The organism is Microbulbifer variabilis (assembly GCF_052467165.1).
In genome coordinates this window covers 4,177,672-4,235,342 of record NZ_CP174301.1, presented here as the reverse complement: position 1 = coordinate 4,235,342, position 57,671 = coordinate 4,177,672, and the positions used below count along the sequence as shown (strand labels likewise).

General features: G+C 52.0%; 51 protein-coding genes, 1 tRNA gene and 2 pseudogenes (1 of these 54 running past the window's edge). 32 read left to right on the top strand and 22 right to left on the bottom strand.

Annotation, left to right across the window (positions count from 1 at the left end; all coding sequences use genetic code 11):
- Positions 1-120 precede the first annotated feature (120 nt).
- Both ACJJIP_RS18945 and alaE read right to left on the bottom strand, forming a co-directional pair.
- Positions 121-816: an aspartate/glutamate racemase family protein gene (locus tag ACJJIP_RS18945; RefSeq protein ID WP_444945790.1), complete on the bottom strand. Its 696-nt coding sequence runs from the start codon at positions 814-816 to the stop codon at positions 121-123.
- A 48-nt stretch (positions 817-864) separates the two neighbouring features.
- Positions 865-1,437 (bottom strand): L-alanine exporter AlaE, encoded by a 573-nt coding sequence (alaE, locus tag ACJJIP_RS18940; RefSeq protein WP_353377095.1) that lies wholly within the window; start codon positions 1,435-1,437, stop codon positions 865-867.
- A gap of 166 nt (positions 1,438-1,603) precedes the next feature.
- Between alaE and ACJJIP_RS18935 the strand changes: the two genes are divergently transcribed.
- Positions 1,604-2,167 carry a PadR family transcriptional regulator gene (locus ACJJIP_RS18935; protein WP_020411572.1) on the top strand — a complete coding sequence of 188 codons (564 nt, stop codon included), beginning with the start codon at positions 1,604-1,606 and terminating at the stop codon, positions 2,165-2,167.
- Positions 2,168-2,213: 46 nt separating this feature from the next.
- On the opposite strand, the gene ACJJIP_RS18930 is transcribed toward ACJJIP_RS18935, so the two are convergent.
- Positions 2,214-3,359, bottom strand: coding sequence for a beta-ketoacyl-ACP synthase III (locus tag ACJJIP_RS18930; RefSeq protein ID WP_444945789.1), 1,146 nt, complete (start codon positions 3,357-3,359; stop codon positions 2,214-2,216).
- A 159-nt stretch (positions 3,360-3,518) separates the two neighbouring features.
- Positions 3,519-4,211: a ComF family protein gene (locus ACJJIP_RS18925; protein ID WP_282951813.1), complete on the bottom strand. Its 693-nt coding sequence runs from the start codon at positions 4,209-4,211 to the stop codon at positions 3,519-3,521.
- Between the two features lie 151 nt (positions 4,212-4,362).
- Between ACJJIP_RS18925 and bioB the strand changes: the two genes are divergently transcribed.
- Genes bioB through bioC form a run of 3 tightly spaced genes read left to right on the top strand, consistent with a single transcriptional unit; the run spans position 4,363 to position 8,164 of the window.
- Complete coding sequence (gene bioB, locus ACJJIP_RS18920; RefSeq protein ID WP_444945788.1) at positions 4,363-5,430, top strand: biotin synthase BioB; 1,068 nt, start codon at positions 4,363-4,365, stop codon at positions 5,428-5,430.
- A complete protein-coding gene (gene bioF / locus ACJJIP_RS18915; protein ID WP_444945787.1) occupies positions 5,427-6,620 on the top strand; it encodes an 8-amino-7-oxononanoate synthase in 1,194 nt (397 codons plus the stop codon). The genes bioB and bioF overlap by 4 nt, the downstream gene beginning before the upstream one ends.
- On the top strand, positions 6,617-8,164 hold the full coding sequence (bioC, locus tag ACJJIP_RS18910; RefSeq protein ID WP_020411567.1) for a malonyl-ACP O-methyltransferase BioC: 1,548 nt from the start codon (positions 6,617-6,619) through the stop codon (positions 8,162-8,164). The genes bioF and bioC overlap by 4 nt, the downstream gene beginning before the upstream one ends.
- Here the strand turns inward: bioC and ACJJIP_RS18905 are convergent.
- A complete protein-coding gene (locus ACJJIP_RS18905; RefSeq protein ID WP_020411566.1) occupies positions 8,155-8,643 on the bottom strand; it encodes a L,D-transpeptidase family protein in 489 nt (162 codons plus the stop codon). The two genes, bioC and ACJJIP_RS18905, sit on opposite strands and share 10 nt — an antisense overlap.
- A gap of 229 nt (positions 8,644-8,872) precedes the next feature.
- Here ACJJIP_RS18905 and bioD point away from each other — a divergent pair.
- Together bioD and ACJJIP_RS18895 are read left to right on the top strand one after the other, a co-directional pair.
- Positions 8,873-9,563 (top strand): annotated as a pseudogene (gene bioD / locus ACJJIP_RS18900) (dethiobiotin synthase).
- Between the two features lie 120 nt (positions 9,564-9,683).
- A complete protein-coding gene (locus tag ACJJIP_RS18895; protein WP_282951809.1) occupies positions 9,684-11,465 on the top strand; it encodes an acyl-CoA dehydrogenase C-terminal domain-containing protein in 1,782 nt (593 codons plus the stop codon).
- Positions 11,466-11,540: 75 nt separating this feature from the next.
- On the opposite strand, the gene ACJJIP_RS18890 is transcribed toward ACJJIP_RS18895, so the two are convergent.
- Positions 11,541-13,286: a S8 family peptidase gene (locus tag ACJJIP_RS18890; RefSeq protein ID WP_444945786.1), complete on the bottom strand. Its 1,746-nt coding sequence runs from the start codon at positions 13,284-13,286 to the stop codon at positions 11,541-11,543.
- A gap of 476 nt (positions 13,287-13,762) precedes the next feature.
- Between ACJJIP_RS18890 and ACJJIP_RS18885 the strand changes: the two genes are divergently transcribed.
- The 5 genes from ACJJIP_RS18885 (at position 13,763) to creD (ending at position 18,276) form a co-directional block, all read left to right on the top strand.
- A complete protein-coding gene (locus ACJJIP_RS18885; RefSeq protein ID WP_020411561.1) occupies positions 13,763-13,954 on the top strand; it encodes a DUF3094 family protein in 192 nt (63 codons plus the stop codon).
- Positions 13,955-13,964: 10 nt separating this feature from the next.
- A complete protein-coding gene (locus ACJJIP_RS18880; RefSeq protein ID WP_026304899.1) occupies positions 13,965-14,633 on the top strand; it encodes a nitroreductase family protein in 669 nt (222 codons plus the stop codon).
- A gap of 70 nt (positions 14,634-14,703) precedes the next feature.
- Positions 14,704-15,390 (top strand): two-component system response regulator CreB, encoded by a 687-nt coding sequence (gene creB / locus ACJJIP_RS18875; protein ID WP_444945785.1) that lies wholly within the window; start codon positions 14,704-14,706, stop codon positions 15,388-15,390.
- 1 nt (position 15,391) lies between these two features.
- Entirely contained in the window at positions 15,392-16,816 is a 1,425-nt protein-coding gene (creC, locus tag ACJJIP_RS18870) for a two-component system sensor histidine kinase CreC (RefSeq protein WP_444945784.1), read from the top strand.
- Between the two features lie 113 nt (positions 16,817-16,929).
- On the top strand, positions 16,930-18,276 hold the full coding sequence (creD, locus tag ACJJIP_RS18865; protein WP_444945783.1) for a cell envelope integrity protein CreD: 1,347 nt from the start codon (positions 16,930-16,932) through the stop codon (positions 18,274-18,276).
- A gap of 36 nt (positions 18,277-18,312) precedes the next feature.
- On the opposite strand, the gene ACJJIP_RS18860 is transcribed toward creD, so the two are convergent.
- On the bottom strand, positions 18,313-18,774 hold the full coding sequence (locus ACJJIP_RS18860; protein WP_444945782.1) for an EVE domain-containing protein: 462 nt from the start codon (positions 18,772-18,774) through the stop codon (positions 18,313-18,315).
- A gap of 120 nt (positions 18,775-18,894) precedes the next feature.
- Here ACJJIP_RS18860 and ACJJIP_RS18855 point away from each other — a divergent pair, with 120 nt between their 5' ends.
- The 13 genes and pseudogenes from ACJJIP_RS18855 (at position 18,895) to ACJJIP_RS18795 (ending at position 35,206) form a co-directional block, all read left to right on the top strand.
- Complete coding sequence (locus ACJJIP_RS18855) at positions 18,895-19,983, top strand: sensor histidine kinase (RefSeq protein ID WP_020411555.1); 1,089 nt, start codon at positions 18,895-18,897, stop codon at positions 19,981-19,983.
- Between the two features lie 4 nt (positions 19,984-19,987).
- The gene (locus ACJJIP_RS18850; protein ID WP_020411554.1) at positions 19,988-20,803 is read left to right on the top strand and encodes a LytR/AlgR family response regulator transcription factor; all 816 of its coding nucleotides are present in this window, start codon (positions 19,988-19,990) and stop codon (positions 20,801-20,803) included.
- 292 nt (positions 20,804-21,095) lie between these two features.
- Complete coding sequence (locus tag ACJJIP_RS18845; RefSeq protein ID WP_020411553.1) at positions 21,096-24,191, top strand: efflux RND transporter permease subunit; 3,096 nt, start codon at positions 21,096-21,098, stop codon at positions 24,189-24,191.
- On the top strand, positions 24,188-25,312 hold the full coding sequence (locus ACJJIP_RS18840) for an efflux RND transporter periplasmic adaptor subunit (RefSeq protein WP_444945781.1): 1,125 nt from the start codon (positions 24,188-24,190) through the stop codon (positions 25,310-25,312). Before ACJJIP_RS18845 ends, ACJJIP_RS18840 begins: the two co-directional genes overlap by 4 nt.
- Positions 25,313-25,408: 96 nt before the next feature.
- Positions 25,409-26,005: a DUF6515 family protein gene (locus ACJJIP_RS18835; RefSeq protein WP_444945780.1), complete on the top strand. Its 597-nt coding sequence runs from the start codon at positions 25,409-25,411 to the stop codon at positions 26,003-26,005.
- A 118-nt stretch (positions 26,006-26,123) separates the two neighbouring features.
- Positions 26,124-28,289: a mechanosensitive ion channel domain-containing protein gene (locus ACJJIP_RS18830; RefSeq protein WP_020411550.1), complete on the top strand. Its 2,166-nt coding sequence runs from the start codon at positions 26,124-26,126 to the stop codon at positions 28,287-28,289.
- A gap of 148 nt (positions 28,290-28,437) precedes the next feature.
- Entirely contained in the window at positions 28,438-29,850 is a 1,413-nt protein-coding gene (locus ACJJIP_RS18825; protein WP_444945779.1) for a rhomboid family intramembrane serine protease, read from the top strand.
- Between the two features lie 77 nt (positions 29,851-29,927).
- Positions 29,928-30,395: a cupin domain-containing protein gene (locus ACJJIP_RS18820; protein ID WP_444945778.1), complete on the top strand. Its 468-nt coding sequence runs from the start codon at positions 29,928-29,930 to the stop codon at positions 30,393-30,395.
- A gap of 20 nt (positions 30,396-30,415) precedes the next feature.
- Positions 30,416-30,781, top strand: coding sequence for a thiol-disulfide oxidoreductase DCC family protein (locus ACJJIP_RS18815; protein ID WP_020411547.1), 366 nt, complete (start codon positions 30,416-30,418; stop codon positions 30,779-30,781).
- Positions 30,782-31,191: 410 nt separating this feature from the next.
- Complete coding sequence (gene pepB, locus ACJJIP_RS18810; protein WP_020411546.1) at positions 31,192-32,481, top strand: aminopeptidase PepB; 1,290 nt, start codon at positions 31,192-31,194, stop codon at positions 32,479-32,481.
- A 215-nt stretch (positions 32,482-32,696) separates the two neighbouring features.
- Positions 32,697-32,990, top strand: a pseudogene (locus ACJJIP_RS18805) (DUF3667 domain-containing protein); the annotation flags it as partial.
- A gap of 24 nt (positions 32,991-33,014) precedes the next feature.
- Positions 33,015-33,833: a hypothetical protein gene (locus ACJJIP_RS18800; protein WP_444946945.1), complete on the top strand. Its 819-nt coding sequence runs from the start codon at positions 33,015-33,017 to the stop codon at positions 33,831-33,833.
- A 737-nt stretch (positions 33,834-34,570) separates the two neighbouring features.
- Positions 34,571-35,206, top strand: a complete 636-nt coding sequence (locus ACJJIP_RS18795) for a CARDB domain-containing protein (RefSeq protein WP_444945777.1) — start codon at positions 34,571-34,573, stop codon at positions 35,204-35,206.
- 60 nt (positions 35,207-35,266) lie between these two features.
- Here ACJJIP_RS18795 and ACJJIP_RS18790 read toward each other — a convergent pair whose 3' ends face one another.
- A complete protein-coding gene (locus ACJJIP_RS18790) occupies positions 35,267-35,542 on the bottom strand; it encodes a hypothetical protein (protein ID WP_020411543.1) in 276 nt (91 codons plus the stop codon).
- A gap of 571 nt (positions 35,543-36,113) precedes the next feature.
- Here ACJJIP_RS18790 and ACJJIP_RS18785 point away from each other — a divergent pair.
- On the top strand, positions 36,114-37,061 hold the full coding sequence (locus ACJJIP_RS18785; protein WP_444945776.1) for a GlxA family transcriptional regulator: 948 nt from the start codon (positions 36,114-36,116) through the stop codon (positions 37,059-37,061).
- 339 nt (positions 37,062-37,400) lie between these two features.
- On the opposite strand, the gene ACJJIP_RS18780 is transcribed toward ACJJIP_RS18785, so the two are convergent.
- Together ACJJIP_RS18780 and ACJJIP_RS18775 are read right to left on the bottom strand one after the other, a co-directional pair.
- Positions 37,401-38,414: a zinc-dependent alcohol dehydrogenase family protein gene (locus ACJJIP_RS18780; protein WP_444945775.1), complete on the bottom strand. Its 1,014-nt coding sequence runs from the start codon at positions 38,412-38,414 to the stop codon at positions 37,401-37,403.
- A complete protein-coding gene (locus tag ACJJIP_RS18775; protein WP_444945774.1) occupies positions 38,414-38,929 on the bottom strand; it encodes an SRPBCC family protein in 516 nt (171 codons plus the stop codon). The genes ACJJIP_RS18780 and ACJJIP_RS18775 overlap by 1 nt, the downstream gene beginning before the upstream one ends.
- Positions 38,930-39,251: 322 nt before the next feature.
- Here ACJJIP_RS18775 and ACJJIP_RS18770 point away from each other — a divergent pair, with 322 nt between their 5' ends.
- Positions 39,252-39,761, top strand: a complete 510-nt coding sequence (locus tag ACJJIP_RS18770) for a hypothetical protein (RefSeq protein WP_157533303.1) — start codon at positions 39,252-39,254, stop codon at positions 39,759-39,761.
- Positions 39,762-40,373: 612 nt separating this feature from the next.
- The gene (locus ACJJIP_RS18765; RefSeq protein ID WP_444945773.1) at positions 40,374-40,859 is read left to right on the top strand and encodes a hypothetical protein; all 486 of its coding nucleotides are present in this window, start codon (positions 40,374-40,376) and stop codon (positions 40,857-40,859) included.
- Between the two features lie 539 nt (positions 40,860-41,398).
- Here ACJJIP_RS18765 and ACJJIP_RS18760 read toward each other — a convergent pair.
- From ACJJIP_RS18760 to rpsU, 6 genes are all read right to left on the bottom strand, one after another.
- A tRNA-Ile gene (locus ACJJIP_RS18760) sits at positions 41,399-41,475 on the bottom strand.
- A gap of 307 nt (positions 41,476-41,782) precedes the next feature.
- Positions 41,783-42,202 (bottom strand): diacylglycerol kinase, encoded by a 420-nt coding sequence (locus ACJJIP_RS18755; RefSeq protein ID WP_353377074.1) that lies wholly within the window; start codon positions 42,200-42,202, stop codon positions 41,783-41,785.
- Positions 42,203-42,293: 91 nt separating this feature from the next.
- Positions 42,294-44,156: an RNA polymerase sigma factor RpoD gene (rpoD, locus tag ACJJIP_RS18750; RefSeq protein ID WP_020411533.1), complete on the bottom strand. Its 1,863-nt coding sequence runs from the start codon at positions 44,154-44,156 to the stop codon at positions 42,294-42,296.
- Between the two features lie 195 nt (positions 44,157-44,351).
- The gene (dnaG, locus tag ACJJIP_RS18745; RefSeq protein ID WP_444945772.1) at positions 44,352-46,328 is read right to left on the bottom strand and encodes a DNA primase; all 1,977 of its coding nucleotides are present in this window, start codon (positions 46,326-46,328) and stop codon (positions 44,352-44,354) included.
- Positions 46,329-46,347: 19 nt separating this feature from the next.
- Positions 46,348-46,794, bottom strand: a complete 447-nt coding sequence (locus ACJJIP_RS18740) for a GatB/YqeY domain-containing protein (protein WP_020411531.1) — start codon at positions 46,792-46,794, stop codon at positions 46,348-46,350.
- 199 nt (positions 46,795-46,993) lie between these two features.
- Positions 46,994-47,209 carry a 30S ribosomal protein S21 gene (gene rpsU / locus ACJJIP_RS18735; protein WP_020411530.1) on the bottom strand — a complete coding sequence of 72 codons (216 nt, stop codon included), beginning with the start codon at positions 47,207-47,209 and terminating at the stop codon, positions 46,994-46,996.
- Positions 47,210-47,382: 173 nt separating this feature from the next.
- Here rpsU and tsaD point away from each other — a divergent pair, with 173 nt between their 5' ends.
- The 3 genes from tsaD to folK are packed head-to-tail and all read left to right on the top strand — an operon-like array spanning position 47,383 to position 49,346.
- Complete coding sequence (tsaD, locus tag ACJJIP_RS18730) at positions 47,383-48,417, top strand: tRNA (adenosine(37)-N6)-threonylcarbamoyltransferase complex transferase subunit TsaD (RefSeq protein WP_020411529.1); 1,035 nt, start codon at positions 47,383-47,385, stop codon at positions 48,415-48,417.
- Positions 48,418-48,462: 45 nt separating this feature from the next.
- Positions 48,463-48,852 (top strand): dihydroneopterin aldolase, encoded by a 390-nt coding sequence (gene folB, locus ACJJIP_RS18725; protein WP_020411528.1) that lies wholly within the window; start codon positions 48,463-48,465, stop codon positions 48,850-48,852.
- A 2-nt stretch (positions 48,853-48,854) separates the two neighbouring features.
- Entirely contained in the window at positions 48,855-49,346 is a 492-nt protein-coding gene (gene folK, locus ACJJIP_RS18720; RefSeq protein ID WP_282951784.1) for a 2-amino-4-hydroxy-6-hydroxymethyldihydropteridine diphosphokinase, read from the top strand.
- Positions 49,347-49,416: 70 nt separating this feature from the next.
- Here the strand turns inward: folK and ACJJIP_RS18715 are convergent, their stop codons facing one another.
- Positions 49,417-50,529 carry an NADH:flavin oxidoreductase gene (locus tag ACJJIP_RS18715; protein ID WP_282951783.1) on the bottom strand — a complete coding sequence of 371 codons (1,113 nt, stop codon included), beginning with the start codon at positions 50,527-50,529 and terminating at the stop codon, positions 49,417-49,419.
- Positions 50,530-50,944: 415 nt separating this feature from the next.
- Here ACJJIP_RS18715 and ACJJIP_RS18710 point away from each other — a divergent pair, with 415 nt between their 5' ends.
- On the top strand, positions 50,945-51,406 hold the full coding sequence (locus ACJJIP_RS18710; protein WP_026304897.1) for a winged helix-turn-helix transcriptional regulator: 462 nt from the start codon (positions 50,945-50,947) through the stop codon (positions 51,404-51,406).
- Between the two features lie 21 nt (positions 51,407-51,427).
- Here the strand turns inward: ACJJIP_RS18710 and ACJJIP_RS18705 are convergent, their stop codons facing one another.
- The 5 genes from ACJJIP_RS18705 to ACJJIP_RS18685 form a co-directional block, all read right to left on the bottom strand.
- Positions 51,428-52,486 carry a type 1 glutamine amidotransferase domain-containing protein gene (locus tag ACJJIP_RS18705; RefSeq protein WP_444945771.1) on the bottom strand — a complete coding sequence of 353 codons (1,059 nt, stop codon included), beginning with the start codon at positions 52,484-52,486 and terminating at the stop codon, positions 51,428-51,430.
- 211 nt (positions 52,487-52,697) lie between these two features.
- A complete protein-coding gene (locus ACJJIP_RS18700) occupies positions 52,698-53,945 on the bottom strand; it encodes a sensor histidine kinase (RefSeq protein ID WP_282951781.1) in 1,248 nt (415 codons plus the stop codon).
- Positions 53,929-54,624, bottom strand: coding sequence for a response regulator transcription factor (locus tag ACJJIP_RS18695; protein ID WP_444945770.1), 696 nt, complete (start codon positions 54,622-54,624; stop codon positions 53,929-53,931). Before ACJJIP_RS18695 ends, ACJJIP_RS18700 begins: the two co-directional genes overlap by 17 nt.
- 76 nt (positions 54,625-54,700) lie before the next feature.
- The gene (locus tag ACJJIP_RS18690; RefSeq protein ID WP_342664441.1) at positions 54,701-55,420 is read right to left on the bottom strand and encodes a pteridine reductase; all 720 of its coding nucleotides are present in this window, start codon (positions 55,418-55,420) and stop codon (positions 54,701-54,703) included.
- A 1-nt stretch (position 55,421) separates the two neighbouring features.
- Positions 55,422-56,642, bottom strand: a complete 1,221-nt coding sequence (locus ACJJIP_RS18685) for a multifunctional CCA addition/repair protein (RefSeq protein ID WP_026304896.1) — start codon at positions 56,640-56,642, stop codon at positions 55,422-55,424.
- 536 nt (positions 56,643-57,178) lie between these two features.
- On the opposite strand from ACJJIP_RS18685, the gene ACJJIP_RS18680 reads away from it, so the two are divergent.
- A protein-coding gene (locus ACJJIP_RS18680; protein WP_020411519.1) for a helix-turn-helix domain-containing protein crosses the window boundary here: on the top strand, positions 57,179-57,671 show its 5' portion. Its footprint extends 80 nt past the window's final position; 493 of the gene's 573 nt are visible here — the first part of the coding sequence; its start codon is at positions 57,179-57,181; the stop codon falls past the right edge of the window.

Here is a 57,671-nt window from a genome sequence, read left to right as displayed (position 1 = left end):
AATTGCAGCCTATTACAAAGGCTGGGAGGACAGACTTTTTTACAGGGCGCGTACGAGGTTTGGCGAGTTCACAACTCAGGCTAAACGGCGCGATTCCCTGTGAATAACACCCTGAGGCAATTAGGCGGCCTGGGGTAAACGCTCCTGCAGTAGCTGTAACATACGCTCTGAAGGGAGGAAGAGACGGATGCCATCGCAGTGGGCGAGTAGCTCCTGATAGAAATAATCAAAGTGGGTGCAGCCCAGGATCAGGATTTGCACGCCGCTTTTTACCAGTGCGGCAACGAGGTCATCGAGGGCATGCTGCTGCACGATCATTTCCGCGGCGAGACCGTCCTCAATATCCTCGACAATCTGCAAGTTGCCGATGCCAATTACTTTTGCAGTTTTATTGCGCTCGAGGATTTCACGCTCGATATTGGCGCAACTCTGGCAGTTAGCTGCGAGCAGGCCAAAGTTGCGATAGCGCTGTGTCAGTTCGGCGTAGACTTCCAGGGGCGAGACAACCTCAATGGGGGAGGCGGCTTTGACTGCCGGCATATCTACCGCACCGGAAAGGGAGTTGCAGTAGATCATGGCAGCATCAGCACCTGCTTCGTGCAATTGCTTGATGGCTTGGATCAGTTGCTGAGTGAGGGCACCGCGCTCCAGGGCTTGCAGTTGGGTCTGGGCTTGTGGCGATGCTGAAAGTGAAAGGCCCAGCCCGCGAAAGTGTCGTGCAGCAAGGAAATCGAGACCAAAGCGGGTATCTGTGGGGGTGCCGGCGACTATGCCAATGGTCATGGAACTCTTCTCAATGGCGTTATAGGTCAACACAGCGAATTTCCTCTCTCTCGTAATGCTCAGTCGAGTGTTATTGTTCGCCTAGGAGACCCTTCTGCTCCACAGGGAACTGACATTATTAATCCATACTCGGCGCACCCAGTCGAGATAAATCCCATAAGGGCGCCCGAGAGCGCCGGCGATTAGCATAAACGTGATACTGGCAGTGGCGATTTCATCCCAGCTGGCGCCGCCGAGGCGCATATTGCACAGATACAGAGGAAACTGAAAGCTCAGAAATACGAAGGTGTCCACGAGGTAGGCATTGACCACACCGCCTCCGCCAAATCTGTTCACAATCCAGCTGCGATAAACACTGAAAGGACGTGCTATCAGAGTGTTGAATACCAGCGCCATCAGTCGCACTTTCAGGTGTTCATTCCAGCTCATACCGGCCAGGACCAGCTCAATGGGAATTGCCACAGCCCAGGAGAAGCTGTTCATTGCGAAGATATCCAGCAGAAAGTCCCAGCGGCGAGCATTGGGCGTTTCTGTGTCGGCGTCTGGGCTGGATGGAGTGATTGCGGGCGCGGACATGGAGCTGGAAACCTCGTAGACTTCTGGCCGCCTGATACAGGGTGGCGGCAAGCCGGCGATTATATCTACAATTGGCATAAATGCTAGCCCCTACATCTCGACTGGTAAGACTTGTCGAGATAAACATCCTAAATTTTTTTAGAAAATTAATCTAATTATCTTATTGGCTCCTGGTGCCTCCTGGCTATAAGGGCTATTCAGCAGTTAATATGCAACTCTTTGCATAAGCTTAATCGGAGTTCCTATGTCCTTGCGCTATGCTGTCCTCACCTTGCTGGATATCGAGCCCGGCAGCGGTTATGACCTAAAGCGCCGTTTCGAGCGCAGCGTTTCGCACTTCTGGAGCGCCAGCCACCAGCAGATGTATCGGGAACTACACAAGTTACACGCTGAAGGTCTGTTGAATTGCGTGGAACAGCCCCAGGAGGGAAAGCCGGATAAGAAAGTCTACAGCCTCACTGATAAAGGCCGAATGGAACTGCGCGACTGGGTGACCCAGCCAGCGGCGCCGCAAAAGATCCGCGAGCCCTTCTTGGTGCGTATGTTTGCCGGCCACCACCTGAGCCAGGAAGAGCTACGCTCGGCACTGAATACGCAACTAAGGCTTCACCGGGGACTTCTGGATAACTACAGTGAACAAAACGAGCGAGTACTAAATAGTGATATTGCCCTGCAAGAGCGCTACTGGCTCGCGCACCAGACCCTGTTGTTGGGTATTGAGGCGGAGAAGACCTGGATCACCTGGGCGGAAAAGTTGCTCGAAGAGCTGGATGAGAAGTGCGAAGAGGATGGCCAGGCAGTGAAATAAAAAAACCGGGCCCGGCCCGGTTTTTTCAAGTCTGAAGTAAGTCTAATCAGATCGCGATCTTTTCTACCACCAGACTGCCGATGGAATAGCCGGCGCCGAAGGAACAGATAATGCCGCGATCTCCAACCTGCAAGTCGTCACTGTGCAGGTTGAAGGCGATTACCGAACCGGCGCTTGCGGTATTGGCATAGCGGTCGAGTACTACTGGGGCGCGCTCGATGCTGGCTTCGTCTCCCATCAGTTTCTTGGCGATCAGGTTGTTCATATTGATATTGGCCTGATGTAGCCAGTAGCGGCTCACGCTTTGCGGATTGGTATCGGTTTCCTGCAGGTGCGCCTCAATATGGGCTGCAGCCATGGGGCAAACCTCCTTAAAAACCTTGCGACCGTTCTGGCGGAACAGTTTGCCAGGGCCGAAGGGATCAACATCCGCGGCGCGCGCTGCATATCCGAAGTTTGAGCGGATATTGTTGGAGTAGACGGTCTTGGCTTTGGTGCCGAGTATTTCCCAGGCACTATCTACAGAGCATGTCTCACGGCGCTCGATTACGCTGGCTACAGCCACGTCCCCGAAGATAAAATGACTATCGCGGTCTGTGAAGTCCACTTGAGGGGAGGCCAGCTCCGCGTTAATCACCAGCACAGTGCGCGCGGCGCCGGAGCTGATCGCATCTACCGCTCGTTGTAAGGAGAAGGTTGCTGAGGAGCAGGCGACTTCCATATCAAAGGCAAAGCCGTCGATACCGAGAGCACCCTGGATTTCGATAGCAATAGCAGGGTAGGCACGCTGCATATAAGAGGCGCCGACGATTACCATATCCACATCGGAGGCTTTCTTACCGGCTTTTTCCAGCGCCAATTTGGCAGCATTCACGCCCATCTCGGCCTGTACACAGAGATCGTCGTCATTGCGCTCGGGGATAAATGGGCGCATGCGCTCTGGGTCGAGAATCCCCTCGCGGGTAACTACATAACGGCTTTTAATCCCTGAGGCTTTCTCGATAAATTCTGCAGAGGATTGGGGTTTGGCTTGCAGTTCCCCATCTTCAATTTGCTGCGCGTGCTTCAGGTTATACTGTGTAGCGTAGGTATTGTAAGCATCTACCAACTCTTCATTGCTGATAGATTCTGGTGGGGTCCATAGGCCTGTCCCGCTGATGACAATGCCCCGTGGCAATTTGTACTCACTCATCGCTGAATTCCTGGCCCGCACCAAAAATCGTGCGAGCAATTAGTCACTGAATAGAACCTTAGCAGCGCTGGCTGATGTGGGACTTTCGTGCCAGAACGGCAAGGCATAATATTGTGACGCTATTGTGACTACTGGTCTATCTGCGGTCGCGCCGATGAGTCATGGCGTTCTGGCCAAAATAAAGGCACTTACCTTGGTTGCGCCTGCTTCAAGCAGTTTCAGCGCTGCTGCTTCCAAAGTGGCGCCGGTGGTCAACACATCATCTACCAGGCCGATGTGTAGCCTCTCAACATTCTCATCGACAGAGAAGCTATGGAGTAAATTGCGCAGGCGCTGGTTACGGCGCAATTGAGATTGTGTCTGGGTGGCACCGAATTTTCGCAGTAATCGAGGGCGTACCGGTAGTTGCCACTGCTTTCCCAACTCAGCTGCTACCAACTGGGCCTGGTTATAGCCGCGCTGCCAATAACGACGCCAGTGAAGAGGGATGGGGACAAGCAGGTCTGGCCCTTGGTTGGCTGGTTTTAACGCTTGGGCGGCCAACTGGGCAAGGCTGTGACCCGCAGCCAGGTCGCCATGGTATTTGAAGCGTTGTATCAGTTGGTTTATCGGGTAAGCATAATGCCAGGCGGCGCGGACTCGGCTGTAGTGTGGTGGCTGCCTCAGGCAGGCGGGGCAAAGCTGGGAGGGCGGCAGCAGCGGCAAAGCACAAGTCTCGCAAGCGTTTTCCAGAAAGGGCAGATCCTCTATGCAAGCGGGGCAGATCCCATAATCGCCGGCCCGGTCACCACATAAAAGGCATTGGGCCAGGTTTCGGGTAATAAACAGTGGGGAGATTATCCTGTAAACCATAATCGGGTGATTGAGTTGACAGCGATACGGGCCTGGCTAAACTGGCCAGTCTGTTTGGTCGAGTCTGCCACTGCAATTAGTGATAGTCACCACGGCCCTGCGAATAAAAAAACAGTACGAATAACTCCAGCAACTAGAGAGAGTAAGCCTTGTGACTGCCGCCCAGCAATTACCCGCCGCTGAGATCCGCCACGATTGGACCCGCCAGCAGATTCTGGACCTCTTTGCCCTGCCATTTAGCGACCTGATATTTACCGCCCAGCAGGTGCATAGGGTGCATTTTGATGCTAACCGGGTGCAGGTGAGCACGCTCTGCTCGATTAAGACTGGCGCCTGTCCGGAAGACTGCGCCTACTGCCCCCAGAGTGCTCGCTACGATACCGGGCTGGAGCGGGAAAAACTGATGAAGGTGGAAAAGGTTTTGGAGGAGGCCAGGGCGGCCAAAGCCGGCGGCGCTACCCGTTTCTGCATGGGTGCCGCATGGCGCTCGCCCAAGAAAAAGGACATGCCCTACGTCACCCAGATGGTGCGTGAAGTTAAAGCGCTGGGTATGGAAACCTGTATGACCCTGGGTATGCTGAATGATGACCAGGCGCAGGAATTAGCGGATGCCGGGCTTGACTATTACAACCACAATCTGGACACCTCTCCGGAGTATTATGGTGAGATTATCACCACCCGCACCTACCAGGATCGTCTTGAGACTCTGGGTAGGGTGCGCGAGGCCGGTATGAAGGTCTGCGCTGGTGGCATTGTCGGTATGGGTGAGGGGGACAAAGATCGCGCAGGGCTACTGATGCAGCTGGCCAACCTGCCTGAACACCCGGAGTCGGTGCCGATCAATATGTTGGTAAAAGTAGCGGGTACGCCGTTAGAGCAGGAAAAGGATCTGGACCCCTTCGAGTTTATCCGCTGTATTGCCGTGGCCCGAATTATGATGCCTAAGTCCCATGTGCGCCTGTCTGCAGGACGTGAGCAAATGAGCGATGAAATGCAGGCAATGGCTTTCCTCGCCGGTGCCAACTCCATCTTCTATGGGGAGAAGCTGCTGACCACCGCTAACCCTGAGGCCAACAAAGATATGCAGTTGTTCAACCGCTTGGGAATCCTGCCGGAGGAATACCAGCAATACGCTGACGAATCAGAAGTGGAAGCTGAGCTGTCCGCCCAGATCAGCGAGCGACAAAACGATGCCTTTTTCTACGACGCGGCCAAATGACCCTGGATCAAACCCTGCGCCAGCGCCTAGATGAGCGGCGCAGGCGTAACCTCTACCGGGAAGTCAAGACTCTGGATTCGGTGCCGGGGCCTGAGGCCAGGGTTAATGGCCGAGAACTGCTTACTTTCAGTAGCAACGACTACTTGGGGCTGGCAACCCATCCTGAGGTCATCCGCGCCCAGCAGGCCGGAGCTGAGCTGGGCGCTGGTGCCACTGCCTCTCACCTGGTCAATGGGCACTTGCAAGTCCATCAACAGCTGCAATACAGTCTTGCTGAAGTCACCGGGCGCGAGGCTGCATTGGTATTCTCCAGTGGCTATATGGCTAATGTGGGCACGCTTTGTGCGTTACTGGGCCGTGCCGACAATATTATTTCCGACAAGCTCAACCACGCTTCACTGATCGATGGAGCACGCTTGTCTGGCGCTAACAGCTTGCGCTTTCCCCACAACGATCTTATTGGTCTGGATCGCCAATTACGGCGTGCTGCCAGTCGAGGTGGCAATATCCTGGTGGCGGTCGACGGTGTTTACAGTATGGATGGTGACCTGGCGCCGCTGGCAGAGATTGCTGATCTGTGTCGTGAGTATGGTGCCTGGTTGATGGTGGATGAGGCTCACGGATTTGGGGTAATGGGCAGCGAAAAATTTCCTTTCGCTGGCAGTTGTACTGCGGCGGGTCTTGACCAGTCCCAGGCACCAGTGATCATGGGCACCCTGGGCAAGGCCGCTGGTAATGCCGGAGCCTTTGTGGCTGGTTCTCGCGAGCTGATTGATTATCTGGTGCAATTTGCCCGTACGTACATCTACACCACTGGAATGCCTCCGGCGGTGGCCGCGGGCTGTGTTGCCGCTGTTGATTTGATGCGTAGACAGCCTGAGTTGACCAGGCGCCTGGAGTCTAACATTGCCCACTTTCGCCACTGCGCCAGGCAATTGAATTTACCTCTGGCTGACTCCCCCAGCGCAATTCAGCCGCTCCTGCTCGGCTGTGAAGAAACCGCTATTTCTATTTCTGAACAGTTGGAAAAACGCGGTTTTTTGGTGAGCGCTATTCGCCCTCCGACAGTGCCCGCGGGTACTGCCCGCCTGAGAATTACCTTGAGTGCTTCACATAACCATCACCAAATCGATGTGCTTCTCAATGCCTTGGCGGAGGTCCTCCGGGAAAACAAGGCGGTGCACTTGTGAGCCAGATAGAGAACCTGGTGTTCTTGCATGGTTGGGGCGGAGACAAGGGGCCCTGGCAGCCACTATTGGAGGCTGTGCATGAACAACTGGGGCTACCGCTGATTTGTATCGAGTTACCGGGGTTTGGTGAACGCAGGGAGCAGGCATGGCCAAGGCTAGAGGTGCTTCTACAACAGCTTTACCAAGCGCTACCGCAAAATTGTGTTTTGGTAGGGCACTCCCTTGGCGGCATGTTGGCTCTGCAGATTGCCGCCAGGCCAGGACAAGAGAAAATCCATGGAGTTGTCACCATCTCCGCCAATGCTTGCTTTGTAGAGAGGGACAATTGGCCCGGCATGCCCCGTCGCACTTTTGATAGGTTCCGTAGCGCTTTCGTGCAGGATCCCTATGCTACCTGGGAGCGCTTTTGCGCCCTGCAGTCCCATGGTGATAACGCCATGCGTGCCCTGGTCAAGCAACTGAAAGCGCGCAAACCCAACATTAACCCCGGAGCCTGGGTTAAGGCCCTGGACTGCCTGGCAGAGCTGGATAATCGGGATCTTCTGCAGTCGCTGGAAATCCCCGCACTCCACCTGTTTGGCAAGCGGGATGCCCTGGTGCCGCTGGCGGCCATAGAGGAAATCCAGGCCTATGGTGCGGCGGTAGAGGTGATGGAGGGCTGCGGCCACAAACCACAGTTGTCACAACCTCGCCAAGTGGCAGAGCGATTACGACACTTTGTCGAGAGTTTGTCCCCCTCTAGTGCCCTAGCGGCAGAGCCCTTTGATAAATCTGCGGTGGCGCGCTCCTTCGGCCGTGCCGCCGCCAGCTATGACGATTGCGCACATATACAGAGAGCGGTGTGCCGTCAACTGATAAAAATGGCGGAGCGCCACTGGGAACCTCGTACCATTGTTGATTTGGGCAGTGGCACCGGTTTTGGCAGTGAGTTGCTGCGCCAGCATTTTCCCAAGGCAAAAATTATCGCCCTGGACCTGGCAGAGGACATGTTGCGCTTTGCCCGCACAGAGAGGCCGCTGGCAGATGGCTATATCACTGCGGATGCGGAGCAACTGCCCCTGGCGGAAGGTACTGTAGATCTGGTGTTCTCCAGTATGGCACTGCAATGGTGCTACCGATTGCCGCAGTTATTCGCCGAGTTGCGTCGGGTACTTTCTCCCGCTGGACAATGTCTGGTGGCGACATTGGGGCCGGGTACCCTGGCAGAATTGCGCGATAGCTGGGCTCTGGTAGACAGCGGTGTTCACGTTAATCGCTTCCTGCCACTGGCCAACTGGCGTGAGGCAGCGGCGCAATCGCAGCTTTGTGGTGAAGTACTCGACGAGCAACGCCTGTTGCATTTCGACAGTCTGCGCCAGCTGATGAAGGAATTGAAAGGTGTGGGAGCACATAATATCAACCGCGCGGCCAAGCGAGGCATGACTGGGCGAGCCCGGTTACAGCGGTTGGCCGAAGCCTATGAAGGTCTCCGGCAGCCAAAGGGGCTGCCGGTGAGTTACGAGGTGATTTATATGAAGCTGGCCCTGGGAGGTAATCAAGGGTAGATATCGATGGGGATGGGGGTTTTCACCAGAGCCCAAATTTCATCCATCTCCCGGTTGGAAGCGACGGCGATACAGCCATCGGTCCAGTTGTTACGGCGCAGGTGGTTTTCCATATAGGCCCATTCGGGTTTGATGCCGTGGATCATGATATCGCCACCGGGGCTGACCCCCATCCTGGCCGCCCGCGCTCGGTCCTGTTTATTCGGGTAGGACACGTGGATGGAGCGGTAGAAGCGGCTATTGGGGTTTTTCCAGTCCAGGGTGTAGCGTCCTTCTGGGGTTCGCTCGTCCCCTTGGCGGACTTTGTGTCCCCTGGGGTTATCGCCGAAGGAGACTGTGTAGCTTTTCACTACCCGGCCGTCGCGAATAAGCTGCATCAGCTTCTTCGACTTGTACACAACAACATGATCGACAGGGGTTACTTTTGCTGAGGCGAGCAGTGGCATCGCCAGCAATAGGGCAAGAGTCAGGTATCGCATGGTCTCTAAGCTGCTTGAATGTTTTCAGTTATTTCGAGATTTTCCGCGTCCCTGCAGAGCATTTTCCCCTTTTGGGGGAGTTATTTTGTTAGCGCTACCCCGTGCCTTTGTTATCAGTGCTCGGCTTGATTTGTTCAAAATCTGCGCTACATGGCTAAATTATCATCAAGTTGATGGCGTGAAAAGTCACCACAAGAAAAAAATTGAACTTTTTTGATTAGCGGAGGCGATGGCCTTGGGCAGAACCTATTTTGTGGCCGGTACCGATACCGAAGTGGGCAAGACCTTTGTCAGTACAGCCCTGCTTACAGCAGGCGCAACCGCGGGATTACAAACCGCTGCGGTGAAGCCGGTAGCGTCTGGCTGTGAGCGGACTGAAGATGGATTGCGTAATGAAGATGCCCTGCTATTGCGGGAGGCGATGACCCTGCAGCTGCCTTACCAGCAGGTGAACCCTTTTGCGCTAGAGCCTGCAATCGCACCTCATATTGCCGCTATTGAGGCGGGAAAGCAGTTGAGTGTGTCACGTATGGCGGGCGTTTGCCGTGGTGTGATGTCTGCCGGCGCCGACCTGGTGCTGATTGAGGGCGCTGGAGGCTGGCGTACCCCTGGGACCAAGGAGCTTCCTGTCCCAGTTGCCGAGGGAACTGAATATCCCTGTGGTACTGGTGGTGGGTATGCAGCTGGGTTGTATCAACCACGCTCTACTTACTGCCGAGGCTATCCGTCGTGATGGTCTGCCGTTGGCTGGCTGGGTGGCTAACTTTGTTCGTCCGGGCATGGAGCGAGCCGAGGAGAATCTGGCCACCCTTGAAGCCCTGATACCTGCATCATTACTCGGTGTACTGCCCCATAGCGAGGGGCGGGATTATCGTGAGGCAGCCGAAAACCTGGATATCCGCCCGTTGCTACCCGCCTGAAGAACCCACCGTAAAGGCCGTTCCATCCGGGACCCGAGAGGGCCCAAACCAGTTGACTTTGCCCGCCTTCGGCCCTAGATTCAAACAAGCGTTTGAAACACTTGAATGAGGATTGGGAGCATGGCCGACTACAAGGCGCCCCTGCGGGAGATGAACTTCCTGCTGCACGAAGTCTTTGCTGCAGAAAAACTCTGGACGGAACTGCCCGGACTTGCTGGGGTGGTAGATCGCGAGACCGCAGATGCGATTCTCGAAGAAATGGCCAAGCTGGCTTCCAATACCCTGGACCCTATCAATCGCAGCGGCGATGAAGAGGGTTGTCACTGGAATGAGGGGGTTGTAACCACCCCGGAGGGCTTCAAGGAAGCCTATGCGACTTTCTGTGAGGGCGGCTGGGGCGCACTGCTGGGTAACCCGGAGTATGGCGGTATGGGTATGCCGAAAATGTTGGGTGCTCAGGTCGAGGAAATGATCAATGCCTCCAATATTTCCTTTGCTCTCTACCCGGTATTGACCAACGGCGCCTGCCTGGCGATTGATGCCCATGCCAGCGAAGAGCTGAAACAGAAATATTTGCCCAAGATGTATGAGGGCACCTGGGCTGGCGCCATGGACCTGACCGAGCCCCATGCGGGCACCGACCTTGGGATTATCCGCACCAAGGCAGAGCCCCGCGAGGATGGCAGCTACAGCATAAACGGCAGCAAGATTTTTATTACCGGCGGCGACCAGGACCTGTCCGATAACATTATTCACCTGGTACTGGCCAAGCTGCCGGACGCACCCCAGGGCCCCAAAGGCATCTCCCTTTTCCTGGTGCCGAAATACAAAGTGAACGAAGACGGCAGTGTTGGCGAGAGCAATAACGTGAATTGCGGCTCTATTGAGCACAAGATGGGCATCAAAGCCTCCGCCACCTGTGCGATGAATTTCGATGGAGCCCAGGGCTGGCTGGTGGGCGAAGAGAACAAGGGTCTCGCCGCCATGTTTACCATGATGAATTACGAGCGCCTGGGTGTAGGTATCCAGGGCCTCGGCGCTTCCGATCGCTCCTACCAGAATGCCCGGGAATACGCTCGCGACCGTATTCAGAGCCGCTCTCCGGCCGGTGCCCAGCAGCCAGAGAAAGCAGCCGATCCGATTATCGTACACCCTGACGTGCGCCGGATGCTGCTCACCCAGAAAGCTCTGGTTGGTGGTGGCCGCGCCCTGTCCACTTATGTGGCCCAGTGGTTGGATATTTCCAAGTTTGGTGAGGGTGAAGAGAAGAAGAATGCCGAATCCATGGTGGCATTACTGACCCCGGTGGCCAAGGCCTTTACCACCGATATGGGCCTGGACTGCACCGTAATCGGTCAGCAGGTATTCGGCGGCCACGGATATATTCGTGAGTGGGGTCAGGAGCAGCTGGTGCGCGATGTGCGCATCACCCAGATTTACGAAGGTACCAACGGTATCCAGGCCCTGGATCTGGTGGGCCGTAAAACTGTCGCCAGCGGTGGTGCCCTGTTTGAGCTGTTTGCCGCGGATGTACAGAAATTTATCGACAGCCAGGTGGATCGAGAGGCGATGGCGGAGTTCGTGCAGCCGTTGGCAATCGAGCTGCAGCGCCTGCGCGAGGCCACCGAGAAGATGATTGCGGCTACCCAAGAAGATCCCCACGCGCCTGGTGCGGCATCTGTAGAATACCTGCATCTATTCGGCTATGTGGCCTACGCCTTTATGTGGGCCAAGGTGGTTGCAGTAGCACTGGATCAGCAGGAGGCAGATAGCTTCTACAAAGGTCAGGTGAAAACTGCGCGATTCTATTTTGCGCGTTTGCTGCCGCGCACCCAAGCACTGGCTGCAAGTGTAAATGCCGGCAGCGCGACCCTTATGGATCTGGAGGACGAGCTGTTCTAAGGGGGCTGGAGAGAGTCCCAAAAAGCCCCGCATCGCGGGGCTTTTTTATTTTGGTTGTTTAGGTTTCAAAGCTTGTCACGGCTTGGCTTCAGCAGTCAAAGTCAGTCCGTTAAATGCTTCGTAGCCATGCAGGGCGATATACCATGTACCGGCAGAGGGGTTATTGAAAGAGCAGCTCTCAGTGTTATATCCGTTGGTGTTTCCTACCCACTCGTAAGGTACGCAATTCTCAGTATCATTCACTACGCTCCCCCTGGTCGGGCTGCTTCCGTAACTAACATAGAGGTCGACTTCACCGTTATCGTTGAATATCTCAATATCCAGGGAGGACATGCCTGGCTCTACCTCAATCTGGTATGTCAGCCAACTGCCAGACGCACCTGCAACATTAGTTTCCACAAGACTGGTGCCGTTGCCGGTATTGCCATTTCCGGTAATAGACGCTACCGCAGCCGCAGCATCGACGATGCCTGCCCCGCAGCCAGTACATGAAGATGGGAAGCTACGAGTAGTGTTACTGAGTACGGATTCAACTTCATCTGGGGTCAGGTTCGGGTCTACCGAGTAAAGCAAAGCGGCAACGCCGGCAACATGTGGCGCGGCCATGCTGGTGCCTTGGCTGTAGTAGTAGGCATCACTTCCGGGGCTTCTGGTACCGCTATTGTCTGTCGAGAGGATGCCATTGGAATCATTGGCGAAGCTCTGTGCGCCTCCAGGAGCGGCCATATCGACTGCATTGCCGTAATTGGAATAGTAAGCGCGGCCGCCATCGCGATCTGTTGCGGCAACGGTGATAACGCCATCACAGCTCGCCGGGGTGTATCTACTTGCGTAATCATCGTCATTACCGGCGGCCACGACAATGGTTGCGCCGAGACTGCGTGCGGTATTAATAGCCGTTTGGTAGGCCGAGCCACAGGTACCCTCACCACCGAGGCTCAGATTGAGAACCTGTGCCGGGTTGGCATTAGTCGGTACACCGGAAACACTGCCCCCTGCAGCCCAAACGATGGCATCTGCGATATCTGAAGTCAGACCGCCACAGCGGCCGAGTACTCGAACTGGGACCACCTTGGCTTTGTAAGCGACGCCGGCCACTCCCATATTATTGTTAGTAGTGGCTGCGATAGTGCCGGCAACGTGGGTACCGTGCCAGCTGCTGTCGCTTTCGTAATTTCTGGGGTCATCACTCTGGCAGGCATTGTCTGTGTGCCAGTCACCTGGGTCAGTGGCATCGCCATCACGTCCATCGCCATCGACTGAGACAAAAGTATTGGAAATCATATCGTAGCCAGGTAGCAGGTTGTCGACCAGGTCGTGATGGGGGCGATAGCCGGTATCAAGGACGGCTACTACAGCGCCCTCACCCTGTGTGACATCCCAGGCTGAGGGCAGATTGAGGCCACCTGTGGATTCCCGGTAGTGCCATTGATTCCAATAACTGGGATCATTCGGAGTTGCCATTGGACGCATCAATAAATCTGGTTCTGCGTACTCGACATTGGGGTCCTGCTTTAGCCGCTCAACTATTTTTTTCAGTTCCGCCTTGCTTTTGCGGCCCTCTAGGCGCATGACCTGGGCTCCTGAAGCCATACGGCGCTTGTGGCGTAACTTGTGGCCGGCTCGCTGAGAGGCCTTATCAATAGTGTCTTGTGCAAGCTTGGCACCATGACCAATTTTTGAGCTTTTCTTGTACTTGATGATGATGCCGTCAGTCAGGCCGGTCTCATTCGCATGAGCCGCGAAAGGGGTAGCACACGCAAGCGAAACTGCCGTTGCGATTGCTGTTTTTTGCATCAGGGCTTTTATTGATGAGCGCATTATTATTGTTTTCTCCACAACTTTTGGAATTATCCGCACTGGCTACTTTGTCAGTACGTTTTTCATTGTTGGCTCCAAGTGCGCTCGCTAGCCTAATAAGTTTGACTGATCCCTGAGCGGGCGGCCTTAGCCTCAAGGCTCTGTGCATGTAAGACACAGAGTCCAGGAATTTCATTCTTCAATAAATACTCACCTGGGCATATTTTGTAACGAATTCGTAACGTTAGCCTTCAGGCTTTAGTTGAATTTTTCTTATAAAATTATCTAATAAAGTTATTACTTGTTTGCCGGTTGAGGGTAACTTGGGCCCACTTCCCTTCGCTTGGGAAACCTGGGTATAGGGAGTGGCCCTAATATCAGTCTCCCGGGAATTTCGCTGTTTCATAATATTAAGCAATAGGAGATGGCGTTTTTTGTGGAGTCACTTTTCGCTTTCTCCTACACTCGGGACAAAACAATAACGAGCGAAAGAGCCAATGTCCGATACCCCCCAAAAGAAACTGTCCGCAGAAGACCAGGCCCGGGTCGATCAATACCTGCAAAGTGGTGTGAATCAGGTGGAGCGAAAGCCCTTCAGGCCCTGGTTATTGCTGCTGGTGGTTGTGGTTGTACTAACTCTCTTGTCACTGCTCAGTGTATTTATCGCACAGACCAAAGGTGTGGTTTGAGGGGCTGGATATGACGACTGAAAAAATATTCCAGCCCTTGAATTTTACCCACCTTGACGATGATGAGATGTGCCGTCGTGCCGGTGAGTTCTTCCGACTGATGCGCCGACGCCGCTCGGTGCGGGACTTCTCTGCAAGGCCCGTACCTCGTGAAGTTATCGAGGATGCCGTGCGCGCTGCGGGCAGTGCTCCCAGCGGGGCTAATATGCAGCCTTGGCATTTTGTCGTAGTTGAAAGTGCGGAGGTCAAACGCCGCATTCGCCAGGCAGCAGAGGAGGAAGAGCGTGAGTTTTACCAGCGGCGTGCCTCTGAAGAGTGGCTCAATGCCTTGGAACCACTGGGTACGGATGCGCACAAACCTTTCCTGGAAACCGCCCCTTACCTGATCGCAATTTTCCTGAAGAAATTTTCCAGTGCGGAAAATGGTGAGCGATTAAAAAATTATTACACTGCAGAATCAGTGGGTATTGCTACTGGCATGTTGATTGCTGCTTTGCATAATGCCGGTGTGGCGACTCTTACCCACACCCCCAGCCCGATGAAATTTCTCAATGAAATTCTCGGTCGCCCGGTTGAGGAAAAGCCCTATATGATTTTGGTGGCCGGGCTGCCGGCGGAGGGCGCCCAGGTGCCGGCGATTGCCAGAAAATCCCTGGATGAAATCTCTGATTTTATTTGAGTTATGGCTAAAGCAAGCGTAGGGCTCAGTAAAAAATAGGTACACTGGCAGAATTTGAGCTTGGGGTCCTATGCCAAAAATACTGATCGTTGAAGATGAAGGCGCTATTGCCGATACCCTGGTCTATGCCCTGCAGACCGAGGGGTTTACCACTCGCTGGGTGGGGGTGGCCGGCGAGGCGCTGGTACTGCTTGTGAATGAGCCTTTCGACCTGGTGATCCTGGATGTGGGACTGCCGGATATCAGTGGCTTCGAAGCCTGTAAGCAGTTGCGTCGTTTCTCCGAAGTGCCGGTGATATTCCTCACTGCCCGCAATGCAGAAATAGACCGGGTAGTGGGGCTCGAGATCGGTGCTGATGACTATGTGGTGAAACCTTTCAGTCCGCGCGAAGTGGTGGCGCGGGTAAAGGCCATCCTTAAACGCATGACATCGGGCCCTGATAAGTCACAAAAAATAGAGCTGAAAGGGCCTTTCCGCATAGAGCAGGGGAGTTACCAGATTCATTTCCGCGAGCAGTTATTACCTCTGACGCTCAATGAATATCGCCTGCTGGAAACCCTGTTAACCCAGCCGGGACGAGTGTTTTCCCGTGCACAATTACTCGATGCACTGGGGGTGGCACTGGAGGCGGGTTATGAGCGTAATATCGATAGTCACATCAAAGGGCTGAGAGCCAAATTGCGAATGATTGCACCTGATGCCAAGCCAATACAGACCCACCGGGGCTTGGGGTATAGCTGCTGCCTGGAATCCTAAAATGTCATTGGGCATTCGTATTTTCGCTGTCTATTTCCTGTTTGTTGGCTTGGCCAGCTGGTTTGTATTGAATACGGTGATGGAGGAGATCCGTCCCGGGGTACGCCAATCCACCGAGGAAACCCTGGTAGATACTGCCAACTTGCTGGCGGAAATCCTGCGTGATGATGTCAGGAGCGGTAATCTGGCTCAGAGCCAACTACCTGAGTTGCTGGAAGCTTATGGTCGGCGTCAGCCACAGGCAAATATCTGGGGACTGACCAAGAGCCAGGTGAATCACCGAATTTATGTCACCGATGCTTTCGGCCGAGTTTTATTGGATTCCAGCGGTCGGGCGGTCGGCCAGGACTATTCTCGTTGGAATGATGTCTACCTAACCCTGCGTGGCGATTACGGTGCGCGCTCTACGCGCGAAGATCCTGACAACCCGGATTCCTCGGTGATGTATGTGGCGGCGCCCATACTCGACCGGGAAGAAATTATCGGTGTGGTCTCCGTGGCCAAGCCCAATCAAACCCTACAGCCTTATATTGATCGGTCGCAACGGCGTTTGATGTGGCTGGGGGTGGGATTGGTCGTACTGGGATTATTGGTCGGCGCCCTGTTGTCCTGGTGGCTGGGCCGCTCACTGGGAAAACTGACCCAGTATGCCCAGGCTGTGAGTGCGGGGCAACGAGTCGAGCCACCGAAAATGTCTGATGGTGAGCTGGGGCAGCTGGCACTGGCCCTGGAACAGATGCGCTCTGAGTTGGAAGGCAAGAATTATGTTGAGCGCTATGTGCATACTCTGACCCACGAATTGAAAAGTCCGCTGGCGGCCATTCGCGGTGCTGCTGAACTGCTCGATAGTGAGATGCCCGCGGATCAGCGCCGGCGTTTCATAAGCAATATTCAACAGGAGACCTCTCGTTTACAGCAGTTGAGCGAACGATTGTTGCACTTGGTCCAGGTAGAGCAGCGTCAGGGGCTGGAGGAGAGGGAGGCCATTCCACTGGCACACTTGGTGGAAGAGCTGTTGCAGGCCCGACAGGCGCGTATTACCGCTGGCGGTTTTAGTGTGGAGTGGGCAGTGGAAGATACTCTGAGATTGTATGGCGAGCGTTTCTTATTGAACCAGGCCCTGGCCAATTTGCTCGACAACGCATTGGATTTCACTCCACAAGGTGGCCTGCTTCGCATTGGCGCCGGGCGGTGTGAGGGATGGATAGAAATCTGCCTATACAACCAGGCTGAAGCTATTCCCGAGTATGCCCTGGCGCGCCTGACGGAGCGTTTCTACTCACTGCCTCGTCCCAGTGGTGGACGTAAAAGTACTGGTCTGGGACTCAACTTTGTAAAGGAAGTGGCCGAACTGCACGGTGGTGAATTGACTATCGCCAATGTGGAGAGAGGTGTTGAGGTGCGCCTGACTTTGCCAGCTGATTAAGTTGAAGGCCAAAGTTCACATAATCTCCACAAAATCTCCTTTTAGACCCCATCGGCATCCCACCCGGGCCGCTCAGACTCAGCAGATCGAAATTCGACACTGAGGTCTGAACCATGAACCGAACCCTGGCATTTAAATTGGGCGCGATCGCCTTTTTGGTGTTATTGCTGTTGATACCGCTGACTATGATTGGCGGTTTGATCGATGAGCGGCAGCGATACCAGGGAGAAGTACTTCGGGATATTGCCCGAAGTTCCAGTTACAGCCAGAAAATCGTTGGGCCTATTCTGATAATGCCCTATACCAGAACAGTGCAGCACCTGAAGATAAACGACCAAACTGGCGAACGTTATCAGGAACAGCGTGAAACCAGTGGGCGGCTGTATTTTCTGCCGGAGCGATTTATTTTTGATGCCGAACTGGGCACCGAGCGCCGCGCCCGGGGTATTTATGAGGCGCTTCTTTACCATAGTGATAGCAAGGTGAGTGGGGTGTTTCGGTTGCCACAGAAGTTGGGTTTGGGTGAAAAACTGGATCAATATCGCTTTGATGCACCCTTCCTCTCCGTTGGTATCAGTGATATTCGAGGTATTCGTAAAGACCTGAAATTGCGTTTGAATAACGAAAGTCTGGAGTTCGCGCCCGGCAGTGGTACCTCTATGCTTGGCGCGGGTGTTCATGCGCAACTGCCCATGATAAATCCAGAGGGTGGTCAGGACCTGGAATTTGCCTTTGATCTGAACTTGCAGGGTACCGAGCATTTGCAGTTGGTGCCGGTAGGTCGCGATAGCCGGGTGATGCTGGCTGCTGACTGGCCCCACCCCAGCTTTATCGGCGAGTACCTACCGAGTCGCCGAGAGATCACCGATCGCGGTTTCACTGCCGAGTGGCAGACCAGTTTCTTTGCGACCAACCTGGAAGAGGTGTTGCAGCAGTGTGGGAAAGATAGCGAGTGTGCAAATTTACTCGGGCGCAGCTTTGGCGTCAGCTTTCTTGACCCTGTGGATCAGTACCTGAAGACTGATCGGGCGATTAAATATGCACTGCTATTCCTCACTTTGACCTTTGCCACTTTCTTCCTGTTTGAAGTACTCAAGCGACTGTCCGTGCATCCGGTGCAATACGCACTGGTGGGTTTGGCGCTGGCGTTGTTTTACCTATTGTTGTTATCGTTGTCGGAGCATATTGCTTTTGCCAAGGCCTATGTAGTTTCTGCAGCAGCCTGTGTCGGCCTGATTGGTTTCTATACCAGTTCTGTGTTGCGAAGCTGGCGTCGGGGTTTGGGTTTTGCCGCTCTGCTGGCAGCGCTTTACGGACTCCTGTATGGATTGCTCAGTGCTGAGGATTATGCCCTGCTGATGGGGTCACTGCTGGTATTCGCGGTACTTAGCTGCACTATGGTGTTGACCAGAAAACTTGACTGGTACAGCGTGGGACGTTCCCCTCACGAAGATAACTAAATTACCCGCAGCGGCGCCAAAGGCGTCGCTATGCCGTCAGCTTAGTCCGAGTTCGAGAATAGTGTCCCACTCACTTGCTTTTACAGGCTGTATCGACAACCGCCCCTGCTTAACCAGTACCATCTCCTCAAGTTCAGGGGTCTTCTTGATTTCGGCCAGTGGAACAGGTCGTGCAAACTCACTGCGCCAGGTTACATCGACACAGTACCAGCGAGGCTTGCTGGGGCTGGCCTTGGGATCGAAGTATTTGCTCTCAGGGTCGAATTGGGCCGGGTCTGGATAGGCGGCCCTGACCACTTCGGCGGTACCCACCACCGCTGGCACCTTGCAGGCACTGTGATAGAACAATACTCCATCGCCCACTGAGACCTGATCGCGCAGGAAGTTGCGCGCCTGAAAGTTGCGGATTCCATCCCAGCGTCCGCTGCCAGTGTTTTCGGCGGCGAGGTCCTGCAGGCTGTATTTGTCCGGTTCGGATTTGAATAACCAGTATGTCATGCGGCAGTTTGTCCCTGTGCTGCGCCGGTTGGTGTTTCGCCGGCGATCGACCCCATTTAGTATGAAGCCATACAAAAGTGTCAAATCGACGCCATATTTTGATGTCTTCAGCGGGAGATTATGGGAAATAAAGCATTTCAGTGGCTTTCACAGCGCCTTTCGAGCCATAAGTCCCAATACTGGGCCCTGCAGCTCAGCGGTTGGGCCGGCTACACCCTAATGACTTTTATCAGTAGTTTTTTCTGGGTGAAAGACCACTGGGTCCATTCGGGCTATATCGCCATGGCCACCACTGCCGGGATTTTGCTCAGCGGTTCCATGCGCTATGGCTTCCAGCGCCTGTGGAACAAGCCCCCGGCAACCCGTTTCCTGGGGTCACTGCTCTTGGTAGTGCTGGTAGCCGCGCTCTGGGCAGCCATCAAGTTCGGAGGTTTTCTGTGGTTGTACGGTAAAGTGAGCGATGAAAACCCGGTTTGGCAAGCCACCTACTGGTTTTCCTATTCATTTATGATTCTCACCACCTGGGCGGCACTGTATTACGGCATTAAGTATTATCAAACCTCGCAGACCCAGCAGGCGAAGGCCCTGCGTGCTGAATCTATGGCGCACCAAGCCCAGCTGAAAATGTTGCGCTACCAGTTAAATCCCCACTTCCTGTTTAACACTCTCAATGCCATTTCCACACTGATCCTGGATAACGATGGGCGCACCGCCAACAATATGGTAATGCGTTTGTCACAGTTCCTGCGCCACTCCCTGGACAACGACCCCATGCAAAAGGTCACCTTGGCCAAGGAGGTGGAGGCACTGATGCTCTACCTGGATATTGAGAAAGTGCGCTTTGCCGATCGTCTCGGTGTGCGCCTGGATTTACAGGGAGAGTCGCCTCAGGCGCTGGTGCCCAGCCTGTTGCTGCAGCCTCTGGTGGAAAATGCGATTAAATACGGCATTTCCCAGTTGGAGTGGGGCGGGGAAATCGGTATCAAAGCGCGGGTCTTTGCTGGAGAGCTTCTGTTGGAAGTCACAGACAATGGTCCAGGCATGTCGGAAAAGGAGTTGCGCCTGATTGGCAAGGGCTATGGTGTTGGCATTCGCAATACCTGCGAGCGCCTGCGCGCATTGTATGGCGAGGATCAGAGAGTGCGTTTCCGCAATCGCCCGGAGGGCGGCCTGTCGGTAAACATTCGCATTCCCTATGAACAGGAATAACGAGATGAGTGCAGTTGAAAACCTGACCGCAATTATTGTCGATGACGAACCCCTGGCCCGCCGTGGCCTGCGGCTGCGCTTGGAGCAGATGCCTGGTGTAAAAGTGGTCGCAGAGAGTGGTAATGGCCGAGATGCCCTGGAAAAAATTCTCGAATTCGGGCCCGATGTGGCTTTTGTGGATATCCAGATGCCGGGTATCAATGGCCTGCAGCTTGTGCAACAGATTCCTTTAGAGAAGTTGCCGCAAGTGGTGTTTGTCACTGCTTACGATCAGTACGCTGTAGAGGCGTTTGAAGTTAATGCAGTGGACTATGTGTTAAAGCCCATTGAAGAGGAGCGTTTAGCGTTGGCGCTGGCGCGCGCTCGCGAGAAAATGTCCACTGCAGATATTGCCATCCAGCGTGAGCAATTGCTGGAGGCTGTGGCGGATTTAACCAAGGAGTCTCCGGAGGCCTTAGAGCAAAAGCTGGTGAGTGGCCAGTTTGCCGGTAGTGCCTATCCAGACAAAATTGCAGTTAAGGATTCGGGGAAAATCACCCTGGTCCCAGCGCGTGAGATTGACTGGATTGATGCTGCCGGGGATTACATGTGTGTACACGCTCAGGGTGAAACCCATGTCATGCGTATCACTATGAAAGAATTGGAGCAACAACTGGACCCTAAACTATTTCAGCGTATCCACCGCTCCACAATTGTGAATTTGAGCCGCGTGCGCGAAATTAGAGCGCATATAAATGGGGAATACCATTTGGTTTTGGATAATGGTGAGTGCCTGAAAATGAGCCGCAGCTACAAGAGCAAAGTGCAGCACTTCCTTTAACTTTCCTGTGGGCCACATCATTGGAAAATATCGGATGTGGCCTGATCGATAATTCCCGGCACTTGATCGCAAGTCTCTTGTTTGCCGTTTTTATTGCATTAGCCTTCACACTGGTTGGTCCGGCAAGCTCTTTCCGGATGAATTACGCGGTATAGGACAGTGCAGCAATAGTGTGAGCCCAAAAGCATGAAGTCTGTGTAAAAAGCTGCATGGTTTTTTCGGAAATCAGTAAACAGGGGCGGGAAGCTCCGTCTTATTCTGTATTTATAACTAAAAAACAAGGGCCTATGGAATGGCGCTGACGAGAGTCGCTTTGAAAAACCCCGCCGCAGCCGGCGTGGCTGTGGTATTGGCTGTATTACTGGGAGCTTTTCTTGCCAGTCGCCTGCCGGTACAGCTTTTCCCCGATATAGAAAACCCCCGTATTGCCATCCAAGCTGGCTGGCGTGCCGCCGCGCCGAAAGAGGTAGAGGCGGAAATAGTCGAGCCTATCGAATCGGTACTGCAGGGCCTCACTGGCCTGGAAACCATGGAGGTGAATGCAGGTCGAGGCGGCGCCTGGGTGAACCTGGAATTCACCATGGGCACCGATATGGATAAGGTGCTGATCGATGTGATCAGTCGTATGAGCAGCCTGCCGCCACTGCCGCGGGATGCGGAGCCGCCGAGGGTTATGCTTGGAGGATGGGGCGGCGATGCCACCGCTCTCACCTATTTCTTTTTGCAAAAACTGCCTGGTAACGCCAATCACCTCGATGACTATGCAGGTCTGATTGAGGATGTACTGCGGCCGGAGCTGGAGTCTGTACCGGGTGTTTCCAGTGTGGAAGCTCAGTCCGGTCGCGCCGCACAGGAGGAGCTGCAAGTCATTTTTGACCCCTGGAAAGCGGCTGAGCTGGGCATTCAGTTGCCGGCGATCAGCCGTCAGCTGGCCTCGGCGCGGGACGTCTCTGGTGGATTTACCGATGTGGGGCGTCGCCGCTACACATTGCGTTTTGTCGGTGAATATGAGCCGGCCGATTTATCTGAGCTGGTGCTGGAGTGGCGCGATGGCCAACCGGTGCGACTCGGCGATATTGCCGAGGTGCGGGTTGGACCGTCTGAGTCCCGTGGGGTTACAACGCAGAACGGCAATCCTGCGGTATCTATGCGCATTAACCGCACCAACGACGCAAATATGCTTGCCACACTGGAGCTGGTAAAGCGGAAAGTTGCGGAGCTGAACGAAACCAAACTGAAAAACGAACAGCTGGTGCTGGTGCAGTCCTTCGATGCCTCGGTGTTTGTTTACCGCGCCCTGAATTTGCTCGGCGGCAATCTGATACTGGGTATACTGCTGGCGGTAGGGGTGCTTTGGTGGTTTTTGCGGCGTATGCGTGCCACCCTGATTGTTGCGGCGGCGATCCCTATTTCCCTGCTCTCGACCTTTGTAGTGCTGTCCGCTGCCGGACGCAGTGTGAATGTCATCTCCCTCGCCGGCCTCGCCTTTGCCACAGGTATGGTGCTCGATGCCGCGATTGTGGTGCTGGAAAATATTGTGCGTCTACGGGAAAAAGGCCTCGGCCCCGAGGAGTCATCAGAGCAGGGAGCCGGGCAGGTTTGGGGAGCACTGTTGGCGAGCACAGCAACAACTGTGGCGATCTTCCTGCCGGTATTTTTCCTCAATAGTGTCGAAGGGCAGGTATTTGGGGACCTGGCTCTGACTATTGCCGTGGCAGTGGTGTTTTCCCTACTGGCCGCTGTGGCAATAGTGCCATTGGCGGCGAAGCTTTGGCTGCCCCCTATTTCCAGCGAGGATCGCCTGGCGCGCGTTTGGGGAAAAATCACTTCCCAGGTAATGGCACTAACCAGCACTCGCGCTCGTCGCTGGCAGGTCATAGGTGGCTTCCTGTTGGTACCTGTTGCCGCGACATATTTTCTTTTACCAAACCTCGATTATTTACCCCCGGTAAAAAGGGATGCGGTGGATGTGTGGATGAATTTCCCTTCGTCCACCAACACCAAAACAATCGAAAAGGAAATCGTCAATGAGCTGGACCGGCGCATGGCACCTTATATGAGTGGTGAGCGGGAGCCGGCCCTGAAGAACTATTACATTATTTCCTGGCCCAATGGCGGCACCATGGGTGTGCGCGTTAAGGATATGGACCAGGCCAAGGAGATGGAGCGGCTGCTGCGTGAGGAAATCCTGGTGGATATTCCCGATTTTCAGGGATTTGCTGCCCGCGGCAATCTGTTTGGCCAATTCGGTGGAGATCGCCGGATAGCTTTGCACTTACAGTCGCGCGATGCCGATGGCCTGATGCGTGCCGCCGCCCGTGGTGTGGAAGTCATGGAAGAGGTGATGCCGGGCACACCGGTGCAGACCAATCCGGGGCTTTCTTTATCGGAACCTGAGCTAACTGTGCGCCCGAACGACCGTGCAATGCTGGAGCAGGGCTGGAACCGTCAGGATATGGGCAGCTTGATTCGCACCCTGGGTAATGGTCTCTACGTGGGCGAATATTTTGACGGGGAAAAACGTCTGGATGTGATTTTCAAGGCACAGCCCTGGAGCACCCCGGAGCAGTTGCAGAATACCCCGCTGGTCACGCCCCGCGGTGAGGTAGTGCCGCTCAACCAGCTTGCCAATGTTGAGCGCACTGTGGGTCCGGGCAACCTGCGCAGGGTGGATGGTCGCCGCACTATTACATTGAATATTGTGCCGCCCGATGATGTGTCCCTGGAGGAAGTTCGCGCGCAGCTGGAGGCGGAAGTGCTGCCACAAATCCGCGAGGCTCTGCCGGATGATGGCAGTATTCTGGTGGGTGGTAATGCCAGTGATCTGGATAAGGCCCTGGTATCCCTGTCACAGAATTTTGTTTTGGCGTTGTTGATTCTATTCCTGTTGATGAGTGCCTTATTCCGCTCTTTGCGTGATGCTGGGCTGGTTTTGCTCACCGTGCCACTTGCCACGGTGGGTGGAGTGTTGGCTCTACAATTCCTGAATTTAATTGGCTTCCAGCCTCTCGATCTTCTCACCATGATTGGCTTCGTTATTTTGCTGGGCCTGGTAGTGAACAATGCCATTCTGCTGGTGCACCAGACCCGTGCTGCGGAAGATGCCGGCGCTAGCCGGGTAGAGGCAGTAGAGCAGGCATTGCGCCTGCGTCTGCGCCCGATCTTTATGAGTACCCTGACCAGTGTGTTCGGTATGTTACCCCTGCTGGTCGCGCCGGGTGAGGGCAGTGTGATCTATCGCGGGCTGGCTGCGGTGATCGTCGGCGGCATGGCAGTCAGTACCCTATTTACCTTGATATTGTTGCCGGCGCTGCTGCAGACCGGGCGTGTGCCACTACCGCAATTTACCCGCCTGCGCCAAAGATTGGCTGTGAGGAGTTCCCAATGAGAAAGTTTTTAGCCGGGGCCGCCTTGTCCCTGCTCATCGCCGAGCCGGTTTTGGCTCAGGGCGGGGCAGTGGCAGTCACTGTCGATAGGGCGCAAACCCGTGAAGTGGTGCCGAGCCAATGGTCTGCCGGGGAGGTGGTGAGTCGTCGCGATATCCTGATTTCCTCTGAATTGGATGGCGTGCTGGAATTTGTCGCCGAGCCGGGCAGCCTGGTGAAAAAAGGCCAGCGCCTGGCACAGCTGGATGCTACGCACTGGCGCCTTCAATTACGTAACAGCGAGAGCCGGATAGCGCAATTGCAGGCACGCCTCACTTATATGGATGCCCAGCTGCAGCGGTTGAGCAAGCTGGCGGAAACCAATAGTACTTCGCGCTCGGCGCTGGAGGAACAGCACGCCGAGCGCGAGGCAATGGCCCAGGATCTGCTGGCTGCGCAAATTGAAAGAGACAGGCGAGCTTACGAACTCTCCAAAACCAAAATTGATGCGCCTTTTGATACTTTGGTGGCGAGCCGTGAATTACAGGCAGGGGAGTATGTGCGCACTGGTTCCGAGTTATTGCGCGCCCTGGATATGTCGCAACTCGAAGTGGAAGCGGATATCCCGCTAGCCGCTCTGCCGTTGATCGCTGCTGGCGATACCATAGCCGTGCGCAGTGATGCGGTATCTCGCTCTGAAGGAGAGCGCACCAGCGACCAGGTTTTCACTGGCCAGGTGCGCCAGTTTGTACCCGTGGCCAGTGATAATTCGCGGCGGGTGAAGCTGCTGGTGAAGTTACCGCAGAGCGCACCACAACAGTGGGACTGGATTGTAGGAATGCCGGTCCAGGTCGCTGTGCCCCTGGCCGAAGCCCGCGCGACTATGGTGGTGCCGCGGGACGCTCTGGTTCTGCGTAATGGTGACACCTTTGTATTCCGCGTGGGCGATGAGGATAAAGCGGAGCGCTTGTCGGTCCGTATTGGTAGCGGTGATGGAGAGTGGATAGCCGTTTATGGTGACCTCGATAGTGGTGACCGGGTGATTGTTCGCGGTGCTGAGCGCCTGCAGCCGGGGCAGGAAGTGAAGATACTCTCAGAGGTGGTACGTGATGAGGATGGTACCAGTATTGAGGGGGATAGCTGACCAGTTTTACGGTCATAGTTTTATTTAAATAAATTGGGGAACAGTGTTCTCTGACAATACACTTCTGCGACACTTAATTGCTCGTCGAGGTGTCTCATGCGTTTCCTGTTTGCGCTGCTGTTAATGACTATTACCTCAGCACCCCTAGCGGAAACGCAGGTGGAGCGCCTGCCGGATGGGGCGCGCCTTGTTGAAGCCAATGATGAGATTTATTTCTACGTGGGTGGATACTTCTATCGCCAGGGGCCGGATGGGTATACCCGAGTGGAACCGCCTCTGGGAGCTAGGGTGCCGGAAGTACCTACGGGTACTTCATTTTTCCTAAATGGAAAGGACTACCGGCGGGCGGGCAATGGCACCTTTTTTGAGTTTGACCCGCAGGACAACCAATTTGTCGTAGTCACACCGCCAGCTAACTGGCGCAATTACAATCGCAATCCCCTCGCACGCCAGGTGGAAATCTATCAGCGAGCCTACCCACCCAAGTATGAATCTCCCCGGCGTGTTAGTCAGCTGCGCAGTTTGCGCAGTTCGGATCGTAACATCGGCCGCAGGGAACTGTTTTGTAAGGCCAGGGCCGCCAATCTTGTGAGAAGTATGCACCAGCCCGGCAGGGTGTCAGTGATCAGCTCGCGCGCCTATCGCAGGCAGTACCTCAATTGTATGCGTAAGTATGGTCGTAGACGTTATTGATACCGCTTTGAGCCGTCTGTCCCGGGAGCCTGGTCGCTCTCGACTACACTGAAATATATGCCCTCGAGGGGGCATATTTTCTTCCTCGCGATTGTTTCTCCACGGACAGATGTAATCTATGGCGGGCGCTGGCGGTTTCTCCCTCCTTCGAAAGAATTTCACTGAATGCCCGCAGCTTCGCCTGCTTTCTCTCTTTACTCTCCTCATTGTTGTCGCGCTATTCTCTCTGCCCGCAAGTGCACAACTGCCTGGATCGAAGCCGAAGGAATTTAAACCGGAAATTCCCGACTTTGCTGAACCTTCCGCGGATTGGTGGACGGGATGGAGCAATGCCTCACCGGAGCAGCGACGCGAGTGGTTGGACGCATTGCAAACTGCTTGGTCTGAGTGGGAAGGAGAGTTACCGGAAGACGACGAAGCACTACAAAAAGGCGCGAAGAAAATTTCCCAAAGCCTGGATGGGATAGAGATAACCTGGAAGAAGCGTCAGGAATATTTAAAAGTAGAACTGATGCCGGAGGTGAAATTCCCGGAAAATCCGACAGTACTCGACTGGGCCAGAGCGGACTCGGCAATCAGTCGTGGGCGGCGACGTTTGAGTGGGGTACAGCTGGAGGCGCGGCAGCTGCGGGATACCCGCTCCCAGTCCCTGTCGCAGTTGCGCAGGCAGGTGATTGTACTGCGCGATGCCAAAGGCAAGGAGGAAGATGAAGCGGCGCAAGCACTGCTGCTGGCCCAGATTAATCACCTCAATATTATTGAGCAGCTGGCGACAGTGAATGATTTCCTCGGTACTTGGCAGGAGAAAATTGAACTGGCTGAAAGCAAGCTGCGACGCATGCTCGACGATCTGCAATTCAGCGAAAAAGATGCCAAGGAACTCGAAAAAGCTATTGCTGATACAGATAAGAAAATTGAGCGTATAGCCGCAACCCGTACCAGTATACAGAGTACCACCGAGCCCTCCACCGACCCCGATACCAATATGAAAAAAGATCTCACCCTGATGCAACTTGAGGTGGATCTGCTGGAGGAGCACCTCGGCAAGCGCAAGAGCGAATTGCTGCAGTCTATTAACACCGTACTGGACCCGGCGGCAGAGGAGCGCCCGTTAATTGTCAGCAGGGAACTCTTGGAGAATGCAAATACAGTGATTGATGCTACGTCGCGGGAACTCGCTATCCGTCAACGCCAAGTGGTGGCCTGGCGGGGCGAAGATGAGAGCGAGGACCTCAGTCGCTGGTGGAATTATTTTGAACGGATCGGCAGTGGTTTGGCTCGGGCCAACGACCTGGAACAGGATATCCAGCGCTATGAAAAAGCACAGCTGGAAGTTTACCGCGAGCGCCAGGGTTGGTGGGCCACAGTGCGTGAGCGTGTCTCTCTGGCTGCCCGCCAGGTATACAAGCGCTGGCGCACGTTGGCTGATTACCAGTTATTTACCATCGCACAAAACCCGATTACCCTGCGCCTGATTGCCAAGATGATATTTGTCTTGGTGTGTGCCTGGCTCCTGTCGGTGCTGACCAGGGCTTTCCTGCGCCGCCTGGTGCGCAGGGAGCATGCCAGCGAATCCTCCATGTATAACCTGAGCAGGGTGTTGCACTACACCTTTGTTGCAGTCGCCCTTGTTATTGTATTGAGTATGCTTGGGCTGGATACATCCAAGCTAGCGCTGGTGGCTGGTGCGCTCTCCGTAGGTATTGGTTTTGGTTTGCAAGCCATTTTCTCCAATTTTATTTCCGGGCTTATTTTGTTGTTCGAACGGCCCTTGAAGGTGGGGGATTTGGTGGAGCTGGAGTCTGGTGTCTTTGGTCGGATTCGCGACATCAACGTGCGTTCTACCCGTATTACCACTCGGGACAATGTGGATATCCTGGTGCCTAACACCGAATTTGTTGCCGGTCGTGTAATCAACCATACCCTGGATGATCCGGTGCGGCGTATCCATGTGCCTTTTGGTGTTTCTTATTCCTCAGATCCAGACCTGGTACGTGAAGCAGCGCTGGAGGCCGCTGACCGGGTCAATATCACCCACACCGACTGGAAACGCAAAACCGAGGTTTGGTTGATGGAGTTCGGTGATAACTCGCTGAACTTCAAGCTGGTCGTGTGGGTAAACAGCAATATGGTCACTTCTTTGGGGGACTCATACGCGCTTTATAACCTGGAGTTGTTGAGAGAGTTTCGCGAGAAGGGGATCGAGGTGCCTTTTCCACAGCGGGACCTACACCTGCGCAGCTGGGATGTACCGGCCATTATTGGCCGAGCGGCTCGGAAATAGCCCAATAGCACCGCGGCGGGTATTCAGCCTCGGCGAATATGCGTAGTATTTTCCCTGCGGCCGATGTGACAATCGGCCCCGTCCAATTCACTTTGTATTGCTGCGTTTTGCTACCGGGCGCTCGAGCAATAGTAACAAGGAAACGCCCGTGCTGATCATCCCTATCGAGAATAAGCCGGACTGGCGTCGCCCGCCGTTGATGTGCTTTGCGTTGATACTCGCAAATTTACTGGTATTTATGTTTTACCAAGGCGGTGATGAAGCTCGTTGGCTGGAGGCTGAAGATTACTATTTTGCCAGTGATCTTCCGGATCTGGAGGAGCAGCGTTTTCTGATGTATGTCGATGAAATGCATCCCGAATGGCGCCTACAGATGGATGCGGAAGGCGAGGAGTTTGTCTACCGGGAGCTGCTGTGGAATCCGGAGTTTCACCACTGGCTGTTACCTAAATTAGAGCTGGAAGGGCAAACCCTGTGGCTGCAGCAGCGCGAGCACTTTGCCGGGTTACGTGATCGTATCAGCAGTATGGCCTTGGGCCTAACACCGGCGGAGCCGAGTATTGGAGGCATGTTTGGGCATATGTTCCTGCACGGAAGTTGGGATCATCTTATCGGCAATATGATTTTCCTGCTGCTATTTGGTTTGTCGGTAGAGCTGGCGCTTGGCGGGCTCTGGTTTATCACACTCTATTTGCTTGGGGGCCTGGCCGCTGCTGGCTTACATATGCTGGTGGAGGCTGGTAGCTATGTGCCAATGGTCGGTGCTTCTGGAGCCGTGTCGGCGATTATGGGAATGTTTGTCGCTATCTACGGAGTGCGGCGCCTGCGTTTTTTCTACACTGTTGGCTTTATGTTTGGCGAATTCAGTGCCCCGGCACTAATGGTATTGCCCTTGTGGCTCGGCAAGGAAATTTTCGGCTATCTCTACGGAGATGCCGGTATTGCTTACTGGGCTCATACCGGTGGCCTTTTGGCTGGTTTTGCCTTGGCGCTAATGTTGATTTACTGGCGTCCGCCAGTTCGGGTTATGCCAGAAGAAGAGGAAGAACTGCCGTCGCCACAAAAAAGTGCTCTCACTCGTATCGATCGCTTTCAGGAGGAGGGCAAATTGTTGGAGGCCGCCGACGCTGCGGCCGCTGCGGTGCGGCAGTACCCGGATTTTTTGCCGCTCCTCCTGCGCTATATAGAACTGACCGCTGTTTCCCCGGATAGTGAGGCCTACCACCGCGCCAACCTGGCACTATTTTCCCAGGCGGCCAATTCGCGGATTGATACTTATGTCCTGGCAGATGGATATCGCAGCTATTTGCAGGCTACTCAACAACCTCACGCATTGAGCTCTAAAGCGTGCCTGTTAATGGCACGCCGCGCTGCGGAAGCTAAAAACTGGCCGTGGTTGGAGGAGCTGCTTCAGAGACTAATTTCACAGGGGGTACAGCACCCATTAATACCCAAGCTCGGTTTGGCCCTGGTAAATTATTACCGGCGTATGGGAGAGGAAGGCAGTGCGCGGAAAATGAAAGAATTAACCCAGGCAGTGGAGATACAGGGGCAGTCCTAGTAGCGACCTTTTAAATTTGGTAGGGAGAGCACAATTTTTAGGTCACCAGTAAAAGATTGGATAGGTTAAGGAAAAGCATGAGTAAAAATATTCTTAAGAATGAAGAAATTCTGGAAATGGAAGGCGAAAAGAAGGTGCACTTCCTCAATCCAAATGCCGTGCGCCGCAATAAATCTCTCGGAGATATGACCGGAATTACCGGTTTTGGATTTCATGTTATTGAAATAGAACCGGGTTATGAGTCTACGGAATTTCACTGCCATCAATTCGAGGATGAGTGTGTTTATATCCTGCAAGGTCAGGCGCAAGTTCAAATTGGTGAGAAGGTATACGGGGTATCGGAAGGGGATTTTATTGGTTATCCGGCTGGTGGACTGCCACATGCAATGAAAAATACCGGCACTGAGACCTTGCGCTGTATTGTAGTGGGCCAGCGCCTGGATCATGATGTGGCCGACTACCCCAATAAAAGTAAGAGGATTTACCGCAATAAAGGGCTGCCCTGGGAGCTGGTAAGTCACGATGATATCGAGAAACCCAGGTAAATTGACCGATTTCTTTCCTCATGACCGCCAAGATTCGTGTTTTCTATAATTCCGCCTGCCCAGTGTGCAATGCGGGTATTAGTGCTCAAAAGAAAAAGCTGACTACCTGTGAAGTAGCCTGGGAAGATGTACATCTGGATAATGCCAAGGTAGAAGAGCTCAATGTGGACCTAGAGTCTGTGCGTGAGCGTTTGCACGTGATTGATACACAAGGGAGGCTACAGGTTGGTTTCGAGGCGTTTATTACAATTTGGGAGAACTCCCCTGGCGAGCATTGGAAAGCAAAAGTGTCCAAGGTTCCAGGAGTGCGTTGGGGACTCAACAAAGCTTACAATGGATTTGCCCGCTGCCTATATCTGTGGAATAAGGCTTTAAAGCACTGGTGATCTCTTCTGTCAGATCGATCAGTTTGTGGTTTCTGCGTTACTCAAAACTTTCCACTGGCTGTGTGCTTGGTGAGTAGCAAATAAACAGCATCCAGTTGTGGATATTTTCCTTGTGAAGGCTATTTAGCATTTGTGCCACCAGTTGGTAACTGTGTTGTTGATAGAGCAATTGGAGCAGGGCGTGACAAATTCCCAGCTTTTTACACTAGAGTGGATTCCATGGCGAGATAAAGCTCGGTTGCTTTATTAGGCCTATTTAATATTGTGTGGAGAGAAGAAGACGGTAGTAATACTCTTTGAGAAATTTATCGTTGGGATAGTGGCGTAGTCGTCGAGTATTTTTGACGTACTGTTAGAATGTAAAAAGAACTGCAAAAAAATTGGCATAAAGGTTTCAAGAAAGGTGTTGTATGACAAAAGCTATGCGCGTTCAGTTGGTTGAAGGTAAGGCAGGTGATCCGTGGAGCGATTCTGCGCTTTTGAGTTTTACTGGTGGCGATGCTTTTATCCATATTGGCGCAAGCAATGGTGCCTCTTTGGTAGCTGCACAACGTGCAGCTCGCCGGCTGGATGGCATGGGAGTAACCGAAGTTGCCCTGAGTGGCGACGGCTGGGATATCGAAAGCCGCTGGGCCTTTTGGGCTGGTTATTTCAATCCCAAGGTAACCAAGACTATCCATTGGGGCTCAGAGGATGACGAAGAGATAAAAGAACTGGCTGCCCGCGAGAGTGCCGCACGTTGGGTACGCGAGATTACAAACGGCACACCGGATGATGTCTCTCCCCGTGTACTGGCAGAAAGTGCTGCTGAAATGTTGCAAAAACTCGCCCCTCAGGCCTTAAGCTACCGGATTGTTGCGGGAGATGATCTGCTGCGCGAGGGCTTTGTGGGTATCCATAACGTGGGCCGTGGTAGTGTGCGTGAACCGGTGATGCTTCAGGTGGACTACAACCCAACCGGAGAGGATACTGCGCCGGTAGATACCTGTTTGGTGGGCAAAGGCATTACTTTCGACTCCGGTGGCTACAGTATTAAACCGTCAAGTAACATGGCCACCATGAAGTCTGATATGGGTGGTGCCGCCATGGTCACTGGTGGCCTCGCTCTGGCTATTGCTCGCGGTTTGAACAAGCGGGTGAAGATGTACTTATGCTGTGCTGAAAATCTGGTATCCGGTCATGCTTTCAAGCTGGGCGATATCATTAAATACAAAAATGATGTCACTGTGGAAGTACTGAATACCGATGCCGAAGGGCGTCTGGTACTCGCCGATGGACTAATCGCGGCCTCTGAGGAGCAACCGCGCTGGCTGCTAGATGCTGCTACCCTGACGGGTGCTGCGAAAATGGCTGTGGGACGTGATTTTAATTCCGTATTCAGTTTTGAGGATGAAATGGCCCGAAAAGTCCTGGATGCTGCAGCTCAGGAAAACGAAAAAGCCTGGCGGTTACCTTTAGAAAATTTCCATCTGGAGCAGACTCCCTCCAGCTTTGCGGATATATCCAATATCGGTATTGATGGCAGTCCAGGCGCCTCCACCGCAGCGGCTTTCCTGGCTCGCTTTGTGCCCAATGAAGGCCGCAACTGGGTTCATATGGATTTATCCGGTTCCTACCAGCCAGCAGCTAATGATCTTTGGGCCACTGGTGCCAAGGGCCACGGCTTACGCACTATCGCGCGCTTTTTACAGGAAAATTGACTCTTATTACCGCACAAAACGATTACAGAGACAGTAGAAAAACGCGTCTATTATAAGGCGCGTTTTTCTATTTGGGACTGATGAAATTGGCACAGCTGGTGGTCCAGTGTTTTGTTGAATCCAGTGTGATTAATATCCAGTGGCTAGTTAACCAGCAACAAAGAATTTTGTAATACTATCCGCGCTCTGGTAAGAAAATAAAAGGGGAGATGTAAATGAGTACCTCTGGGGTAACAGAAACGAACTCGGTGAAGCAGATCCGTTGCGCCAACTGCCAGACTGAATTACTGGGGCCACACTGCTACTCCTGTGGCCAACCTATTAAGGGGATGGTTCGGCACTTTTCCTCTATAATAGGAGACCTTTTTGACACCCTGCTAGCATTAGACTCCCGTATCTGGAAAACCCTGCCACCCCTTCTTTTTAAGCCTGGCTTTCTAACCGCTGAATACTTTGCAGGTCGCAGGGTACGTTATGTCAGTCCTGTACGTCTGTTTATTTTTTTGTGCGTAACTACATTCTTTGTAGTGCGTATGAGTAGCGACTGGAGTATCAACTTCGGTGCTGATAGTAGTAGCTCGAAAGAGGCAGTTAATATTGCTGAAAAAAAAGTAAATGACGCCCTGGATACAGTGGAGCAGGCAAAGTTAGCTAATGCTAATAATCCAGAACTTTTAGCTGAGCTGAATAAAGTTCAACTAAATTTGACGGATGATACTGAGGCGTTGCAGGATGAGGCAGCCACTATTGAAAGTGGAACAAGTGAGCCGGAGAAATTAACGAAAGCTGAGGTTACCTCGGGGTTAAAACACGCAATTACCGAAGTAGATCGGGATTTTTTAGAAATTGATGGTTTACCGGAGGGGTTCACGAATTGGCTTGATAAAGAGGTTGCCAGGGCACAAGACAATATTGCACGAGTCTCCGATGACCCAAACCGCTTTAAAAAGGCGTTTCTGGGTTCTCTTCCCTCTACGTTACTTATTTTGGTGCCACTCTTTGCACTAATGCTTTGGGTAATTTATCTCTTTAAGCGCCGCCTCTATATGGAGCATCTGATAGTCGCTCTTCATAGTCATGCCTTTATTTGTTTTGTATTGTTGCTGGTGACTTTACTGGGAGATCTTCAAGATTGGCTAACTAACAACAGTTTGATTGATACTTTATGTAATTGGACCCTGGTAGCACTTATCTTATGGATACCTATTTACCTTCTGCTTATGCAAAAACGGATTTACCAGCAGGGTTGGATTATAACTCTGATGAAATATTGGGCATTAGGTATTTTGTATCCTGTATTGTTGATATTTGGTGCAACCCTGACAGCCCTATATACTCTTGCTGAACTTTAAATATTGAAAATAACGAATTGGCTTTCAACGTTAACGCTCCTTTATCATAGAACGATGATATAAAAAACAGAATACACTTATAAGAAAATAGTAATCCTGGGAAAATCTATTGCAGTACTTTCTGTGATTGCTTTGGAATGACTGTTGCTAAGGGAATCATCAATTCGCCTGAGTTTGGGGTTATATTTTGCTCTAAAATTTGATGCTTTTGAAATTAGTATATAAAAAAATCAACAAATAAGATTAATTTAGCTTGTATTTCTATAATACGTTGTTTTCTATTCTTTTCCCCTAAGTATTTTTGTTGGGTGGGTAGGGTTAGTTGAAGTGAGTCTGTATGTGAGTAGTTTAGCGCCAGTAACTGTTTTTGGCTCGTTTAAAGAGTTGTACCGCTTATTTCGATCGAAGTAAATATCTTTAAATTATTTGTTTTTGAATTATAAGCAGGCTATCAGGAGCTATTCCACTAGAAATATATCCTTACAGTGCTTATACATGAATTGAAACTACGCCATTATTTTTCGATAGTACATAGAATTTTATAAATGCCTTCTTAAAATCGGTTTGCTCATCAAGTAATCCTGAAACTCTTACCAGTTATTGATTGAGCATATTTTTTGATATTAATATTTCTTAGGGAGGATGATATGTTGAGGCATTTATTAGCTCTTTTGGCTTTAGGATTAACTTGGTCCTTGGCAACTGTTAGTTATGCAGATCCAATCCAGGATCTGAGTATGCAGAACTACGAGGCGGGTTGGTATCCCAACTTTTGGCAGGGTCAAGGTCCTTTGACCTGTCGTAGAACCTGTTCGATCTGGGTGGGAGGTGTGCCAGAATCAGAAATGACTAAGGATATGACTGAGGAATTTGAGCGCACTAACGTTTGTAAAATTACGCGAGATCCGGAAATTATTGAAAAGCCGATTAATGATCCGCTTTCCCATTGGCTCTATGGAAATCAATTTGATGATAAAACCAACTGTTATGTCGGTACGCCTTTTGGAGTGAAAGAGGATGATCATTATATGTGCTTGTGTGTTTGCGACAAGCCGGACTTAGTGGTGAGTAAAATATATGATCCAGTTTGGGATGGCGGATCGGGCCAGTCGGTGATAACCGTGGATATCACCAATGTCGGCGCATCGGCTTCTATAGCCAGTTTTGCCCGATTGATAGACCCAGATACTCTGGCAAATGATGTTCAGGCTACGCCGGTTATTGCTCCGGGAGCAACTGTGACACTGGTTTTTACTTTGGGCTATTGGGTGTTTGATCCAGATGCGCATCTAGAAGTCACAGCCGACTATAAGGAAATGGTCGAAGAGTGTGATGAGACCAATAATACCTTGGTGTACAGTAAGCAAGGATAAGAATATTTAAATAAGCCTCCCCAGAACAGTGATTGGGGAGGCTGGGATCAGATTAATGAGTTAGCGGGCGAGGTAAACGTTAATTACTTGGCAATTTTGCTTATTGACTGTAGCAGTGGGGGAACCCCCTTCTTTCAATTTCTTGTCGAGCTTTTTTGGGACTATCAAATACATACGTGGATAGTTACGCACCAGATAGTCTTTCTTATTGGCGCTTTGCCAAGGGTATTCATAAGTAATAGCAGCTACGCCTCTAGCGAGCGCTATACCATCGGTGCAGGTATCTGGCGTTGCACTGGTTGCAAGCAGGGCTATAGCAATAGAAGAAAGGCTCATACTCGTTTGGCTACAGTTTGAGAAAAAATGGTACATCTCGACGAATAAGCCCGAGTATAGCGTAAGGTAGGAAATATCTATAGTACATGGCTCTAGATGCCTATCTATTTAGACGACGAAGTGATTGAAGCATGACTCAGGTGAAACTTAATCTATTTATGTGGCTAGAGGAAATTTCAGGTGCGTTTCAAGTTGGAATTTAATAGGGCTTATTTGTTGATGTATCATCTTTGGCATAATCCAAGTGAAGCCAATAAAACAAGTATCGCTCTCAGGTTGAGATTCAGATTATTTACTTTCTCGTAAGGCTTTTACATTCAACTTTAAAATTCTTAGGTGAAATAATCTATTTCATTAACGGCAGTAAATAATCGAACTGCCTAAAAGCAGTAGACTTCCATCTCTCCTTAAGACCACATCGTCATGAAAGCCACCATCAAAGCCAGTGAAGTATTTGATATTAAGGTTTTACGATCTTTATGAGTTAGGAGTATTAAATGTCTGTTTAGGCCGTATTTGTGTCTTTTCCGACTTGGATGAAGGTTTAAAATGCAGTCACGGAGGAGGCATTATGGCTAAGAGAATAGGTTTTTTTATTGCTAATGGGTTCCAAGCTTTAGACCTTTTTGGTCCCCTGGATGCATTTATGGAGGTAAATAGCTTTGTAAGTGAGGCTTATATTTGTAGCCTGATTGGCCTTGAGGCCGGCCATGTCAAAACCGCTTATGGTCAGTCTCTAACTGTAGACGGCGATATTTATCAGTTACCTCAGTTGGACTACTTCGTTATCTGTGGTGGAATTGGCATGCGGCAACTAGAGCTGAGCTCCAAGCAGCTCAATGCGCTAAGGTTAATTGCAAATAGTGCCAGTAGGGTTGTGAGTATTTGCACCGGTGCCTTTGTTTTGGCTAAGATCTTCCCCGAGCAGAGCCACAGAGTTACTACACACTGGCGTCATTGCCAGCAACTGGCTCGGCAGGCCATTAATTACCAGGTAGAACAAGATCCATTGTTTATTGAAAGTGGGGCGATTTGGTCCTCCGCTGGTGTTTTGTCCGGTGTCGATTTGGCCTTGGAGATTATTCGTCGGGATCATGGTAATACGATTGCAGCGAGTGTGGCGAAGGAGCTTGTCATATACCTGCAGCGTCGAGGAGGTCAAGCCCAGTACTCAGACCTGCTTCAGGTACAGTCTGGCGATAGTATGCGTCTCAACCCATTATTGGAGTGGTTGGCTGAGAACTACCAGAAATCTATCAGTGTTCCGGACATGGCGGAGAGAATATCAATCAGTGAGCGCCAGCTTACTCGCTTATTTAAACGCCATTTGCAGAGCACACCAAGCCAATATCTAAATCAGATACGTCTAAATCGCGCGAGGGACCTTATTACTTGTGAAAGTCTCAACCTGGAACAGGTTGCTTTGCGCGTCGGATTCGCTAGTTATGATAGCTTTCGTCGTGCGTTTTATGCCCAATTTGGCGTATCTCCCTCCTACTTCAGCAGAAATCATGGTTAAACAGAAATTTCTTTGTGCATTTGGGAAAATAAATAACCCACTAGATCTGCGATCACTGGATTTCCTGTTTCCGCCGTTATGTGTAAGAGCAGCTTAAAACGTAGCGAAAGGAAACTTTTTATTTCTACTGGGTCTTAGCTACACAATATCTTCCGAGAAGCTGACGTAATCATTTCCTGGCTTATTCTCATAATTAATAGATACTCGGATAGTTATCTATCCCCTTGTTAAGTGAAGTCAGTAATTCTCTATTTAAATTTAGTGGAGAGTTTTTAGCTTATCCCCGCATCAGGGTTTTAAAATCCTGTTGCGGGAGGTAAAAATTTTTTTTAAAAGTAATTACCACTCTACACAGATTTTTCCAAAGTGTGACCCTTTGGCCTGGTGCTCGAAGGCCTTTGCCAGATCAGTAAAGGGGAGGGTTTTATCAATTACCGGATGGATATTATTGGCTTCCAATGCGGCCACATAGTCTTGTTGCTCACAGCGATTTCCCACAACAAGCCCTTGTAAACGGGCTTGTTTACCCATCAGCAGGGCGGTTGGAATTTCACCCTGCCTCCCAGTCAAAACACCAATCAGTGAAATATGCCCACCGACCCTGACTGATTGAATCGATTGTTCCAAGGTGGCAGGGCCGCCTAATTCAATAATATGGTCGACACCTTTTCCATGGGTTAACTCCAATACCTTTTCTGACCACTGGGCATGGGTTCTATAGTTGATACCCTCAGTCGCCCCCAAGGCTTTTGCCCGCTTCAGCTTCTCATCAGATGACGAAGTCACGATCACTTTAGCCCCTAGCATGTTGGCAATTTGAATCACTGCTATTGATACGCCACCGGTGCCGAGGGTTAATAGGGTGTCACCTGGCTTCACTTTGCCGTCACTCACCAGGGCTCGCCAGGCAGTGAGGCCGGCTGTAGTGATCGTGGCGGACTCTGCATGGCTCCAGCCTGTAGGTGCGAGGGTAAATGCGTTGGCGCTACGAACAACATACTGAGCAGCCATTCCATCAATACCATCGCCCGGCGTATTGCCGAAGCCCCAGACGTTGTGGCATGCAGGCCCTGCTTGCCACTGGGGAAAGAAACAGGAAACTACAGAATCGCCAACTTTAAATTCACTCACACCTTCTCCAACAGCTTCCACTGTGCCGGCGCCATCTGACATCAGGATGCGGCCGTCTTCCGTGGGTATACTGCCGTTGGCGACAAGCAAGTCATGGTAGTTAAGTGAAGATGCGCCAATAGCAACTCGAATTTGATTTGGGCCTGGCTCCCCTGGGTCTTGCATATCGCTTACAGATATGTGATCCAGTCCACCAGGTGCTTTTAGTGTCAGTGCTTTCATTATTTTCTTCCTTTAATCTTAAGTGCCTCTGTTCTCAGGCCCTCTAGCCAATCTTGGTGGCCGTTAATCATAGGGTTAGGTCGTGTTTTCGCTAATTCAATGGCTGGTAAACCATTCTGTGTTTCCTGGGTGAGGATACGTACTCGGTCGCCGGATAGATCTTCTATTAACCAGGTGTGGTGAACATCTAGACGAGCATCTCCTTCACCAGCCCATCCATGCCAAGCTACTCGCGCGGACTGCCCTTTGACCGGGGCAAGGTACTCTACACAGCGCGCTTCAACCGGAAAGCCGAAAGTTTCAAATGAAAACCGCGTACCCTCTCTCAATTCAGGCCCCAGCCCATCCTGGAATTGGATATTGGCAGAGTTCGCATAGTAGCGGGGCCATAGCGATGGGGTGTTGAGTAATGGCCATATATCCGCAGTAGATAATCCGGCGACAATTAGCTCATTAGAGCAATAATTATCGGTAAATCCTGGAACAAAGCCCTGGGGCCAAATAATTTCACTCATTATGATTTTCTCGATTTTGACACCGGCCATTCACTTATTCCCTGCGGGTTTACCGGCATCTCGTTCAATCTTGCAGGTCTACTTTAGGGAGTTCATAAAATTATAATGGCGGATAAATATAAATTTAATTTATAATTTCTTATATAGCCAAATCTTATATCTGATTGATGTTTTGAGTTCCCCCAATAAATTTGATCAGAGGGTTAAAATTACAAAAACCAACAATTGTTTAACTAATTAAAGAGTATTTGGCGTTCTTGTCTGCTTCAAGCTGCTATAAGTATTTAGCAGACATACACCGCTGGTTAACTGGTTATCGCTCATGACGAAGATATTGAATGGGAATAAATTGCTGATGACTCTGATAGTTTGTTTATCAGTAACAAATTTTGCATATTCTGAGAGTTACGACACTGGTAATGAGCGAGACTGGTTGTTAAACGCAGAAAGTGAGAAAGATCGCTTGATTTTGCTGCAAAACTATCTTGGTGGTTTTTCTGCTTCAATGTGGGAAGTGGGATATCGATACAAAAGCATTTTCTTGGCTTTACAGGATGAGAATTTTGATCTTGCCATATACCACTGGGAAAAAATAAAAACTGCTATTAAAAATGGCTATCTCAAGCGCCCCGCACGCAAAGCCAATGCCGATGCTATTTTCTTGGACTTGGTATACGGTAATGTGCTTGGTTCATTTGAGAGTAGAGATATCAAAAAGGCATGGCAGGGATTTTCTAATGGTCGTTCAGCCTGTATGAAATGCCATGCTGCTGAAAAAATTCCATGGATGAATAATCAACCGTTATTTCGCACTACTGTAGCTCCACTGTAGTACAGGTTTTCTTTTATATGATATTCGGTATTGAGCATTTAAAATGCCATGGTATATAAGCTTTTTAGATCGTTAAGATTTTACTTCTTAAAATATCTTTGATAGGCAAATAAGTGTCATTTTATGACAGCCTATATTTATCTTTTCGAATTATGGTTTGGCCGGACTGTACATTTTTATGATGTTAAGATTGTTTTTTGGCAGGGTAATAATCTAACAGGAATTTTAGAAAATTCTTCTATTGAGTGGCTCTAAAAATCTTTCAGCATAGTTTTTTGAATTTTTTAATTAGTTGTTTGCTATCACTTAACTCCTATGCCGAGCCTCTGGTTGTGACATCTAAGGGGATTCTGGTTCCGGTTCTCTTCGCGCTGTACTTTCCATAGCCTCTAAACTTTCGACTCCTCCTATAATTAGCATTGTAACAGGCGGTGATATTTGAATTGCGGAGCCTTTGGAGTACTCAGGTAAATTGCCTTTGGTTATCCATGATGTGGACAAATTATTATAACTCAAAATAATGTTGACCTTTTACGAATCAGTGAGGAAGCTGATTTATCACTCTCAAATCTGAATTTTGAAGGCCCTGGTTGTTTTCATATTGAGAACAGAGTGGATCTTGCTGAACCTGGTGGGAAAGGTATTTATCTCAAGGTAGGCGAGAGTCAGAAGGGCACTGTAAATATTATTCTTGAAAAAGTTCATGTTAGCGGATCGGCTTATCATGGTATTCACATATCCGACTGTGTTCTTCGCGATAAATGTGGAGGTGGCATGGGTGGCGGTGGTGATGGTTCACCAGCGTCTATATCTGCACATTTGGCGAATGTAAAGATAGAATCTGTCGGGTATGGAGCCTTTGATGGTGATGGTATTTGGATTGATGAATGTGGCGAAGGCAGTATCTATACAACTGTTATTGACTCACTTTTTTCGCGTGTTGGTGCTGACGGTATTGAGCTTGATGAAGGGAATAAGGGAGATGTTACGGCACAAATTATTCGAAGTCGTTTTGTAGATACTGGAAATTATTGTGATCCGACTGTTCTGAAAAAGTGTATTTCCAAGCGGCAAAGCGAGGAAGAGCTAAGAAATTAGCTTTTAAGTTTTGGGGGAATATGGTCCCTCCGTCAGCCGAATTGACTTTCTAACTCACTGATATATGAGTTTGTGTTCATTCCATATGCAATGTGCCTCCAAATACTTGCGATGATATTGAGGGTCTATTCAATTACTAGTATGCGCTATTTATTAGCCCATAAAAATTGAATTCTGTAGGGCTGATATTTAAAAATAGCTTAGGTTTTTTTTAAATTATGCGTAGTTTTTAATTGGTCACCAGAAAAGTGGGCCGAGGATGTAAAGCTAACGAGCGTAAGTATGGATTGTAGTGGGCTGACTGAAGATGTTGGGAAGAGAAGGCGAGTGGAGATTTTTGAGAGGGCTTTGCTGTTTTGTCTGCGGTCAGTTTTGCTTATCTATGGAATATAACCTGGCCACAAGGGACACTGTATGGTTTCAATAGGGCAGGGCCTCAAGATGCGGTGGATAATTTAGCTATCCTATGGGACCAAAAGTTGGCCAAAGCGGACAAGCTTTGATCGAAACAACATGGGGTTCACTGGGGGATTTAAAGGTGGTGGGCCCTCCGGGACTCGAACCCAGGACCTGCCGATTATGAGTCGGATGCTCTAACCAACTGAGCTAAGGGCCCACACTTTGCTTGCGGGGATCGTTGCAAGCGGTTGGGGAAAGTACAAGATTTTTCCTTTCAAATCAATGCCTTTGTGGCAGAGATTTCCTCTCGGCAGCCTTTGCCTGCCAACGTAAACTTTATCGTTTATTTTTTATACGAAATACTTGGCGGTGTATTTTAGTGTCAATGGTAAGGCAGTTGGAATTTACAGCTTTCTATATTAGTACGACCGTATGATTTTAGGGTTTTAACTGGTACTGCCGTTTAGATGGGGCGGGAAGTTAAGCTTCCCGCTTTTCTCTTCGAGCTTTTACACAGATCGCGGTTAGATTGGCAGCTTGGGAATTACTATGCAGCCCCAGACAATCAGCCATGAAATAAGAGCCACGGCTACGGCGGCGGAGCCTGTGTCCTTGGCAATCTTGGCCAAAGGGTGTTTTTCTGGGCCTATGCGGTCCACGGTAGCCTCAATGGCGCTGTTGATTAGCTCAAGGGGCAGTACCACCAAGCTTACGGCGATTAGTATGGCGCGCTCTGCCGGTGTATCTCCGACCCAGATGGCGAGAGGGATAATGAAGATTACGAGGATGATTTCCATACGGAAGGCTTCCTCATTACGCCAGGCGGCGGCGAGGCCTTCGCTCGAATATCTGGCGGCGGCGATCAGTCGAGCAAGGCCTTTTTTGCCCGGCTTATTGGCGACTCCTTCAGACTTTTCCGGTTTGCTGGCGACTTCTTTTTGCATATTACTCTCCTGCCACCCGTAGACCCTTGAGGGTGGTCTTTATTGTGTCACATAAAAAAGCCCGGTCGAAACCGGGCTTTTTAGTTGGCGCTTACTCGTCGAGGAAGCTCCGCAGGTGCTCCGATCGGGACGGGTGTCGCAGCTTACGCAGGGCCTTGGCCTCAATCTGTCGGATACGCTCACGGGTTACATCGAACTGCTTACCCACCTCTTCCAGAGTGTGGTCAGTGTTCATGTCAATACCAAAGCGCATACGCAGTACCTTGGCTTCACGCGCGGTCAGGCCGGAGAGCACGGAGCGGGTGGCATCGTGCAGGCCGGTCTGGGTGGCGGTGTCCACCGGGGAGGACTGGTTCTGGTCTTCGATAAAGTCACCCAGGTGTGAGTCTTCGTCATCGCCGATGGGAGTCTCCATGGAGATGGGCTCTTTAGCGATCTTGAGGACTTTGCGTACCTTGTCTTCCGGCATTTCCATACGCTCGCCCAATTCTTCAGGAGTGGGTTCACGCCCCATTTCCTGCAGCATCTGGCGGCTGATACGGTTGAGCTTATTAATAGTCTCAATCATATGCACTGGAATACGGATGGTACGTGCCTGGTCAGCAATGGAGCGGGTGATCGCCTGACGAATCCACCAGGTGGCGTAGGTGGAGAACTTATAACCGCGACGGTATTCGAACTTATCCACAGCCTTCATCAGGCCGATGTTGCCCTCCTGAATCAGATCCAAGAACTGAAGGCCGCGGTTGGTGTACTTTTTGGCGATAGAAATCACCAGGCGAAGGTTGGCTTCCACCATTTCCTTCTTGGCGCGGCGAGAGCGGGCCTCACCAATGGACATACGGCGGTTGATCTCTTTGATCTGGCCTACGTCCAGTCCGGAGCGTTCCTGGCACTGGGCCAGTTTACGCTGGGCGCGTACTATATCGTCCACTACATGGCGCAGGGCGTCGGAGTAGTCGCGCTTCTTTTTGATGATCGCCGGGATCCAATCCTCATTGGTTTCGTTACCGGGGAACTCTTTGATAAAGGTCTTACGCGGCATGCGTGCACGCTTGATGCACAGGTTCATAGTGATGCGCTCTTGTCTGCGCACACTGTCGAGAATATCGCGCACTTCGCCGTAGAGCGGATCGAACTGGCGCGGTGCCAGTTTGAAGTAGCGGAAGACTTCAGCCACGGCTTCGAGGGCTTCGCCTGCTTCCTTGGAGTCGCGTCCGTGGGCGGTAATGGCTTCGTCTGCAACTTTCTGAGCAGTGATTAGCGCATTCATGCGCTCTGCCAGTTCCTCTGGGTCGAGGCCACCGGCGTTTTCCTCTTCTTCCTCTGAGGTACTGTCGTCATCCTCGTCGTCGGCAGATTCGTCATCGCTATCGCTGGTCTCACGGGATTCCGCGGCTTGGCCAGCTTGAGCACCAGGTGGTACATCTTCGGCGGGGTCGAGCCAGCCGGAAATGACATCAGGAACACGGCGCTCTTCTTTTTCGATTAGCGCGTACTCATCAATGATCTGTTGTACTGCACCTGGCCAATAGGCGAGAGCGGCCATCAGCTCACGCAGGCCCTCTTCGATGCGCTTGGCAATGGCGATTTCGCCCTCGCGCGTGAGCAGCTCAACGGTGCCCATTTCGCGCATATACATGCGTACCGGATCGGTGGTGCGGCCTACATCGGATTCTACGGCGGCCAGTGCGGCTGCTGCTTCGGCTGCGGCGATCTCGTCAGCGGAGCTGTCGCCTTCAGCCATCAACAACTCTTCGGCATCTGGTGCGCTTTCGAACACCTTGATACCCATGTCGTTGATCATGCCAATAATGTCTTCCACCTGATCGGGGTCGGAAATATCTTCCGGAAGGTGGTCGTTTACCTCCGCGTAAGTGAGATAGCCCTGCTCTTTACCGCGGGCGATCAGTTCCTTAATGCGGGAGGTCTGTTGCTGGGTTTTGTCGGTCATGCACAACCCTGAATTCTGGGGATGAAAATACGGGACAAAGACGCGGGATTATAGCGTATTTGCAATAGCAATAACCACTCTAGCTGTCAAGTAACGGCGTTAGTGCGTAGTTTAGGGTGCTGGGGTTCCCGTTCCCGCCCGGCGGGGTGTGTGAATATAGTGTTGAGCCCACAGTTTTCAAGGGGTTAATGCAGATTAATTGTCTTTTCTGCGCCAGTTGGCCAAAAGCGCCAGCTGATCTTCCTGGCTGAGCTGGGTGCCACTTTTCAGTTGGGCGAGTAAATCACGCTTACGCTGCTTGTCAGCGGTTTGTTTCAGGCGCTGCAGGCAGTCGCTGAATTCAGTTTGTGGATCGTATTCCAGGTTGCTATTGCCTTGTGCTAACTGGCGAATACTGGAGACCAGCTGGGATGCGGCGAGCTGGGCCAGGGTATCGCAGGATTCGGCACCATGATGGGCGCGCCAATAGCCAAGTAGCTGATTGAGGTTATATTCGGGGCGGTTCCTGAGTAGTTCTACCAGCTGTGCAAAGAGTGCCAGATCGGGATCACTACTTGTCCGGAAGTGCTCCAGGTCCTTTATTTGTGCAGAAAGTTGTGGATGGTGCAGCAGAAGGGCAATAAGCATACGTTCCGGTGGCAGGCGGTATTGCCCGCTGCGTCGCAGGTTACCAGGTTCCTGTGGGGAGGCTTCCGCCAGATAGGGGGCGCGATCTCGTGGCCAGGGCTCTGGCGGAGTGCGATGCTGGGAGTCCTGATTGGGCTCTAGCGGCGCCCTATGTTCTTGTTCGGCTGTTGTTTGTTGAGGTTGGCTGTGCTGTACCTGGGTGTTGCGGGCTTTCTCCGCTTGGATAACCTCCTGCAAAGTCTCTTTGTCGAGACCTGTGCGTGAGGCGAGTTGTTGGAACATCAGTTGGCGGTAAACACCTTCTGGTAGCAAATCCAGTAGAGGAGCGGCGAGTTTGGACAGGCGCGCGCGGCCGTCCATGGTTTGTAGGTTGAGATCCTCGCTGAGCAAGTCAAAGAGAAAATCTTCCAGTGGCAGGGCCTGTTCCTCCATTAGCTGCTGAAAGCGCTCTCCGCCCAGCTGGCGCACCAGGGTGTCTGGGTCCTCACCTTCCGGCAGCAACAGGAAGCGAAGGCTGCGGCCATCCTGCATTTGTGGCAGAGCAGACTCAAGGGCACGTCGCGCGGCAGTGCGGCCGGCGCGGTCGCCGTCAAAGCAGAACAGCAGCTCTGTGGTGTGGCGGAAGGCGAGTTGGATATGGTCTTCGCCACAAGCGGTCCCCAGGGTGGCGACGGCGCAACGGATATCGAACTGGGCCAGGGCCACCACATCCATATAGCCCTCTACCACAATCAGGCGTTCAAGGTTGCGATTGGCCTGACGTGCTTCCCACAGGCCGTAGAGCTCACGGCTCTTGTGGAAAATAGGGGTTTCAGGGGAGTTCAGGTACTTGGGTTTCTCATCTCCCAGTACTCGTCCACCGAAGGCGATAGCGCGTCCGCGCTGGTCGCGGATTGGGAAAATAATACGATTGCGGAAACGATCATAATGGTGGCGCGAGTTGGGCTTAGTATTGCCATCGCTATCCTGGCGGCGAATGGCCAGGCCCGCCAGTTCCAGCTGGTCCGCTTTTTCTGGAGTATCGGCCAGTGCGTTGAGCAGGTTATCCCAGCCCGGGGGCGCCAGGCCTATACCGAAGTCGCGGGCAATCTCCCCTGAAAGGCCGCGGTTGCGTAGATAAGCCACGGCATTGCCGGCGGTAGGGTGGCTGCGAAGTTGCTCGCGGTAGTAATCTGCGACTTTCTCTGTGAGTTGGTAGAGGGACTGGCTCTCTTTTTGGCGTTTCTCTTGCCCTGGTGCGAGTTGCTCCCGGGGTACCTCAAGGCCGCGGGTTGCAGCGAGTTTTTCTACCGCCTCAGGGAAGGGGAGGCGGTCGTACTCCATGAGAAAGCCAATGGCGTTGCCGTTGGCGCCGCAACCAAAGCAGTAATAGAACTGCTTGTCTGGACTTACGGTAAAAGATGGAGTTTTCTCATCGTGAAAGGGGCAGCAGGCGGAGTAGTTTTTGCCGGTTTTGCGCAATTTAACCCGGCTGTCCACCAACTCGACAATATCTGCTCTGGCGAGCAGGTCGTCGATAAAATGCTGGGGGATCTTGCTGGGCATAGTGCTTCCCGTGTGAGGATTAGCCCAGTTGGGCTTTTACCAGCTTACTTACTGCGCCCATATCTGCACGGCCCTGTACCTGGGGTTTAACCTGGGCAATAACCTTGCCCATATCAGCCATGCTGCTGGCGCCTGTGTCTTGCACAGCGGAAGAGACGATTTCGTTGATTTCAGCCTCGGTCAGCTGCTTGGGCAGGAACTCCTGGATTACCTCGATCTCAGCCTGCTCCACTGCCGCCAACTCGGCGCGGCCTGCCTTTTCGTACTGGGCGATGGAATCGCGACGCTGTTTGGTCATCTTGTCCAGCAGGGCGAGGATGCGGGCGTCATCAAGGTCGATGCGCTCGTCGACTTCAACGCGTTTAACTTCGGCATTGATCAGGCGCAGGGTAGCCAGGCGCTCTTTGTCTCGCGCTTTCATTGCGTCTTTGGTGGCCTGGGTCAGGGTTTCCTTGAGAGTGCTCATAACGAGTGTTCCGGGATTGTTGGCAATGAATTTTGGTTTCGGGTGCTTAGAATAGCTTGTCTGCTAGGCGGGGGAAAATGCGTTAGCCCAAACGCAAAACGGCGCGCGAGTATGGCTCGCACGCCGTTCTTTATAGCTCCGCTACGAGCTGAGCCCGTCCGGCCGTCTCGCTGCGACAGGCTTATGCAGCCTGCGGCTCTTAGTAGAGACGCTGGAACTTGCGATTTTCGCGCTGAAGCTTTTTAGCGTGACGCTTAACAGCGGCAGCAGCTTTGCGCTTACGAACAGCGGTGGGCTTCTCGTAGAACTCGCGACGACGTACTTCAGACAGTACGCCTGCTTTTTCACAGGAGCGCTTGAAGCGGCGCAGGGCGATATCGAAAGGTTCGTTGTCTTTAATTCGTACAGAGGGCATTAGGATACCTGTTAAAATTCGTTTCTCTCGGCCATTCCGGCAATGCTCTCGCAGTTGCATCCGGTGGCCGGTTCACAGCGAGGGCGCAAATTCTAAACACTCCCCTACGGGATCGCAACCCCATTTTCAAGTATGATAACGGCCCCTCGAAGCAGTCACGAGTGTGAGATCAAGTGCGCGTCCTCGGTATAGAAACTTCCTGCGATGAAACTGGCGTAGCTATCTACGATTCAGAATCCGGCCTGCTAGGCCATGCCCTGTTCAGCCAAGTGGATCTGCATGCAGATTATGGTGGTGTGGTACCGGAGCTGGCGAGTCGCGATCATGTGCGCAAGCTGCTACCCCTGGTGCGCCAGGTAATGGCCAAGACCAATACCAAGCCCTCTGACCTGGATGGCGTAGCTTATACCGCGGGTCCTGGTTTGGTTGGTGCCCTAATGGTAGGTGCCTGTGCTGGCCGCTCCTTAGCATATGGTTGGGATGTTCCAGCGGTGGCGGTGCATCATATGGAAGGGCATCTATTAGCACCCATGTTGGAGGAAAACCCTCCGGCCTTTCCTTTTGTCGCCTTGCTGGTTTCCGGCGGACACACCCAGCTGGTGGAAGTGCGTGGTCTTGGTGACTACGAACTGATGGGGGAGTCCCTGGATGATGCCGCCGGTGAAGCCTTCGATAAGGCCGCTAAAATGCTCGACCTGGATTACCCCGGCGGCCCGCGTTTGGCTGCCCTGGCGGAGAAAGGTGACTCCAAACGCTTTACCTTCCCGCGCCCCATGACTGATCGGCCAGGGCTGGACTTCAGTTTTTCAGGTCTTAAAACCTTCACTCTGACTACCGTGCGCCAGCACGCCCTCGAAGATGGCTTGCCGGATGAGCAAACCTGCGCGGATATCGCTGCGGCCTTTCAAGAGGCCGTAGTGGATACCCTGGTGATTAAGTGTCGGCGCGCCATTAAGGCCTCCGGTTATAAAACCCTGGTGATTGCCGGTGGGGTTTCCGCAAATAAACAGCTGCGCGAGCGCCTGGAAACAAGTCTGAGCAAGGACGGTGCCAGTGTCTATTATCCGCGCCATGAATTTTGTACCGATAACGGCGCCATGATTGCCTATGCCGGTAGTTTGCGTTTAAAAGTCGGGGAGCAGACTGATTTAGCCGTGGATGTGCGCCCGCGCTGGCCTATGACAGAATTGCCCAAGACCGAACTTTAAAAATCCCAGGAGCAGCCTGGCAGTTAAAAAGAAAAGAGCCAATAAATGGATATTGTTTATATACGGGATTTAAAAGTGAATACCATTATTGGTATTTACGATTGGGAGCGGGAAGTGCGCCAGACCGTCAGCCTCGATCTGGAGATGGCTTTCGATATCAGTGAGGCGGCACGCACAGATAATATCGAGTACACACTTAACTATAAGGCGGTAGCCAAGCGCTTGATTGCCTTTATTGAAAGCAGTGAGTTCCTGTTGGTGGAGACCATGGCGGAGCAGGCTGCGGCAATTGTCAGGGAAGAGTTTTCAGTAAGCTGGCTGCGACTGCGTTTGTCCAAGCCGGGTGCGGTCAGGGGGTCCAGGGATGTGGGTGTCATTATTGAGCGTGGCGAAAGGCCAGCAAAAGGTGCAGCAGCGATGTCTGCGGGAGTGTAAACGTGGCTCAGGTGTATCTCAGCCTCGGCAGTAATATCAATCGCGCGCAACATATTCGCGCGGCTCTGGATGCCCTGGCCGGGCAGTTTGGCGAATTACAGGTGTCCCGGGTCTTCGAGAGTGAGGCGGTGGGTTTCCTGGGCGATAATTTTTACAACTTGGTAGTGGGGCTGCAAACTAACCTGCCGGTAGGGCAGCTGGCTCTTTGTTTGCGCGGTATCGAAGATGCCAATGGCCGCTTGCGCTCCGGACCCAAGTTCAGCGCGCGTACCCTGGATATTGATATTCTCACCTATGATCACCTGACCGGGATTGTCGACGGGGTAAAATTGCCACGGGGTGAGATTGTAAAAAACGCCTTTGTTTTGCAGCCTCTGGCAGAGATAGCACCGGAAGTACCGCACCCTGTTGAGCAAAAGACTTACCGGCAGCTTTGGGATGAGTACGATCAGGCTTCGCAGAAATTGTGGCCGGTAGAATTTATTTGGCCGTGATTCCAAAAAAATTTTAAAAAATGTAGATAAAAAAGCAGCCTTTAGAGGCTGCTTTTTTTGTCAGTAAAAATTAACTCAGGCTCATTAGCGCCTCTTTGGTAAACGGAGTGATTTCCTCCGCGCGATCTTCACGTACCTTGGCGAACCAGTGTGGGTCCTGTAGTAGTGCACGGCCAACGGCAATCAGATCGAACTCCTGGTTGTCCATACGGCGGGTCAGTTCGCCTAGATCGGTAGGGTTGGCAGTACCGCCCATGCCCTGGTTGTTGCCGCCGATAAAATCATCGTCGAGGCCGACACTGCCGACGGAAATTACCGGTTTTCCAGTCAGCTCCTTGGTCCAGCCTGCCAGGTTGAGATCAGAGCCCTCGAACTCCGGCACCCAGAAGCGTCTTGAAGAAGCGTGGAAAATATCAACGCCAGCTTCAACCAGCGGTGTCAGGAAGCGTTTCAGTTCTTCCGGGTTTTGCGCCAACTTGGCTTCGTAATCCTGCTGCTTCCATTGGGAGTAGCGCAGCACTATGGCGAAATCTTCGCCTACGGCTTCACGTACCGCTTTGATAATTTCCACTGCAAAGCGGGTGCGATTTTCGATGGAGCCACCGTACTCGTCATCGCGTTGGTTGGTACCTTCCCAGAAAAACTGGTCGATCAGGTAGCCGTGGGCGCCGTGAATCTCTACACCGTCAAACCCAATTTCCTTGGCTGCTTTCGCCGCGTCCGCAAAAGCTTGTACAACTTCCTGGATGTCCTCTTTGCTCATCGCCTGGCCATTGGGCTTGCCAGGTTTGAATAGGCCTGAGGGGGAGTAGCCGGGTACTGATTTATCCGGGCCTATGCCCTCTTTGCGCACGGAACCTACGTGCCACAACTGTGGGATAATCTGGCCACCGGCAGCGTGTACTTCGTCTACCACTTTTTTCCAGCCGGCGAGAGCGGCTTCACCGTAGATTGCCGGTACATTCTCGTAGCCGTTTGCGGCTTTATGATTAACGAAGGTGCCTTCGGTAATAATTAGTCCCACTTCACCTTCAGCTCGGCGGCGGTAATAGCCGGCCACCTGGTCATTGGCTGAATAGCCCGGTGACATAGTGCGGGTCATGGGGGCCATTGCGACCCGGTTGCGCAGCTTTAGGGATTTATGCTCGAAAGGACGCAGTAGGTTGTCCAGGGAACCACTCATATTTCTCTCCTGAATGTCTCGATTCAACACTGGGACTCACTGGTCCCACTAGGTCACAATTAAAACGGTTGCGTTATAAGACCTTATTTTAAGGTTGAGTTCAATATCTGGTTTCGTATTGCAACTCTTTTGCCGGTATACTGGCTAGGGAGCCTCTGAATAACTCCGTAATGCCTCTGCGGGCCTTGAAGGCTGCAGGTGTTAGGCGCAGCTCGCCGCGAATGGCCCTAGCCCTTGGCAAGAGCGGCAACGCAGCAGCTGTGGCCTTCAAGGCCCGCCCTTCGGGGCTTGCAGAGCGATTCACACTCCGCGTTGCGACTTCTTGAAAGGTCTAGATATTCCTGCGAAGCCGCGCCTTGATTGTGAACCGCTCTGCATGCCAGAGGTATCACGGAGTTATTCAGAGGCTCCCTATATGTCACGTAAACGCTTTGATGATCTTGATTGCTCCCTGGCTTGCGCCCTGAATGAGGTGGGGGACTGGTGGTCCCTGCTGATAATTAAGCAGGCGATGCTGGGTACCCGTCGTTTTGTGGACTTCCAAAGAAACCTGGGAATCGCCAAGAATATCCTTGTGGATCGGTTATCCCGTCTGGTGGATAACGAGGTGCTGGTGCGCTTTGATGCGGGTGAGCACGGCACACGCTACGAGTACCGCTTAACGGAAAAAGGTCGCGACCTGTTTACGGTGGTAATCGCCCTGCGCCAGTGGAATCTGCGCTGGAATGGCAATAAAGACGGCGTGCATCTGGTCGATAAAAACAGCGGCGAACCTATCCCTGAAATGGTTGTGCAGAATGCCCAAGGGCAAAAACTCAGTATTCGCGATGTATTATTTGTGGATGAAAATGGCCAGCCGCTAGAGCAGGCTGGCTAGCTGGCTTTTTGAGGGGCTCTATCAATCCTGGCTCTTGGACAGCAGTCTGATTATGTCCAGAGCCCTGCCCGGCTCCCAGCGCATAGCAGAGACAACGCCGTGCATGGCCAGTAGGCGCTGGTCTATTTCCCCTTTCTCTTGAAGTTTCTGTAATTTCTCTGCGGCCTCGGTAAAGCCGTGCTTCTCATAAGTGAGTAGTAATTTGACGGTCTGCTCCACCGGGGTGACTTGACGTGGAACTGGGGTATACCCCATCGCCCTTACCATACTCTCAGCCGCCAGCCAGGTGGACCAGGGGTTTTGTCCGGTAATAAGCTGGCCATCCACGCTGACTTGTTCCAGGTAAGTGGGCCCAGCCTGGAACACCGCGCCTTGCTTACGTAAGCGATCCTCCAGCAGGAATGGAAATCGTTGCTTGGCGTCGGGAATAAGAAAAAGCTCCTCTTCGTTAGTAAAAGCACTAATCTGCCGATCGGCGATCAAGGGCTCGCCATTATCCAGGGTGACATTGGCAAGGGCTGCTGGCCCGTGGCAAACCGCTCCGATAATTTTGCCGCTGCTATAGATTTCCCGCACCAGGGACTGGATATGGGGATTGTCGGGGAAATCGAACATGGTGCCTTTACCGCCGACAAAAAATACTGCCCGATAATCCTCTGCCGATACCTGATCGATAGGAATACTGTTATTGACCTTTTGTTGTGCCTCCGGGTCATTGAGAAAGGCATAGTCGAAAGGCCCAAGGTCATCTTTATCGATCACCGCAGGCGGTTTGCCGCCTCTGGGACTGGCAATATCGACAATAAATCCGTTGGCCGAAAAGATGTAATAGGGGCGTGCCAGTTCCGTTAACTCATAACCAGTAGCCTTGCCACTATCTCCCATCGTTTCAGTACTGGTGACAACAGCTAAGATTTTTCCTCGGCTTTCCCTGGGTAATTGTTGTAAATACGGTAGATCACTGACCGTCATAGTGGAAAAGTCCTGCTCTTGGGGTGGAATTAGGCCCTTAATCCAAATAATAAAACCAAAAAATACCGACAAAGTCAGTGCCAGGGAAATAACAATTTTCTTCAACATATTAATCTCCAAAATTGCGGTAGCAGACGGAAAATCTTCTAGTGAGTTCGTAGGAGAATAAGGGGTGGAAGGTGAAATTCAGGTGAGATGGTAGTTGCTAAATAGGAAGAAAGAATAAACTGCACTCGGGATCGTATAAGGCATGGGTGCCAATTCACTGTGCGTCTCGAGCGCAGTATGTTTTTGCGGTAAAAATCTGGACCTTAGAAAATTACTGTGTAAAAGACAGAGCACACTGATAAATATTTTTTCGACATTTGACGGCGATGGTCCAATTTAAGGCTTCACAGATTCTCTTGGCCAGGAAAAGGCCTTGACCTATACCGTCACTGCCCTCCCTCTTTTGGCCGGGCAAGAGGGAGGTTTCTAAATCTAATTGGTTGTCTGTGGCGTTCTCAAAAAAGAGTGTGTTCCCCTTATAGGTAATAACCAATTTAGGGTTGGAGGCGTGCTGTAATGCATTGCTGATTAAGTTATCGACTAGCAGACTTACCAGGTGTCGATTGGCCAGGACTCTGACTTTGTGCCCTAACTTTAAATCAACATGAAACTGCTTTTGTACAATTACCTGGTGTTGAACTAAAAGACGCTCCTCCAGTAAAGCACGCAATGGGATATCTTCCGACTGTAGAGATTCTGAGCGGGCGAGGGCCAATAGTGTCTTAACAGTTTTTTCCATACCGGCAACAGTTTCTAATAGCTCATTTTTCTCAGCTTTAGTCATTTCCCGATTTTGACTGAGAGCCAGTGTGCTTTTCAGAATGGTTAGCCCGGTGCGCAACTCATGGCTCGTATCCCGGGTAAACTCGGTTTCCCTGCGCAATGTCAGCTTGAGCTGGTTAAGTGTATCTTGCAACGTGCTTGCGAGATAACCGATTTCATCTTGTTCATTGTTATAGGGCAGGGAAATTTGAGAATCGCAGTTTCTCTGCTGCTTAACCGCTTTAGCCAGGGTTACTACAGGTGCGATGGTTTTACGGGAAATACGATAAGCACAATAGAGGGCTAAGAGTAGGGTCAAGATACAGGCGCCGGCAAAGAGCCAGAGAAGTTGCGAGGATTGTCGCGTAACAGTGAGTAATTCACTGACTTCAGCTACGAGAACGGCGGAATCGTTGCCCGGAAAATGTACTCTGCGCAGATGGAAGTGATGTTCCGTATCACTAAACCATTCTGCCTTTTCTGCATGGCTAGGTAGGGCAGTGCGCAGTTCAGTAGGAATTACTTTGCTTTCAGTGTATAGCGTTAAATAGGGTAGGCGTGGCTCTGGGATTGTTTTAGCCTGTTTTGCCTGCTGTTCGAGGTAGCGGACTTCCCCGACCAATAAGTTATCGAGTAAATGGTCTTCAATTACATAGGCCACCATCATACAGATGGCAAAAAACACCAAACATAGCAGCAGGGTAAAACTGCCAAAAATAGCGAAGACCTTCCTCTGTAAATTACTGGTTTCGCGCATTGGGAATTTCCAACTGATAACCGAGATTGGTGATAGTTTTCAACATGGGAACCAGGAAAGGCTTATCCAATGTTTGGCGAAGACTATAAATGTGGGATTTTAAGGCGTCTGTTTCTGGGGGTTCGTCACCCCAAATATGGTGGATGATTGCCGAGCGGCTTACTGGTGCTGGCGACGCCTGGGCGAGCATAGTGAGAATGCGAAAACCGATAGTTGTCAGGGGCAGAGGTTGTTTATCCCGGTAGGCGGTTTGCTGGCGCTGGTTTATCTGTAAATCACCCACCTTGATTTCTTCACTGGTATGCAGCTGGTGTCTACGTGCCAGGGCGCGGCATCTCAGTATCAGTTCCCTTGGTTCGAAGGGCTTACATAAGTAGTCATCGGCACCGATACCAAATCCGCGTTCTTTATCTGCGAGAGCATCGCGGGCAGTTAACATCAGAATTGGCATGTTAACTGGCGCTTGTGCCTTGATCTTTTCACAGACCTCCAAGCCGTCTATATCCGGCAGGCCCAGGTCGAGAATGATCAGGTCGAAGATTTGTTCCAGGGCCAGCTGTAAACCCTGGCGACCCCGATGGGCGTAATCTATCTGCCAGCCCTCAGCATGTAGGAATTCGGCAATCTGGCGGGCGATAGTGAGGTTATCTTCAATCAACAATATCTTCAGTGAGGGCACCGGCAAACCTCTTGTGGCAGAGTAAGTTGCCAAACATTCTGACAGAGTGTCGGTGAAATTGAAGTGAAGCCCCGCTCTAGATGTTGAGGTTGCGGCCGCCGTCAACAGCAATAATCTGGCCGTTGATATAGGGGGCGTCACAGACCAGGAAGCGCACGGTTTTGGCGATATCGCTGGGGTCACCGGTTCGGGCCAAAGGAATACGCTGGGTGATCTGTGCTTTCTTGGCTTCGTTAGTTGCCTCTTGCTCTGGCCAAAGAATGGCACCGGGGGCGACTGCATTGACCCGGACCTGGGGAGACAGCTCCAGAGCGAGGCTTTTTGTCAGCATTACCAGCCCAGCCTTGGCGGCGCAGTAAATAGTGTGCTCGGGCATCGGGCGCTCGGCGTGGATATCCGCCATATTAACAACGCAGCCCTGTTGTTGGCTGAGTGTTTCTTTCAGGGCCTGAATGAGAAAGAAGGGGACTTTGAGGTTGCTGCCTACCAGTCGATCCCAGTCCTCCTCGGTCGCCTTTCCCACAGGTGTGGGGTGAAATGCTGAGGCATTGTTGACCAGAACATCGATACCGCCCCAGGCCTCTTGTGCGCGCTGGGCCAGATTGGAACAGGCTTCGGCGCTATTCAATTCACTGTGCAACGCTATGGCAGAGTTGGGGCGAAGTCGGTTCAGCTCGTTTGCCAGGGCCTTGGCTGCATCAGCCGAGTTGCGATAGTGAATAACAACCCTGTGATCTCTATGCAGCTCTTTGGTAATAGCACGGCCCAAGCGTGCGGCAGCACCGGTAATCAACACATTACGCAATGTAATTATCCTTTATTTTGGCGATTGCCTTGATGCGCTCCCGGTCCAGTGCCTGCCCCAGCTTCGCACCCTGGTAGCCCTGTTTAATCAACTCCTCGGCAGTTACCGCCGATGCTGCTTCGCGAGCGGCACGTAAAAAGTCCACTTGTGGATAATCTCTATTCTCCAGCCCCTCACGACCCCGGGCATCTGCCTCGCAGGCGCGTAGAAAGTTTTCAAATCGCTCGGGACGTCGCAAGGCATCCAGACTGCGGATCATTTTCATAATGGTCTGTGGGCGCAATTCGAAGGCCCTGTGGCAATGCAGGTGGTATTCACAGACCCCGATAGCCAGTGCAGTCAGGTCTTTTGGGGTACGCCAGCGCTCACAGACGGCCTTTACCAGGGGCACGCCGGCGGATTCGTGGCCGTGGTGGCTAGGGAGAATCTCTTCGGGAGTTAACCCCTTGCCTAAGTCGTGCAGTAAGACTGCGAATCGTACTGGTAGCTCGGCAGGGGCGTTGTTAAGTGCCAGTAAAACATGCTCACCAGTATCCACTTCAGGGTGATGCTCTGGTGGTTGGGGGACACCGAACAGGTTCTCCAGCTCAGGAAGCAGGATGGACAGGGCGCCGCACTCCCTCAGTACCTGAATGAAGACATCGGGGTCGGGCTCGGTAAGGGCGCGGCTTACTTCCTTCCAGATTCGCTCCGCTACCAGATATTCAACCTCTCCAGCCTCGACCATTTGGCGCATAAGCGCCATTGTCTCCGATGCAACAGTAAATCCAAGGTGGTGGTAGCGCGCCGCAAAACGGGCTACACGCAGGATGCGCAACGGATCTTCGGCGAATGCTGTGGATACATGGCGAAGTAGCCGTGCTTCTAGATCGGCTTGCCCACCGTAAGGATCAATCAGGGCACCATCCTCTGATTCAGCGATCGCGTTGATAGTAAGGTCGCGGCGTTGCAGGTCCTCTTCAAGAGTAATACTGGCATCCGTATTTACGGAGAAGCCACCGTAGCCGCGTCCGCTCTTACGCTCTGTTCGCGCGAGTGCATACTCCTCGCCGGTCTCCGGGTGTAGAAAAACGGGGAAATCTTTTCCTACAGGATGGAATCCAAGATTCAACATCTGTTCTGGACTACCCCCAACTACCACCCAGTCGTGCTCGGTTACAGGGCGTTTAAGTAATTTGTCGCGTACTGCGCCACCAACGAGATAGGTCTTCAATAGAATCGCTCCAAGGCTGGAGAAACCGGTTTCCCGGTGAAGAGTTGCACTGCCATAAATCCATTGGTTCCGGCACTGCCCATTAAACAGGATATTGGGCAGGAATTTCAGGGAAGGTAGGAGTGAGATTTTGGCAAGATAAAAAAAAGGCCCCGAAAAAACAAGGGGGCCCAGGGTCTTAGGGTATTCGCTTAGCAAACATCTAATTGCCAAAAGTGGGGTATCTGACTTACCGGCCACCCCACTGGAGAGGATCAGGCGACACGTCAGGTGTCGCGTAATCTATGGCCATTCTATGAGACCTGTCATACCTGTCAACTATATCTTTTAGTATTTTTTGAGGGGGTTGTTTCGCTGTTCGTTAATAAATTACATGGACCGAATTTCGGGCTGGTTTTGCAGCATTAAACAGCATAATTTAAAGGGGCGGTTCTATTGGGCAGGATAATTTCGCGCCTGACTTCGGGGGATGGGGTCTGGGCGTGAGAGGCTGATCTGAGCATCAAGGACTGCAGTTGTTGGGGAGAAAAAATAATATGAGCGAACTACATGTGCTAACCACCGGCGAAGCAGCCAGGTATTGCGGCGTCAACTTCCGTACGGTGATTCGCTGGATAGAGCGCGGGCAACTCAAGGCTTACAAACTTCCAGGTCGCGGTGACCATCGTATTTGTGTGGAGGATTTCGTTGGTTTCCTACGTGATAACTCCATGCCTGTTCCAAACGATCTAGCAGTGCCCAGCCGTAAGGTACTGTTGGTAACTACAGACCCCGAACTGACCTCGTCGGGAATCCAAGCCTTAAAGAATATAGGCTGTGAGATCGAAGTTGCAGGTGATAGCTTCTCTGCTGGTATTTTGTTAGCTGATGCCAAACCCACTCTGTTAGTGATTGATGCGAGTTTGGTCGGCGATGGCGGCTTCCAGGTTCTGGATTATTTGAGAAGCCGCAGTGAGTACGCTAACCTGCGTATTCTGGTTGTGCCCTCTGACGATGATCTGGATAAGGCTCGTTGGTTGGATGCGGGGG

Excerpts from the sequence above, each read along its gene's own strand:
- alaE (WP_353377095.1), bottom strand. The coding sequence starts at position 1,437 with ATGCCAATTGTAGATATAATCGCCGGCTTGCCGCCACCCTGTATCAGG.
- ACJJIP_RS18935 (WP_020411572.1), top strand. The coding sequence starts at position 1,604 with ATGTCCTTGCGCTATGCTGTCCTCACCTTGCTGGATATCGAGCCCGGC.
- ACJJIP_RS18930 (WP_444945789.1), bottom strand. The coding sequence starts at position 3,359 with ATGAGTGAGTACAAATTGCCACGGGGCATTGTCATCAGCGGGACAGGC.
- ACJJIP_RS18925 (WP_282951813.1), bottom strand. The coding sequence starts at position 4,211 with ATGGTTTACAGGATAATCTCCCCACTGTTTATTACCCGAAACCTGGCC.
- bioF (WP_444945787.1), top strand. The coding sequence starts at position 5,427 with ATGACCCTGGATCAAACCCTGCGCCAGCGCCTAGATGAGCGGCGCAGG.
- ACJJIP_RS18905 (WP_020411566.1), bottom strand. The coding sequence starts at position 8,643 with ATGCGATACCTGACTCTTGCCCTATTGCTGGCGATGCCACTGCTCGCC.
- ACJJIP_RS18895 (WP_282951809.1), top strand. The coding sequence starts at position 9,684 with ATGGCCGACTACAAGGCGCCCCTGCGGGAGATGAACTTCCTGCTGCAC.
- ACJJIP_RS18890 (WP_444945786.1), bottom strand. The coding sequence starts at position 13,286 with ATGCGCTCATCAATAAAAGCCCTGATGCAAAAAACAGCAATCGCAACG.
- ACJJIP_RS18885 (WP_020411561.1), top strand. The coding sequence starts at position 13,763 with ATGTCCGATACCCCCCAAAAGAAACTGTCCGCAGAAGACCAGGCCCGG.
- ACJJIP_RS18880 (WP_026304899.1), top strand. The coding sequence starts at position 13,965 with ATGACGACTGAAAAAATATTCCAGCCCTTGAATTTTACCCACCTTGAC.
- creB (WP_444945785.1), top strand. The coding sequence starts at position 14,704 with ATGCCAAAAATACTGATCGTTGAAGATGAAGGCGCTATTGCCGATACC.
- creC (WP_444945784.1), top strand. The coding sequence starts at position 15,392 with ATGTCATTGGGCATTCGTATTTTCGCTGTCTATTTCCTGTTTGTTGGC.
- creD (WP_444945783.1), top strand. The coding sequence starts at position 16,930 with ATGAACCGAACCCTGGCATTTAAATTGGGCGCGATCGCCTTTTTGGTG.
- ACJJIP_RS18860 (WP_444945782.1), bottom strand. The coding sequence starts at position 18,774 with ATGACATACTGGTTATTCAAATCCGAACCGGACAAATACAGCCTGCAG.
- ACJJIP_RS18855 (WP_020411555.1), top strand. The coding sequence starts at position 18,895 with ATGGGAAATAAAGCATTTCAGTGGCTTTCACAGCGCCTTTCGAGCCAT.
- ACJJIP_RS18850 (WP_020411554.1), top strand. The coding sequence starts at position 19,988 with ATGAGTGCAGTTGAAAACCTGACCGCAATTATTGTCGATGACGAACCC.
- ACJJIP_RS18845 (WP_020411553.1), top strand. The coding sequence starts at position 21,096 with ATGGCGCTGACGAGAGTCGCTTTGAAAAACCCCGCCGCAGCCGGCGTG.
- ACJJIP_RS18840 (WP_444945781.1), top strand. The coding sequence starts at position 24,188 with ATGAGAAAGTTTTTAGCCGGGGCCGCCTTGTCCCTGCTCATCGCCGAG.
- ACJJIP_RS18835 (WP_444945780.1), top strand. The coding sequence starts at position 25,409 with ATGCGTTTCCTGTTTGCGCTGCTGTTAATGACTATTACCTCAGCACCC.
- ACJJIP_RS18830 (WP_020411550.1), top strand. The coding sequence starts at position 26,124 with ATGGCGGGCGCTGGCGGTTTCTCCCTCCTTCGAAAGAATTTCACTGAA.
- ACJJIP_RS18820 (WP_444945778.1), top strand. The coding sequence starts at position 29,928 with ATGAGTAAAAATATTCTTAAGAATGAAGAAATTCTGGAAATGGAAGGC.
- ACJJIP_RS18815 (WP_020411547.1), top strand. The coding sequence starts at position 30,416 with ATGACCGCCAAGATTCGTGTTTTCTATAATTCCGCCTGCCCAGTGTGC.
- pepB (WP_020411546.1), top strand. The coding sequence starts at position 31,192 with ATGACAAAAGCTATGCGCGTTCAGTTGGTTGAAGGTAAGGCAGGTGAT.
- ACJJIP_RS18800 (WP_444946945.1), top strand. The coding sequence starts at position 33,015 with ATGAGTAGCGACTGGAGTATCAACTTCGGTGCTGATAGTAGTAGCTCG.
- ACJJIP_RS18795 (WP_444945777.1), top strand. The coding sequence starts at position 34,571 with ATGCAGAACTACGAGGCGGGTTGGTATCCCAACTTTTGGCAGGGTCAA.
- ACJJIP_RS18790 (WP_020411543.1), bottom strand. The coding sequence starts at position 35,542 with ATGAGCCTTTCTTCTATTGCTATAGCCCTGCTTGCAACCAGTGCAACG.
- ACJJIP_RS18785 (WP_444945776.1), top strand. The coding sequence starts at position 36,114 with ATGGCTAAGAGAATAGGTTTTTTTATTGCTAATGGGTTCCAAGCTTTA.
- ACJJIP_RS18780 (WP_444945775.1), bottom strand. The coding sequence starts at position 38,414 with ATGAAAGCACTGACACTAAAAGCACCTGGTGGACTGGATCACATATCT.
- ACJJIP_RS18775 (WP_444945774.1), bottom strand. The coding sequence starts at position 38,929 with ATGAGTGAAATTATTTGGCCCCAGGGCTTTGTTCCAGGATTTACCGAT.
- ACJJIP_RS18770 (WP_157533303.1), top strand. The coding sequence starts at position 39,252 with ATGACGAAGATATTGAATGGGAATAAATTGCTGATGACTCTGATAGTT.
- ACJJIP_RS18755 (WP_353377074.1), bottom strand. The coding sequence starts at position 42,202 with ATGCAAAAAGAAGTCGCCAGCAAACCGGAAAAGTCTGAAGGAGTCGCC.
- rpoD (WP_020411533.1), bottom strand. The coding sequence starts at position 44,156 with ATGACCGACAAAACCCAGCAACAGACCTCCCGCATTAAGGAACTGATC.
- dnaG (WP_444945772.1), bottom strand. The coding sequence starts at position 46,328 with ATGCCCAGCAAGATCCCCCAGCATTTTATCGACGACCTGCTCGCCAGA.
- ACJJIP_RS18740 (WP_020411531.1), bottom strand. The coding sequence starts at position 46,794 with ATGAGCACTCTCAAGGAAACCCTGACCCAGGCCACCAAAGACGCAATG.
- rpsU (WP_020411530.1), bottom strand. The coding sequence starts at position 47,209 with ATGCCCTCTGTACGAATTAAAGACAACGAACCTTTCGATATCGCCCTG.
- folB (WP_020411528.1), top strand. The coding sequence starts at position 48,463 with ATGGATATTGTTTATATACGGGATTTAAAAGTGAATACCATTATTGGT.
- ACJJIP_RS18715 (WP_282951783.1), bottom strand. The coding sequence starts at position 50,529 with ATGAGTGGTTCCCTGGACAACCTACTGCGTCCTTTCGAGCATAAATCC.
- ACJJIP_RS18710 (WP_026304897.1), top strand. The coding sequence starts at position 50,945 with ATGTCACGTAAACGCTTTGATGATCTTGATTGCTCCCTGGCTTGCGCC.
- ACJJIP_RS18705 (WP_444945771.1), bottom strand. The coding sequence starts at position 52,486 with ATGTTGAAGAAAATTGTTATTTCCCTGGCACTGACTTTGTCGGTATTT.
- ACJJIP_RS18700 (WP_282951781.1), bottom strand. The coding sequence starts at position 53,945 with ATGCGCGAAACCAGTAATTTACAGAGGAAGGTCTTCGCTATTTTTGGC.